The sequence below is a fragment of the Sphingobacterium kyonggiense genome (assembly GCF_039536825.1).
GTDB classification, from domain to species: domain Bacteria; phylum Bacteroidota; class Bacteroidia; order Sphingobacteriales; family Sphingobacteriaceae; genus Sphingobacterium; species Sphingobacterium kyonggiense.
Genome location: NZ_BAAAZI010000009.1, coordinates 57,672 through 115,342, shown reverse-complemented (window position 1 = coordinate 115,342; position 57,671 = coordinate 57,672). Strand labels below are relative to the sequence as shown.

Sequence of the window (57,671 nt, the reverse complement as noted above, 5' to 3'; positions counted from 1 at the left end):
TAATTGCTTATAATCTTGGTCTTCAAAATAGGGGATATCTGGCATAAAATTGCGTTAATCGTGAAGGATTTCCTTTCGAATCCTACTTAAGGAACTATCTGTCACGCCTAAAAAGGAGGCAATATATTTTAATGGAGCTTGCTGTATTATTTGAGGTTTATCCCTCATCAACTGCAAGTATCTGGATTTAGCAGGCTCCGTAATCATTTCCGTAGCTCTTTTTTTGCTAAGGTATAATTCAAAAGCCATCCAGGCACGACCCCATTCTCTTAGCGCTGGAATTTTATGAAATAGATCTTGAAAATCTTCATAATCAATCTTCCACAGCACACAATCCGTTAAGCACTGTATATACTCTGGTGTTGGAATACGCTGAAAAATAGATGCTACTTCAATAACGACTTCATTGACACCCGAAAATCCGGTAGTTATCTCATTGCCTTCGTAATCATAAAGGTAAGTCCTTACCAAACCCGATTCTACAATGTAATATTCATTGCAAATTTCATTCTTTTTGAGAAGGAATTCTCCTTTGGGTATCTCTACTCTTTTGTGTACTGCAAAAATAATATCTAAATCCGCCTTCTCTAATGAGGGGTGTTGATAGGCATGTTGGAGGATGTCCATAGAAGTGTAAATTTAGAACAAGATAGAAATTTGTTCTAAATTTCTAAAATGGATCAGCTACCGTAAATTCTATTCGATCAAGACTAATGGGGTGAGTAAAGCAAATATAGCCTGCATGCAGATGTAATCGGTCTGCTCTTTTGCCATAAAGATCATCCCCAACAATAGGACAAGATAATCCCTTGCTGTGTGCAGCATGAACCCGTAATTGATGCGTACGCCCAGTTAAAGGATAAAAATGGATTCGAGTTTTTCCATTTTTTACTTCCTGCACTTCATATTTTGTTTGAGCAGGTTTCCCATAAGTATAGCAAACTACTTGCCTAGGTCGATCATCTAAATCAACCCGTAATGGTAAATCTATTATTCCAGATTTTGTTTCAATCTCTCCATTCAATAAAGCCGTGTAACGCTTTTGAACAGTATGCTTGATAAACTGATCTTGTATATATTGATGAGCAGCTTTAGTCTTGGCAAGAACCAAAATTCCTGAAGTAGACATATCCAATCGATGGATAATTAGTGGGCTATCTATTTCTGGGTATTTAGCTAAAATCCTAGTTTGTACACTATCTTGGACATTAATACCGGGTACAGACAGAAATTCTGAAGGTTTATTGACTACGATGATAGCTTCATCTTCATAGATTATTGGGAGTTCCTTATCCTCAGCTGGGTTTTCCAACATAGGATTTGGGTCAACCGACAAACCTATCAACATATGGTTTAGGATGGGTTCGCACTTACCTCGACATGCTGGATAGAAATATTGATGCCTTCTTACTTCTGAGCTAGGAGAGGCTCCCCACCAAAACTCAGCCATACAAATAGGCTTTAAATTATTCTGAAAAGCATATTGTAAAAGCTTTGGTGCAGCACATTCACCTGCTCCAGCAGGAGGCTGAAGGTTCAATGCATCCTTAAAAATGCTCAATACCGATTTATATTCATGCTTCGCATTTAAGAATTGATATTGATCAAATAGCTGATTCTGTAAGGCTGATGAACGATTTTTACGTTCTGTTTTTAAATCATCAATCTTCTGAAATTCCTCATTATATTGATCTTCCAATAATTGCATAGTTGTTTGACAAGCTTGCTTAGCAACATCATATTCGTGCTGATCTCTATAACTCTGCTTGATTAGATCGACTTCTAAGGCTTTATATTCTTCTTCTGATAATAGCAGTACTTGCGTTTGTCTTAATAGCTTACGCTCGCTCTTATTGGCTTTATGTAGCTTTCTTAAGGCAGCTAGTTGATCAGCTTGTTCAGCAGACAATGATTCAATTTCCTGCTTGATATTTTTCAATCGACCGGATAATTGAAGTTCATCAATTTTTCTATTAATAGCATTTATCTGTTCTTCCTCTTTTAGGAAAAAGCCTTCAGGATCCAACATATCAAAGATAGCCGGTACAAAATAACGGTGATTGTTTGTTCCAGCTAGTTTACCGGAACAGGCTGCTAAATAACCTAATTGGCCAGCTTCTTGTTCAACCACAAGAACACCAAACATCTTTCCGATGATTAAGCCGCATTGTTCCCTATTTAAGCCAAAGTTATGTTCGAAATCTTGCTGAGTTTGTAAATACTCTTGAACCTGATGTGCTGCCAGCAAACTTAAAGGATGTGGCTCATAACAAAATGGAAAAGTAAACTTATCCGGTTTTGGAAGATGATCAATAGAACTATTGAACGCGTGCAAGAATAATGGCAAGGACTGCATGAAATTTTAAAAACTAATTCGCAAAAGTAAGCATAGCGTATGGAAATGAACGAATATATAGGCGAGATTATGACAATAAAATGCTCTAGAAACATCTTTTATTGCTGTTAAAATTGGTAAATTGTATTCATTAAATAACGGGCATAATATGGAAAACAAACGCGTTTTAGGACAATCTGACCTCGAGATTGCTCCGATTATATTTGGTGGAAATGTCTTCGGATGGACACTAAATGAAACACAATCATTTGAAATCCTAGATAGTTTCTTAGATAAAGGATTTAATGCGATCGATACAGCGAATAACTATAGTCATTGGGCACCTGGAAACAAAGGTGGTGAATCGGAGGCTATTATTGGTAATTGGCTTAAAGAAAGAAGAAATAGAGATAAGATCATTTTAATGACCAAAGTAGGTGGAAGGTTTGGATATGATACCAAACCAAATACCAAGGCTGCTTATATCAAAGAACAAGTAGAACTGTCTTTAAATCGCCTAAAAACAGATTATATTGACTTATACCAAACGCATTATGATGATGAATCAACCGCAATTGAGGAAACCCTGCGAGCATATGAGGATTTGATAAATGAAGGAAAAGTGAAATTTATCGGCGCATCTAACATTAAAAAGGATCGTTTAAAGGAAAGTCTAGAGATATCAGATCAACAAAATCTACCCAAATATATCTCCTTACAACCAGAGTATAATTTATACGACCGGGAGAATTACGAGAAAAATTACCTTTCTCTAGTTTTAGAAAACAATTTGGCCGTTATTCCGTACTATTCATTAGCTAGTGGATTTTTAAGTGGTAAATATCTTTCTGATGATGATTTTGCAAAATCAGCTAGGGGAGAGGGAATCCAAAAGCGGTATTGGAACGAAAGAGGTCAACGTATTGTAGCTGCTTTGAATGATGTAGCAAATGCATATAGAACCACAGCATCTTCAGTAGCCTTGGCTTGGTTATTAGCACAGGAAAGCATTACAGCTCCGATTGCAAGTGCAACCAAAGAATCGCATCTAGAAGCATTTCAAGCAGCATTACAGATCAGATTCGGAGAAGATGCAATCCAGAAACTAAATGAGGCAAGCAAATATTAAAATTGAACAAAAATTATATTAACATGAAAACAAATATTGGTTTAAAAGAGAAGGATTCTGCAGCAGTAGCTGAATTATTGAATAAATTATTAGCTGATGAAAATGTGCTTTATACAAAAATTAGAAATGCACATTGGAATATTGAAGGACCAGATTTCCATGCACAGCATATATTCTTCGAAGAATTATATGGTGATCTAGCTGAACTAATCGATGAAATAGCTGAACGCGTTCGTTCCATTGGACATTATGCTATAGGAACTATGAAAGGATGGTTAGAAATCACCCAACTTACAGAAATGAAATATGGAAAAAATGATGCAGCTGGTTATATTAAGGAAATCTTAAACGACTATGAAAGCTTAATTATTTCCTTAAGAGAAGATATTAAAAAAGCTGAAAAACACGAAGATGCAGGAACGGAAGATTTCCTAGTAGGAATTCTTGAGAAGCATGAAAAAACTGCTTGGATGCTTCGTTCTCACTTAAAATAAGATCGATTTTTATATAGTTTTCAACAGCCTTCAATTGAAGGCTGTTTTGTTATATATAGCTATCAATTAACAGATTACTATTTTAAAGGTAAAGTATAAATATAAAATAAGGACATTCATCTACTACATGTTAAAACTATTGTTAATGGTTAAGGCATCGGATTAAGCGAAAGAATAGTTAATTTCATTGCGTCTTATAGAATAATATCCCATGTTAGATGAATTAATAGCCTATTTAAGTACTTTAAATCCTGTTACGGCAGCTTTGCTTGCTGGATTATTTACCTGGGGGGTTACAGCCTTAGGTGCGTCAGCGGTATTTTTATTTCGAGGTGTAAACAAGAAAGTATTAAACGGTATGCTTGGCTTCACTGGAGGAGTAATGATTGCTGCTAGCTTCTGGTCCTTATTATCCCCAGCAATCGATATGAGCGAAGGAGAGGGCTTTACCAAAGTTATGCCTGCTGCAATTGGTTTCTCCTTAGGAGCCCTGTTTATTTTTGGTTTGGATAAGTTAATGCCACACTTGCATTTGAATTTCTTAAAATCAGAGGGTCCAAAATCTTCTTTACACCGAACGACTTTGTTAACCATTGCCATTGCCTTACACAACATCCCTGAAGGATTAGCTGTGGGTGTATTATTTGGTGCTGTTGCAGCAGGATCGCCCGATGCAAGTGTTGCTGGAGCGGTATTATTGGCAATGGGTATTGGATTACAAAACTTTCCTGAAGGTATTGCTGTTTCTATGCCTTTGCGTCGTATGGGATTATCAAGATGGAAGAGCTTCCAATATGGACAACTATCTGCTGTCGTTGAACCTATTTTCGCAGTGCTTGGAGCATTTGCTGTTGGATTCTTCTTACCAATCTTACCTTACGCACTTTCCTTTGCTGCAGGAGCAATGATATTTGTAGTCATTGAAGAGGTCGTACCAGAAACACAACAAGAAGAACATTCTGATATCCCAATTCTTGGATTCGTCTTAGGATTCGTGGTAATGATGATGATGGATGTAGCATTAGGATAATAAAGAATTCTTATAAAATAATAAAGCCACCTGATATAGGTGGCTTTATTATTTTATCTACGCGATACTAATTATTTAATAGCATCTAACTTCGCTTGGATTTCAGCAGATTTTGCTTGATCATCCATGAAGTCGTAATAGCTTTTTAAACTACGTAAAGCATCTTTGTTCTCTGGCTCTAACTGAATAGTTTTAGTCAAATAAGGTAATGCACGAGCAATCTTAGTTTTTACTTCAGCAACTTTCTTATTGTATTCAGTTGTCGTGATTTTCTTATCCTCATTAAGCGCTAAGATTTCATCTCTACCAGAGTTCATAATAACCACAGCAGCATTAATGTTAGCTTCAATGTAGTTAGGGTCGATCTCTAAAGCTTTTTGGTATGCTGCTAATGCTTTTTCAGAATCACCAGAAGTACCATACGCTAAACCTGAATAGTAATGAAGGTTTTTGTTGGTAGGATCTTTAGCAATTTGCGCATCGATATCTTTAAGAATCTTAGCTTCATTACCAGTGATTAAGTTAAATTCAATGTTCTGAACCGCTACGTCGTTATCATTAGGATAAGCAACAGCAGCTTCAGCAGCAGCGGCTAATGCAGCAGTAGTATCTCCTTTAGACATATATAACTTTGGAAGATCTAACATAATGGTTTTATGATTAGAGAATTCCTTTTTAGGGATCAAAGTTTTATATTTCTCAATAGCATTATCGTAATCCTTATTTTGAACAGCAGCTAAACCTGAATAAAAGGTAAGGGTAGTGTCACCAGGAAGATAAGTTAAAGCACCATTGAAATCAGTGTAAGCATTTTTATAATCTTGTTTATCCCAAGCAGCAACACCTTTGTTAAATTTATACTGTCCTAAAGTTTGACCAGCTACTGTAATATTCTCTGCATGTTTTTTATCAGTATCTAGTTCAGTTGCTTTCTTGATACCTTCGTCTGCTTTTGCAGCAGCATCATCGCTATTATCTAAAAATGCAATATTAGAATATACCAAAGCATAATAAGTCCATGCTTCAGGATCATTTTTAGTTTTATCATGCAATACAGCAGCATCAATTGCTTCTTGTGCAGCTGTTAAACTTGCTTTACCTAGAGCGGCTGTTCCAGCTCCTTTAAGTTCCTCAAACTTCACAATGTTAGTCTTCGCTTTCTTAACATTACTAGATTGGGCAAAAACGACAGTGGTACTCGAAGCAAAAAGTAACCCTGCGATAAATATTGACTTCTTAAAATTCATATCGTATATATTTTTGTTTGTTAATTAGATAATTGATTCAACAACATATTCACACGATCTAATTGCGTAGCATCATTAGCCTTTTCGTAATACATGGCCAAAGATTTTAACGCATTGATCTCGTAAGGCTTAATCTCATTTGCTTTCAGTAAATAACTTTGAGCATGGTATTGTGCCTCTTGATTTTCAGAATCTGCTAGATAATCTTTTAAATAGATTAAACCTAAAGCGAGGTTTGCCTCAAAATTATTAGCTTCTAATTCCAATACCTTCTCATAATAAGTCTTGGCAATCGGAATCTGATTTGCATTTTCATTTGCATATCCAGCTAAATAATTCAATTCAACGTTCTCAGGTTCATATTTTAATGCAGATCCTATTAAAGGAACAATTGCATCATATGCTTTGTTCTTAGAATATTTGTCTATCAGTAAGAATAAAATTGCCTTATCATCTTGAAACTTGGTTCTTGCCGTTTCTAATGTGGAAAGAGCCAATTGCTTTTCACCTTGTTTATCATATAAATTAGCGAGCTCAATGTATTGATTAGCAGTAGCTTTGTCTGAATCTATAATGGATTTATAGAAATTCACCGATTCCTTAAGTTTACCTGTTTTACTGGCTAATAACGCTAAATTATAAGTCACATCTTCTGACTTGGCATTCAATTCATTTACTTTAGTAAAATCTTGATATGCGGCATCGAACTTACTATCTTTCAAAGACTTATTCGCACGAGTAATCAAGGCTGCAGCTAAATTCTGTTTCACATAATCTAACTCACCAGGATAACCTTCTTTATCTTTAGAAGAAATCAAATCTAAGGTTTGAATCGTAAGATCGATAGGGTCCTTGTTGATATTCGTTTTGATTGTTCTGCTGGAGTCAGCATAAGCGATAGAACTCAAAACCATTGCTCTTAAAACATTCACTTTGGTTTTTGATGAATCACGCTTTGTCTTATAGATATTACCAAGTTGTTTCATGGCATTATCTAAATTCTTGACTTGCCCAGTTTGGGTATATAGGGCAAAAGCATTACTTGCTTCCTTATAGGCAGATTGCCCAAAGGAAGCAAGTGAAAATAATACAAATAGAGAAGCTAACGCTCCTTTTAATAGATTATTCTTGTTCTTCATTCTCAGGATTACTTGAGCTATTTTCAGATTGATTTTCTGTTTCTTCGCCATCAAATTCTTCCTCTTCTTGTCGATCAACTTTAGTAATAGAAGCAATCTCATCAGTTTCCTTCAGAGTGATCAATTTCACCCCTTGAGTTGCACGGCCCATTACACGTAGACTCTCAACGCCAATACGAATGACAATACCTGATTTGTTGATGATCATCAAATCATCCTCATCAGTAACGCCTTTGATAGCAACCAACTCACCGGTTTTATCCGTAACATTAATGGTTTTTACACCTTTACCACCACGGTTTGTAATTCGGTAATCTTCAATATCGGTACGTTTTCCAAATCCTTTTTCAGAAACTACCAATACAGTGGTCTCTTGATCATTAACACTAATCATGCCAACAACCTCATCTTTTTCATGCGCAAGCGTAATTCCACGTACTCCAGTCGCTGTTCTACCCATTGGACGTACTGTTGACTCATTGAAACGAATCGCACGACCTGAACGTAATGCCATTACAATTTCACTGCTACCTGATGTCAAGGTCGCTTCAATCAATTGGTCGCCCTCATTGATATTGATCGCATTGATACCGTTCGCTCTTGGACGTGAATATGCCTCCAAAGAAGTTTTCTTAATAGTACCCTTCTTCGTACACATGATGATATAGTTATTCTCTAAGTAATCTTTGTCCTTCAAGTTAATCACCTTGATGTAGGCCTTGATCTTCTCATCCTTAGGAATATTGATAATATTTTGAAGCGCACGTCCTTTAGAAGTACGGCTACCTTCTGGAATCTCAAATGCTCGTAGCCAGAAACAACGTCCTGCCTCTGTAAATAACAATAAGTAGTTATGTGCAGATGCCGTAATGATATGTTCTGTAAAATCCTCATCGCGAGTAGAAGAACCAATCGCTCCTTTACCACCACGACCTTGACGACGGTATTCGGTTAATGGAGTACGTTTAACGTAACTGTTGTGTGAAATCGTGATAACCACTTCTTCATCATCGATAAAGTCTTCCATACGCATATCCTCAGCAGAATGCACGATTTGAGAACGACGTTCATCTCCAAATTTCTCCTTAACCTCTTCTAATTCTTCTTTAATAATTTTAAAGCGTAATGCTTCATCAGCCAATACCTCTTTCAAGTATTCGATGGTTTTCATTAATTCCGCATATTCATCTTTAATCTTATCACGCTCTAGTCCGGTTAACCTTCTTAAGGTCATATCTAGAATAGCACGAGCTTGAATATCAGATAAACCGAAACGCTCCATTAATCCAACACGAGCATCTTCAGGTGTGTCTGAATTACGGATTAATTTAATAACCTCATCTAAGTGATCTAAGGCAATTAAATATCCTTCTAAAATATGTGCTCTTTTCTCTGCTTCTGCTAATTCAAACTTAGTTCTACGGATAACCACATCATGACGGTGCTCCACGAACTCATGAATCATATCCTTAAGATTCATTAATTGCGGGCGACCTTTTACTAAGGCAATGTTATTTACCGAAAAAGATGTTTGTAATGAGGTGTATTTATATAGGTTATTTAATACCACGTTTGCATTGGCATCACGTTTAATCTCATAGACCACACGGATATCCTTAGCAGATTCATCGCGAATTTCAGATATTCCTTCAATTTTCTTCTCATGAACAAGATCAGCAGTACGTTTAATCATTTCTGCCTTATTCACTTGATAAGGAATCTCTGTAACGACGATAATTTCTTTACCAGATTTAGTTGTTTCGATTTCTGCCTTAGCACGCATTACAATACGGCCTCTACCAGTCTCAAAAGCATCCTTAACACCTGAATAACCGTAGATCAATCCACCGGTAGGGAAGTCAGGCCCCTTAACAAAAGTCATTAGTTCTGAAATCTCAATATCACGATTGTCAATATAGGCAATGGTACCTTCAATAACCTCAGTAAGGTTATGAGGAGCCATATTCGTAGCCATACCCACCGCAATACCCGATGCACCGTTTACCAATAAGTTTGGGATACGAGTTGGCAATACCGTTGGCTCTTGCAACGAATCATCAAAGTTCAACTGGAAATCTACGGTATCCTTTTGGATATCAGCTAACATTTCCTCAGCAATCTTACGAAGTCTTGCCTCCGTATAACGCATAGCTGCTGGTGGATCACCATCAATAGAACCGTAGTTACCTTGTCCATCCACTAATGGATAGCGCAAAGACCAATCCTGGGCCATACGAACCATCGTATCATAAACCGAAGTATCGCCGTGTGGGTGATACTTACCTAATACGTCTCCGACAATACGTGCAGATTTCTTAAATGGTTTTCCACTGGTTACCCCTAAATCCAACATACCATATAACACACGACGGTGTACTGGTTTAAAACCATCACGAGCATCAGGTAATGCACGCGAAACGATAACTGACATCGAGTAATCGATGTAGGCAGCTTTCATTTGGTCTTCAATATTGATCGGGATTATCCTGTTTTCAGCAGGAACTAAGTTGTTTTCGTTTTCTGTTTCTTCAGCCATTATTTTTTGGTTTCGATCAAACAATAAAGTGCCCGGTTTTGTTGCAGACACTTAGAAGGCGAAGATACATAAATTTTATCGCATTAGGTACTATTAAAACCATTAAAAATATCCACAAGAAAACCAAATTGTTAGTAGAATTTTCTATATGAATAATGGAGTTTTTTATTTCAATTCTATGACAAAATGATAGAAAAGTACGATTTGTTTTAAAATATTTTAAACAAATGAGGAAAATACTTTAAAAATTTTTAAAAATATTTTACCTTTGGACTTTCTTAAGATAATGCTTGTTCACCACTCGCAATTATCTACCTCATTTTAAACAAATTAACAGTAAATAATGAAACATAATTTCGGTGCAGGACCTTGTATTTTGCCACAAGAAGTATTCCAAGAGGCTTCTCAGGCTGTGATTGATTTCAACAATACAGGTTTATCTATTTTAGAAATTTCGCACCGTTCCAAAGAGTTTGAAGAAGTAGTAAAAGAGACCGAGCAATTGGTAAAAGAGCTATTGAATGTCCCTATGGGGTATTCTATTCTCTTCTTACAGGGCGGTGCTAGTCAACAATTTGCTATGGTTCCTTTGAACTTGCTTCCTGAAAACGGAAAAGCAGCATATTTGGATACGGGTGTATGGGCTACCAAAGCAGCCAAAGAAGCAAAAAAGATAGGACAAGTAGAGATTGTCGCATCTTCTGGCGATCAAAACTATTCTTATATTCCGAAGAACTATCAAATTCCTTCGGATGCTTCCTATTTTCACTTCACTTCTAATAACACCATTTATGGTACAGAAGTATTTGAAAAACCTCAAACATCAGTTCCTACAGTTGTTGATATGTCTTCGGATATTTTAAGCCGCAGCATTGATGTTTCACAGTATGATCTTATTTATGCCGGTGCTCAGAAAAACATGGGACCTGCAGGTGTAACATTGGTAATTATCAAGGATGATTTGTTTCACAAATCCGGAAGAACGCTTCCAAGCATCTTTGACTATGAAGCGCATGCTAAGGCTGGTTCTATGTACAATACACCTCCGGTATTTTCTATTTTCGTGTCCATGCTAAACCTTCGTTGGTTAAAAGCCAAAGGTGGAGTAGAAGCTATCGAACAAGAGAACATCATCAAAGCTCGTATTTTATACGATGAAATCGATCGTAATCCTTTCTTCAAAGGGACTGCAGCGGTAGAAGATCGCTCCAGAATGAACGTGACTTTTGTTATGGATACCCCAGAATTAGAAGCGGAATTCTTAGCATTAGCTAAAGAGCGTAATTTGGTAGGTATTAAAGGTCACCGTTCAGTAGGTGGATTTAGAGCATCTATATACAATGCATTAACCATTAGTTCCATCAATGCATTGGTTGATACCATGCGAGAATTTGAAGAAAATCACCAATAAGTACATTAATGAAAATTTTAGCAAACGATGGAATTGATCCCATCGGCAAAAAAATATTAGAGGCTGCCGGCCATGAAGTCGACACCAATCACATACCGCAAGAAGAACTTGCAGTGCGTTTAAACGAATACGATGCTGTTACAGTACGTAGTGCAACAAAAATTAGACAAGCTTTAATCGACCTTTGCCCAAATCTTAAGGTTATTGGTCGTGGTGGAGTTGGAATGGATAATATTGATGTGGATTACGCATTAAGCAAGGGTATAGCTGTTGTTAACACACCTGCTGCGTCATCTCACTCTGTAGCCGAATTGGTGTTCGCACACTTATTAAACGGCGTTCGATTCCTGTTTGATTCCAACCGTAAGATGCCAGTTGAAGGATCTACCCAGTTTGGTGCTTTGAAAAAAGCATATGCTGCCGGATCAGAACTTCAAGGCAAAACCTTAGGTGTTGTAGGTTTTGGTCGAATCGGAAGAGAGACGGCAAAAATAGCCTTAGGATTAGGGATGGATGTTATTTACTCCGATCTTTTTGAAGGCCCTAAATCCCTTACATTAACGCTTTCAGGAGGCTTACAAGTAGAAGTTCCTGTTACACAAGGTGAAATTGAAGAGGTATTTGCTAAGGCTGATTTCATCTCCTTACACGTGCCATTCACGGACAAACCTGTCATTGGAAAAGAAGAATTTGCACTTTTGAAAGATGGTGTAGGACTAGTCAATGCTTCTCGTGGTGGGGTTATTGATGAGTTGGCATTAGTGGATGCATTAAACAGTGGAAAGGTTTCATTTGCAGGTCTGGACGTTTTTGATAGCGAACCGACACCGCGTGCTGAGATATTGAGCCACCCGAAAATTTCCTTGACGCCACACATTGGTGCAGCAACCAATGAAGCGCAAGAAAGAATAGGTGAGGAGCTCGCTCAATTATTGATCGAGAACCTGAAGAAGTAGTTCTTCCGCATAAAATACTATGCGGCACAAAACCTTTTAAGGCATTTGTGCCGCTTTTTTTATGAAAACACTTATATTCACACCCGCAAAAAAATTAAGTTTTATAAAGTAGATATGAAAATTCTAAAATTCGGAGGAACATCCGTAGGAAGTGCTGAACGTATCAAAGGGCTAACTGACATTGTCAATCCAGAGGAACGTCAAATCGTGGTGCTCTCAGCTGTTGCTGGAACTACCAATGTACTAGTTGAAATCGGTAAAGCTTACCTAAATGGTAAGAAGGACGAGGCCAAACAGTTAATCATTGATCATAAGAATAAATACGAAGCCTTGATCAAGGAACTCTTCAGCACAGAGAACGGATATAAGCACGGCAAGGAATTAATTGATTATCACTTTAACCTCATTAGTTCGCTTTCTAATGATCTTTTCACGCCTATTGAAGAAAAAATCATTTTGGCTCAAGGTGAATTGATGTCTACCACTTTGTGGCATCTTTACTTACAAGAGAGAGGAATCCAATCCGTATTATTACCGGCATTGGATTTCATGAAAATTGATGAGGATAATGAACCATTGGTTCCATTTATCAAAGAAAAACTAGAAGCTATCTTAGCTGAATACCCAGATAATACCTTATTCATTACCCAAGGTTTTATCTGTAGAAATTTTTTCGGTGAAATTGACAATCTGCGTCGTGGTGGTTCAGATTATACCGCATCTTTAATTGGAGCAGCAATACAGGCAGATGAGGTTCAAATATGGACTGATATCGATGGCATGCATAACAACGATCCTCGAATCGTAAAAAACACCACTCCAATTGCTAACTTGAGTTTTGATGAAGCAGCGGAGCTTGCTTATTTTGGCGCGAAAATCCTTCACCCACAAAGTGTATTCCCAGCACAACGTTATAATGTGCCTGTTCGTCTGTTGAACACCATGGACCCAAAAGCTTATGGAACCTTGATTTCAAAAGATGGTGGACAAAAAGGTGCTATACGCGCTGTGGCAGCAAAAGATGAAATTACTGCTATCCATATTCATTCTTCGCGTATGTTATTGGCATATGGTTTCCTACGTAAGGTTTTCGAAATCTTCGAAAGATATAAAACACCGATTGATATGATTACTACATCAGAGGTTGCTGTTTCTTTAACCATTGATGATACTAAAAACCTAACTGACATCATTCGTGAAGTCGAAGATTTCGGTTCTGTAAGTGTCGATCAAAATCAAACTATCATCTGTATTGTTGGTGATTTTGGAGCCAATATGCATGGTTATGCAGCACGCGTATTGGATGCTGTAAAACACTTACCATTACGAATGATTTCTTATGGTGGTTCGGATTATAATGTGTCCATTCTTTTGGATTCAAGTCACAAAACCGAAGCCTTAAGATCTTTACACAATAGATTATTTTAACCTGAAATGAATATACATCAAGTTGATCTAAACCGCTTGAAATCCCTTGAAACCCCATTGTATTATTACGACATGGAGCTTCTGGCTAATACATTAGAAGCTGCAAAAACTGCAGCTGATAAATATGGATTTCATATACACTATGCGTTAAAAGCAAACTTCAATGATCGCATTCTGCAATTAATCCAATCCAAAGGATTTGGAGCCGACTGTGTGAGTGGAAATGAAGTGCAAAAATCACTCGATATGGGATTCCCAGCATCGCAAATCACCTTTGCTGGGGTGGGAAAGTCCGATAAAGAAATCATCCTGGCATTAAAGGAAAATATATTCGCCTTTAACGTAGAGTCTATCCAAGAATTGTTGATCATCGATGAGTTAGCAGGGCAAATCGGTGTTAAAGCCAATATATCCTTGCGCATCAATCCAAATGTGGATGCACATACGCACCATTACATTACCACTGGATTGGATGAAAATAAATTTGGAGTACCCAATTCAGAACTTGAAAATGCTGCAGCAGTTCTTCGCTCTTGTGAAAACGTGAATTTATTAGGACTTCACTTCCATGTTGGCTCACAAATAACCGACATGAATGTTTTCAAAAGTCTCTGTGTTAAGGTGAATGAATGGAAAAACTGGTTCGAGGAGCGCGGGACAACCATTAAAGTACTTAATGTAGGTGGTGGACTAGGGGTCGATTATTACCAACCTGACACGAATCCAATGCCTGATTTCAATGCTTATTTTGAAGTATTTGATAAATTCTTAGAACGTAATCCAAATCAGGAAGTACATTTCGAACTAGGCCGTGCCTTAGTTGCACAGTCTGGAACTTTAGTTAGCCGTGTTTTATACACGAAGAGCGGAGTTAAAAAGAACTTTTTGATTCTAGATGCGGGTATGACAGAGTTAATGCGTCCAGCATTATACCAAGCCTACCACAAGATTGAAAAGCTTGGTGACTCTTCTGATGCTCAGCAAATCAACTACGATGTAGTAGGACCTATCTGCGAGAGCTCAGACTGCTTTGGAAAGGAAGTGGAGCTTCCATACGCCGAAAGGGGAGATCTTATCGCCTTGCGTACCGCAGGTGCCTATGGGGAAGTTATGGCATCCCGATATAACTTACGTGATGAAATCAGATACCTTTTCTCCAATGAAATTTAAAATAAGAGATTAATTAAAAAATGCTGCTAATGATTAGCAGCATTTTTTAGTTTTAAACCGGTTGTGTCAATGAACTTATCGCGATACGATTCCAAACATTGATCGTCGCAATTGCCAAAACAACATTGGCTATATAAGTTTCATCAAATACTTCCTTAGCTTTCTTGAAAGTTTCATCTGTCAATCCTGCATGAGATATATGGGTTATTTCTTCTGTCATAGCCAACAAAACACGCTCTTCTTCGCTATACAGACTTGTTTCTCGCCAAGCATCCAATAAAAATATACGTTGTGCCGTTTCACCCATTGCTAAGGCATCTTTTGTATGCATATTAATGCAAAATGCACATCCGTTGATTTGTGATGCTCTGATTTTGATTAATTCAATATGTTTTTTGTCTAAACCACATTGGTGTAAATAGGTTTCCATAGCTATTACGGCTTTATAGCCCTGTGGGGCCAAAGCGGAAATATTCATTCTTGCTTCCATGATATGTGTTTCTAAAATTATGTTGAAAATTAGGAATTTTTATATAATCCAAATGTTAAAAATGAAAAGGCTGTTCCATATTATGAAACAGCCTTTCTATTAAAAATAAGCAGGAACTTAATTATTCTCTTGATCTTTGTTTTTGTTAAGGAATACAAATTGTCCATCGAAAGTATCCAATTCGATCACCGAATCCCTGGAAACTTTACCAGACAAAATCTCTTTTGACAGCTCGTTTAAGATTCGTTTTTGAATAACACGTTTCAATGGTCTAGCTCCATATACTGGATCGTATCCTAATTGCGCTAACCAATCTAAAGCTTCGTCAGTAGCCGTTATAAAGATATTCTGCTCTGCTAATTGATGCTGAACTCTTGAAAACTGCATCCTTACAATATCGCCAATTTCATCTCTTGAAAGTGGAGTAAACATGATGATTTCATCAATACGGTTTAAAAACTCTGGACGAATGGACTTCTGTAAGAGATCCAATACCTCATCCTTGGTTTTAGCAACGATCTCATCGCGATTTCCTTCCAATAATTTCGAGAAATTCTCTTGGATAATGTGCGATCCTGTATTTGAGGTCATGATAATAATGGTATTTTTAAAATTCACCACACGACCTTTATTATCAGTTAAATGACCATCATCCAATACTTGCAACAGGATATTGAACACATCGGGATGTGCTTTTTCGATCTCATCCAATAACACCACGGAGTAAGGTCTGCGACGAACGGCTTCAGTCAATTGACCACCTTCATCATAACCAACATATCCTGGAGGCGCACCGATTAATCGCGAAACCGCATGGCGTTCTTGATACTCAGACATATCGATACGTACTAATGCTTGCTCATCATCAAATAAGAATTCTGCTAATGCTTTTGCCAATTCTGTTTTACCAACCCCCGTTGTTCCTAAGAAAATAAACGATCCTATTGGACGTTTTGCATCGCTTAATCCAGCTCTTGAACGACGGATAGCATCTGCAATGGCTTCAATAGCTTCTTCTTGACCTGCAACACGCTTATGTAGCTCTTCTTCCAAGTTTAACAACTTCTCTCTTTCCGATTGGATCATCTTGTTTACAGGGATACCTGTCCAACGAGAAACCACATCGGCAATATCCTCGGATGTTACCTCTTCCTTCAGCATTCTGCTGCTACCTTGTTTCTCAGCAAGCTCTTTCTTCAAATGCTCCACATGATCCTGAGCTTCTTTAATCTTACCGTAGCGTAATTCCGCTACTTTACCATAATCACCAGCACGCTCAGCCTGTTCAGCCTCTAACTTATAATCTTCAATGTTTTGAGCCTCTTGGTTCACTTGATCCACCAAAGTCTTTTCAGACTGCCAAGACGCTTTTAAGGAGTCGCGCTCAGAAGCTAGATTAGCAATACTCTCAGAAAGCTCAGCTACTTTCTTATCATCATTCTCACGCTTAATAGCTTCTCTTTCGATTTCCAATTGCATGATTCGACGATCTAACTCATCAACAGCCTCTGGCACGGAGTCCATCTCTAAACGTAGTTTGGACGCAGACTCATCCACTAAGTCAATAGCCTTGTCTGGCAAGAAACGATCGGTGATATAGCGTTGCGATAATTCAACTGCTGATATAATCGCTTCATCCAATATCCTTACTTTATGGTGTGTTTCATAACGTTCTTTCAATCCACGTAAGATGGAAATCGCATCTTGCGTATCCGGCTCCTCAACCATTACTTTTTGGAAACGACGTTCTAAAGCCTTGTCTTTTTCAAAATATTTCTGATACTCATTCAGTGTAGTTGCACCAATAGCACGTAGTTCACCTCTTGCCAAAGCAGGTTTTAAGATGTTTGCAGCATCCATTGCACCCTCACCACCGCCAGCACCTACCAAGGTATGAATCTCGTCAATGAAAAGAATAATCTCACCATCGCTGTCCGATACCTCTTTTACAACCGCTTTTAGACGCTCTTCAAATTCACCTTTATATTTTGCACCAGCAATCAAAGCTCCCATATCTAAAGAGAAAACCGTTTTTGTCTTCAAATTCTCAGGTGCATCACCCTTTATGATACGATGTGCAATACCTTCGGCAATGGCCGTTTTACCAACACCAGGCTCACCAACCAAAATCGGGTTATTCTTAGTCCTGCGCGATAGAATCTGCATAACACGACGAATCTCTTCATCTCGCCCAATAACCGGGTCTAACTTTCCAGACTCTGCAAATTCATTCAAATTTCGCGCATACTTACCTAATGCATTATAGGTTGCCTCGGCATTCTGATCGGTTACTCGCGTATTACCACGCAATTCCTTGATGGCTAATTTTAAATCCTTCTCATTTACGCCTTGATCTTTTAATAAAGCAGAAGTTTTATCGTTTGCGGATAGTAGGGCCAATAAAATATGTTCAATGGATACAAATTCATCATTGAACTCTTTAAGATAGCTCTGGGCTTTTTGTAAAACCGCTGAACTGGAATTACTCAAATAAACATTTGATCCACTCACCTTTGGTAAAGCCTCAATCTGCTTATCTACCTCAGCATTCACATAGTTCAAATTGACATTGAGCTTCTTCAGCAAATGAGAAACGACATTCTCATCTACTGTTAAAAGCGCTTTCAAAATATGAACTGGTTCAATCGCTTGTTGCTGATTGCCCATGGCTATTTCTGAAGCTTTTTGTATGGCCTCTTGGGCCTTAATTGTATAGTTGTTAAAATTCATATATAGTCAGTATTTTTTATTTCTAATTTAATTGTATTAACAATTTAACAAAAGGGATGCCTTTAGGTTTTTATAAAGTAAAAACGCCATAAAGGCAGTGAAAACCAATTAGATACTGTCATTTTTACAGTATTGATTCTCAATATATTCTAAATAAAGAAAAGGACAAGAAAAAATGACAGACAGCTTTTGAAAATAGGCTAGACAGTCAATATTTAGTAGTGCAAAAAATCTAGGATGTCTTAAAAACAAATAGGGCTTATAACAAGATTAAATTTGCTTGATTATGAACAGGAGCCGACCTATAGTTTACTAGGGATTTGCTCCGTGAACCCTAAGGAATTTCCATGGATCTGATAGGGATCTCCTTCGGATCTCGTTCGCTTCTAACCGAACGAGATCCGAAGGAGATCCGAACAAGTTCCGAAGGAGATCCGAAAGAGTATCGAAGGAAACCCTAAGAAAGCCCCTTAGAATGGTAGAGGAAAAAGAATAAAAGTAAAATGAAAAAACAATGAAACTTCATTTGAATAATCTACATAACATAAGGTTCAAATGGGTCGTCGTAAACCAAAAATTAAAACAGTTAGAGAGAATGAAATCAATTAAAAATCTAAAAGTATGGTTTCTAACCTATCATTAACATACAAGCTGATATAATAACCAAGGTGAGGATAATGATTTTAAATTCCTTTTCGGGAAGAACTTTAACGAGCTTTATCCCTAAAAATCCACCTAACAGAATAAATGGGATCGCCATGATGTTTAATGCCAACCCTTCCCAGCTCAAGTTTTTCCATACAAATAATTGAAGGGGTATTTTGGAAAAATTAAGAATCATGATAAACCAAGCGCCAGTAGCCACTAGACTTATTTTATCTAATTTTTTAGTTAGTAAATAAATGGTTAAGGCTGGTCCTGCGGCATTACCTATCATGGTAGAAAACCCAACTAATAAACCAAAGAAAGGAGCATACCACCTTTGCTTGGTAAAATCCTGGATTCCATTTTTCTTTTTAGATTTATTGATTCCCCAGAGCATTAATAATACGGAAATAAGAATACAGAAACCCATTAAGAATTTAAATGTCTTATCATCTATAAATTCTCCTATGAAAAGTCCAATTATTAATCCAAATAATGAAAATGGTAACATTGACCTGACTTCTTTCCAAATAAACTTTTTGCGATAATAGATTACGGCAATGAGGTCTGCGAAGCATAGAAGTATTAAAACAATACCTGTGGAATATTTGGCGCCAAATAAAAATGCAAAGATAGGAACTGCAAATGTTCCCACATTTTGAACCCCTGTTTTAGATATACCAATCAGCATGGCGCAGAAAAAATACAACATCCATGCCTGCGCACTTGGTAATAAGGCTATAGCATCAGACCACATGTTGAGCCATAAAATCCAATAAATCTTGGGCTTTTATATTCTTGTAATCTTCTACATAGCGAATACAAGGAGGCAATTCGTCTTTGGTATTTGTACTTAGAACTCCAACAACATGCATTTGAGCATTTAAGCCTGCTGTTACTCCGGAGAAAGAATCTTCAAACACAAAGCATCTTGTCGGGTCTACAGCCAGATTATCCGCAGATTTTAAATAAACTTCAGGATGAGGTTTATGCAAGCTGACATTTTCGCTTCCTAGGGTTGATTTAAAATATTTGCGGATAGCTAAAGTATCCAAGATCAAGTCCATATTGGCTAAAGGAGCAGAGGTGGCAACACCTAATTGCAATCCATTTTCATAAAGATCGGTTAGAAATTCCGGAAAATAGGGAAGAGGCTTCACTTCCGATTGATAGATCTCACGAAATAGGCCTTCCTTTTCATCCTCTAATACCAATAATTCATCTCCATGGATCTTCCTTTTAAAGAAATGAGAAAAAATATGACTGTTATGTTTACCGTTTATATGTTGGATATAATCTGCATCCGAATAAGCAATCTGGTGACGGTCAAAGAAAACTTCAAAGGCTTTAGCATGATAAGGATTGGTATGAGCAATAACTCCATCCATATCGAAAATTACGGCGATATCTTGCATAGCCACAAAGTTAATCAAAATTAGCGAAGGATGTTTTCCTATATTAGCCTTATTAAGGATTCTTAGATGATTCCTTAATACTATTTCCGAGCATCAAATATGCTTGATGAATGAAGTTGTAAAATGCTGATTTCGGATCTGCTTTGTTAACCCCATCCATTCTATGGCCTAGTCGAACCACAATTAAATCGTCTTGAGGAATTACAATAACAAATTGACCTAAGTGACCATCCATGTAGAAGTATGGCTTATCCTGGTATTTCCCCATCCACCAACCGTAGCCATATTCTGGTGAATCGGCAAAACGATTCGTTATGGAATGCTGTATGTAGGCAGAATCTAATATGGATTGACCATTCCATTTCCCATGCTGAAGGTATAATTTACCAAAGCGGGCAAAGTCCTTAGCATTACTGGCCATACAACAATAAGCTTTTTCTATCCCATTTTTTTCACTATCTACTTGCCATAAAGCATCGTGTTCAGCACCCATAGGCTTCCAAAAATATTCGGATAATAATTCGGAAAGTGATTTTTTAGTCGCACGTTGTAAAGCTATACCCAGTAATTGGGTATCACCGCTTTGATATTTGAATGTCTGTCCGGGTAATTGATCAATAGGCATAGCCTCTAAAGCACCTACGATATTTTTATCAAAATACAGACGTGTGGTGATGGAAAATGGATCATAGTATTTCTCTTCCCATTTCATACCAGAGCTCATGGATACAAGATCTGCCAATCGCAATGAATCAGCATAAGGTCCAGTAATTTCAGGGACTAATTCTTTTACCTTTTGGTCCAGGCCCTTTACTTGGCCGGTTTCGATAGCTTTCCCTAACAGGGCTGCCACCATACTCTTTGCCATAGAGAAAGAATTGGACTTGGAAGAATCAGAATAACCACCATAATACTCTTCAAACCAAACGCTGTCTCTGTGAATGATAACATAGGCAATTGAACCTAATCGTTTATGAATTCTGCTCAAGGAATCGGTGATTGGAACCGTGTTATAGTCCTGTGCTTTTGCCCAAGCTTGACCTTCACCGTGTTTTACGACATGGTTATCAAAATAATGATAGTCGTCTAAATAGGCGGTGGTATGACCTTTCATGTAAATCACATAAACTCCTTTAAGGATATAGTCTACCCCAAAAGCATACAAGGAAATAACGAGTACGAGCAGTAAGGAACCAATAATGATTCCCAACCATTTGAAAAATTTAAGCAGGATCTTCATAAACAAGGATTTGTATTTCTAAATTTAGAAAATCTCTTTAAGATTTCGCTTATTTAATCTTCTTTGCTTCATTCCAGTACACATCCATTTCTGCTAAGCTCATATCCTGCAAGTTTTGTCCAGCTTCTTTTGCTTTCTGTTCCAAATAGGTGAAACGATGGATGAATTTCTTATTGGTTTTCTCTAGTGCATTTTCCGGATTGATTCCGATATGACGTGCATAATTAATCAGCGAAAACAGGAGATCACCAAATTCTGCTTCGGCTTTCTCTTGATCGATTTCACCCGATTCAATATTATACTCCGCTTTGAACTCAGCCATTTCCTCCTCGACCTTTGACCATACTTGTGTTTTATCTTCCCAATCAAAGCCTACACCACGTACTTTATCTTGAATTCTAAAAGCCTTTACGAGTGCAGGAAGACTTTTGGGAACACCGGCCAATACCGATTTATTGCCTTCTTTCAGTTTGATGCTTTCCCAATTCTGCTTGACCTCTTCATCATCCTTCACCTCAACATCAGAATAAATATGTGGGTGTCTAGAAATCAACTTATCACAGATAGCATTCAAAACATCGATGATAGTAAACAATTGCTTTTCTTCAGCTATTCGGGCATAGAAAACCAAGTGCATCAGAATATCACCCAATTCTTTTTTAATTTCTTGATGATCTTCTTCCAGAATGGCATCCGCCAGCTCATACATCTCCTCAATAGTTAGGTGACGAAGGGACTCCATAGTCTGCTTCTTATCCCAAGGACATTCTACACGAAGAGTGTACAATACTTCTAATAATCTTTCGAATGCTTCTGGGGCAGTAAATTTCGGTTCTGGAGGAGTGATAGCCATAAAGTAAGATGATATTTAGTCTGTAAAAATTTGCTTTATAAAACAATAGCCAAAGTTACTTGTTTTAATAGAAAAGCGTAACGATATGGAAACTAAAAATAAATATGAATCAGCTGACATTGCCTTAGAAAATCTGAAAGCCCTAGGTTATACCGAAGACTATAATATTAAATTCGATCATCTAGTAAGTGACGCGTCTGATTATACCATAGATTATTTATACCGATATGAAGGTATGAGTAATCCGGATGATGAATCTTCAGTTTACGGAATACGAAACACTAAAACAGGTGAAAAAGGTGTTTTTGTTTCCGGCAATTTATCCTTCCTAGAAGGAAAAAAACGAGATATCATTCTTGAGTTGGAAATTAGACACCGAAAAGAACACTAGAGATTGATAGTATAGTAAGATGAGAGGGCTGAGCTATAGAATGGTTCAGCCCTTTTATTTATAACAATCAAAAAATCTTTATCGGGCTGGATATACTGAGTATCAGTCTGATTACTCTGCTAGCATTGTAATATTCATGTAGAATTATTGAATTTTAAAAAGTAAATGTAGCGTTAGCGAGTGTGTCCTCGTATTTTTGTATAGTTAAAATTGATATAATGACACTTGTACAATTAGAATATATTATAGCCGTTGATACTTACCGAAGCTTTGTAGCCGCTGCAGAAAAATGTTATGTGACACAGCCTACATTAAGTATGCAGATCCAGAAATTGGAAGAGTCATTAGGTGTGAAAATATTTGACCGTAGTCGTCAGCCGGTTGTACCGACAGAAATAGGCGAGAAGGTAATCGATCAAGCGAGAACGGTATTGACCGAGAGCAAAAAAATAAATGAATTGCTGCAAGCGGAAAAAGGGGAGTTAACCGGTGATCTTAGAATAGGAGTTATCCCTACTGTGGCTCCGTATTTGTTGCCTAATGTAATTTCTACCTTTCTAAAGAAACACGATAAGCTGAAACTCCAAATCTGGGAATACACCACAGAACAGATTATTCAGGAATTGAAATTAGGAACATTGGATTGTGGGATACTTTCTACGCCATTACATGATTCTTCGATTCAAGAAATCCCATTATTCTACGAAACATTTGTAGCTTACGTTTCTGAAAATAGCTCATTATTTCATAAGAAAATGTTGAGTTCAGAGGAAATCGCCGATGAAAAGCTTTGGTTATTAAACGAAGGGCATTGTATGCGCGGACAGGTATTAAATATCTGTAACTACAAACATAACCAGGCCAAAGAAGGAACTTTTGATTATAATACCGGTAGTGTCGAGACGTTAAAGCGTATGGTTGATTTAAATGGAGGATTAACCATTTTACCAGAGTTAAGTATAAGCACTTATGATGAAGATCAGATCGCGCATGTTCGCTATTTCAAAGCACCAGAACCTGTACGTGAGATTAGCTTAGTAACACCACAAAACTACGTTAAAAAGCAAGCAATCAACTTATTGAAAAATGAAATCCTTCAGATCGTTCCTGAGCGTTTTAAAACAAAGCGCAAGAAGGAGGTTATGGGATTTGCTTTATAAATGATTAATGGCACTTATTTTCTAAGTGCCATTAATTTACTTACATATTTTCCTACAATATCAAATTCTAAATTTACCGTTGAACCGACTTCAACTGATTTTAGGTTGGTATGTTCAAGAGTGTAAGGGATAATGGCTACAGAGAATTGGCTATCACCCGAATTGACAACAGTAAGGCTAATGCCATTAACGGTAATAGATCCTTTTTCAACCGTAATATTCTGTAGGCTAAAATCATACTCAAAAGTAAAGACAGTACTACCATCCTGAGGTTCTACAGCTACACAGATAGCTGTCTGATCTACATGTCCTTGAACAATATGTCCGTCTAATCTACCACCGACTTGAGTGCAACGTTCAAGATTAACAACATCATCAACCTTCAATATATCTAAGGAACTCTTATCTAATGTTTCTTTAATGGCAGTCACTTGATGTATTTGCCCCTCAATCCCAACAACAGTTAAACATACACCATTGTGGGAGATGCTTTGATCAATCTTCAGTTCATGACTGATCGATGATTCGATAAAGAAATGCAAATTGGATTGTTCAGATTCTATTTTTCTTACTGTACCTAAGGTCTCTATAATTCCTGTAAACATACGCTCTATTATTTGTACAAAGTTAACAATATCTTTTTGCGCCTAAATTATGCCACGAGTTTAAAATAGCTAAGTGAAAGTAAAAATAATACCTAAAAATAATTACAACACTGTTTAACCATCTTTTTAGGGTTAAAAAGGGCATTTTTAGAAAAAAAGTAAAATATATTTGGAAAAGTGTAAATAGTACACTATCTTTGTGTCATCATAATTTAGGTTTATAATTGGTTATTAAAGGTTTTCATTCTCCCCGTTTGAAAACCTTTTTTTTTATTTTTAATTTCCTCATTTCCAGAAAGTTAAAATTTTTAGACAAGACTACACTAGTTAATTACATAAAAACATTTGGTATTATCGATATAATTTATCTACCTTTGTCATAGGTTTAGGTTGATTACCTCATAAGAGGTTATTTTTTAAAGCTTGAGCGATCGCCCGATTGTCTCAAGCTTTATCTTTTTAAGGCCATTTAACCGGAAAAACTCCCGAAATTTTGTAGCTGTTATTTTACCCAAACGATAGTTTAGAATGATTTTAGCGTTTTTTAACTAAATTTGGGATTTTACAATGAAACTAATTTTAAAGAGAATCAACACATATCATCCAATTCATTGCCAGCAACTTATTCGCATGCACTCGTGTTTGAAAAATAAAAAAGCATCAAAGGGAAATTTGATGCTTTTCTTGTATGAATAAGTAATATGGCAACTAATTTTCTGTTTCGTCTTCCATTTCAGACTGTAGTTGATATTTTTTACTGATCGTGGATAGCCAAAGATATCCTATAAATCCAGAGGATAGGGATCCGATTAATATGGCGAACTTAGCCTCCTCAATAAAGAGAGGGTCCTTAAAGGATAGCATAGAGATGAATATGGACATGGTAAATCCAATACCACCTAGCATACCTACGCCGACCATTTGATTCCAACTGGCTTTCTCAGGAAGGTTCGCAACGCGAAGTTTAACACATATCCAGGAAGTGATAAATATTCCGAATGTTTTTCCAAAGAAAAGACCCAGTATAATACCTAAGCCTAACGGGGTTGACAAGCCTAATACCATTTCGTGGTGAATGGTAATATTGGTATTGACTAAGGCAAATAGTGGGATAATCAGAAAGTTTACTGGATTGGCCAATAAATGTTCTAATTTCTCTAATGGAGACTCTTTATCATCTACCGTAGTCGGAAGCGTCATAGCCACTAAAACACCGGCTATGGTAGCATGTATGCCTGAGTGATGAATAAAATACCAGATAAACACACCGGGAATCAAGTAAGCAATTATGTTCTTAACACCAAAATAATTAAAGGCTATAAGCAAGGCTAATATAGCTGCTGCATACATTAAGTAGTTGTAATGAAGATCCGTCGAATAGAAAATAGCAATGACAAGGATTGCTAATAAATCATCCACAATAGCAAGTGCAGCCAAGAATATCTTTAGGCTTACTGGAACTTTTTTACCCAATAGCGTCATAATCGCCAATGCGAAGGCAATATCTGTAGCCATAGGAATTCCCCAACCGTGCTCTGTAGGCAAACCTTTATTTAAAAAAGTATAGATTAATGCAGGTACTATTGCTCCACCAATAGCTGCAATAATAGGCAAAGCAGCTTTTTTAGGGGAGGAAAGTTCTCCTTCTACCAGTTCACGTTTGATCTCTAGACCTACCAATAAAAAGAAAATGGCCATTAAGCCATCATCCACCCATTGCTTGAAGGAATATTTTAATTGAATGGTTTCATTTTCAAATCCGAGAGGAGTAGCCAATAAATTACTGAAAGCATTAGCCAAAGGCGTATTCGCAATGATAATCGATATTAATACACAGATGATAAGAATAATACCTCCAGAAGTATTCGAGGACAGAAACTTCTTAAAAACTGTTAAATTTATGAGTTTTGCCATGAGAGCAGTTAGTCTTAATTAAGATGATTTGCAATGATTTGAAGCGGTAAAGGTAGAAAAAAGATTACAGTAATGGGATTTGTAAGGCGATTTATACAATTATTACCATCCAAAGAAAAAACCCTGACAGCAATGAATAAATCGCTGTCAGGGTTTTATATCGTTTAGCTTTTGATATTAATCCTTATAGCCAAACCACTTGATCAGTTCTTTTAAACTTGCTTTTTTACCATACATTAGAATTCCAACGCGATAGATTCTTGCGGCCACCCAAGTGGTAAAAACAAATCCTGCAACCAAAAGGCCAAAGGATAGAGCGATTTGCCATACGGGAACACCAAAAGGCACACGCACAAGCATAGCAATAGGAGAGGTAAGTGGAATAAAGCTTAACCAAGTAGCTATTGAACCATGTGGATCATTCACAAGAACCCCGAAAGAAAGCACGTAAGCCAATAACAGCGGGGCAGTAATAGGCATAGTAAATTGATTGGCTTCCGTTTCGTTATCGACCGCTGAACCAACAGCTGCAAACAAAGCGCTATAAAGCATATAGCCTCCTAAGAAGAACAAAAAGAAACAAGTCAATAATTCCGGGAAATTCACAGAATCCATGGCAGTGCCTAAGCTCGCCATCATGGACACATCCGATTGACTCTCCGAAGTCTGTACCGAATTTTGTTCAGCTACCTGGTTTGCAAACTCGTCCTTATTGATAAAAGTTGATGTCGCAATGCTTATTAATCCGAAACTTAAAATAATCCAAAGGAGAAATTGAGTAATACCAACCAATCCAATACCGATTATTTTACCCATCATCAATTGAAATGGCTTCACAGAAGAAATAATCACCTCCACAATACGATTAGATTTCTCTTCAATGATACCACGCATTACTTGTGCCCCATAAAGAAACAAGGACAGGTAAATTAAGACAGATAAAGCCATTGCTATACCCATAGCAATACGCGTGTCGCTATCCTTGGCTTCACCTGAATCAGTGATTTCTTTGGCTGCAATACGAACTTTACTATCGATATTTCTAATCTTATCGGGATCAATATTTAGCTTTTCGTATTGATAATTGAGCATTACTGCTTCTAATTGGGTTTCAATCTCCGATTGCGTATTGATATTTGGCTTTCCACTAGACAAGAATTCTATTTTCTTTGACTCATAGAAATCCTTTGGAATCAATAATAAACTGGTATTGTCCTCGGCATCTTTAATGGTTTTCAATGCCTGGTCCAATTCCTCCGTGGAATGCGTAAAGCTAATGTTTTTGTTGTTTTTTAAGAGTTTACCGACTTCATTGGTATCATCCAAAACATATACCAAGGCATTGTTATCTTCAAAACTCTTTTTGGTCAAGTAAAATGCTCCAACGTAAATACCAATAAAGAATAATGGAACGAGAAAGGTAGTCAGTAAAAAGGATTTCTTTTTTACTCGACTTAAATATTCTCTTTGTATGATGAGTATGATCTTATTCATTTTAAACTATTTAGGATAATTAACGGATGGAAGTAACTTGTTTAATAAAGATCTCATTCATGGAAGGAATAATTTCGAATATCTGATGTATATCGATCTGAGGAAGTAATTGATATAGGACTTCATTTAAGGATTTTCCTTCTCGCAGTCTTATCGTCATGCTACTTTCTTCACCGTCTTTCTGTTCAAGAAGTTCCCAAATATCAGATTGATGTACCAGGTTAAGCTGATCTGGCTTGAGTTGGTAAGCTATCTTATATGTTTGGTTCTTGTATTGATTTTTAATATCTCTTACGGATCCTTCCAAAATCAATTTTGATTTATTTATTAATGCAATGTTGTCACAGAGCATCTCTACCGATTCCATTCTATGGGTAGAATAAATAATCGTGGCGCCTTTTTTATTAAGCTCTAGGATTTCATCCTGAATTAATTGGGCATTTACTGGGTCAAAGCCAGAAAAAGGTTCATCAAGAATAATCAAGTCTGGCTCATGTAAAACAGTGACAACAAATTGAACCTTTTGTTGCATTCCTTTACTCAGGTCTTCGACCTTTTTGTCCCACCAAGATTCAGTATGCAATTTCTCGAACCAATATTTGATACGTGTTTTTGCTTCTGATTTAGATAGGCCTTTTAGTTGCGCTAAATAGATCATTTGATCTCCAATTAGCATCTTTTTATATAAACCACGTTCTTCTGGGAGGTATCCAATACGTTCAATATGTTTGGGAGATAGTGGTTCGCCGTCAAAATAAATCTCTCCAGCATCTGGCGCGGTTATTTGATTGATGATTCTGATAAGTGATGTTTTACCGGCACCATTAGGTCCTAAAAGACCAAAAATCTTGCCTTTAGGCACTACAAAAGATACATCATCAAGGGCTTTATGATCTGCGTATTGCTTTACAATATGTCGTATATCTAGCATAATAGGGTTTTAATAAGCATGAAAGTAATTATTTTTTTCAAATTCCTGTTCAGAAATGAAGTTAATGTGAATAATACTACCTTTGTGCTATGATCGTTAAACAAGCTGATTTTGTCAGCAGCAATACAGAAGTCAACAAATTACCTGCAGCAGATAAACCTGAATATGCATTTATCGGGCGTTCCAATGTAGGAAAGTCTTCCTTAATTAATGCCATGACTGGGAGAAAGTATTTAGCGAAAACTTCTCAGAAACCAGGAAAAACACAATTAATTAATCATTTCATCATCAATAATTCTTGGTATCTGGTGGATTTACCAGGCTATGGTTTTGCACAAGTATCCAAGAAGAGTCGTGCTGAATGGGAAAAATTTATTCGTCAATACCTTAGACAACGTGAAAACCTGCAATGTGTTTTTGTGTTAATTGATAGCCGTCATGAGCCACAAAAGATAGATTTGGAATTCTGTTGTTGGTTAGGGCAGGAGGGAATACCATTTATGTTGATTTTCACAAAGGCTGATAAGCAATCTGGTGTAAAGTCTGATCAAAATGTAGCGAAATTCCGTCGTGCATTGAAGAAATGGTTCGAAGAGATTCCACCGAACTTTTTAACCTCGGCAGAAACACGACTAGGCTGTGATAAGATTTTGGCAAGTATTGATGAAATCAATCAGAACTTTCAACCTCCGGTAGAATAATCTATGAAGAAGTACATGTCGCTCGTGCTATTTGCACATAGCATCTTTGCTTTACCATTTGCTATTATCGGATTTTTCTTGGCTATTCATACGACGAATTACGGCTTTGAATGGAAGTTATTCCTTTTGATGCTTCTATGTATGGTTACAGCAAGAAATGCTGCCATGGCCTTTAATAGGTACCTTGATCGCGATATTGACGCCCTTAATCCAAGAACCGCAGTTCGGGATATCCCAGCTGGTCGTATTGCTCCTAAGCAGGCCTTGACATTTACCATTATCAATTGCTTGGTATTTATGATTGCTTGTTATTTCATCAATCCAATGTGTTTGATGTTGTCTCCGGTGGCTTTATTTGTGATCTTGTTCTATTCCTATATGAAAAGGATTTCTCCATTATGTCACATCGTATTGGGGATAGGCTTAGGATTGGCACCTGTAGGTGCGTATTTAGCAGTAACGGGTCATTTTCACATTGTACCTATATTTTATGGCTTAGCCGTATTGACTTGGGTAAGTGGTTTTGATATTATTTATGCACTTCAGGATGAAGAATTCGATAAGGAGCATGGATTAAATTCCATTCCGGCGAATTTTGGAGGAAAAACAGCATTAAGGATTTCCGAAGTACTGCATATATTCTCCTTTATATTTGTATTGTTGCCGATATGGTTTATGCCAACAGGCATCTTTTATTATATAGGAGTAGCAATTTATGGTATGATGTTGATCTATCAACATCGAATTGTGAGTCCAACAGATTTAAGTCGTGTAGATCGAGCATTTATGACGGCTAATGGTATTGCTTCAGTGGTATTTGCCGTATTTTATTTGTTGGATATCCTGTTCTAATGCTATATGATTTTGCTCACTTTTTTAGAAGTAGGGGTAAAAATTAATTTGCATTCCATTTTGAAATCGTTTTCTTTGCAAGAAATCAAAAAGTAAATGGCGAAAAATCTATTGATAGTTGAGTCTCCAGCGAAAGCAAAAACAATTGAGGGGTATTTAGGGAAAGATTTTTTAGTAAAATCAAGTTATGGTCATATTCGGGATCTTGTAAAGACCGATGATGCCATCGATACAGATAATAATTTCAAACAGAAATATGAGGTTCCTTCGGATAAGAAGGCAATCGTATCTGAGCTAAAGAAACTGGCTAAATCTGCAGAGACTGTTTGGTTAGCGTCCGATGAGGACCGCGAAGGAGAAGCCATTTCTTGGCATTTATATGAAACTTTGGGCTTGAAAGATGATAATACCAAAAGAATTGTTTTTCATGAAATCACAAAGCCTGCCATTCTAAAAGCAATTGAATCTCCACGTAAAATAGATTTTAATTTAGTTAATGCACAACAAGCACGTCGTGTATTGGACCGTTTAGTAGGTTTTGAACTATCCCCAGTATTGTGGCGAAAGGTTAAACCATCTTTGTCAGCAGGTCGTGTACAATCTGTAGCTGTACGTTTAATCGTAGAGCGCGAGCGTGAAATCAATAAGTTTACTGCTGAAGCTAGTTTCAAAGTAGTGGCTATCTTCAAAACCGGCAAAGGAAAAGAGCAATTTAAAGCAGAATTACCTAAGCGTTTTGCATCTTTTGATGATGCAAAGAGCTTTTTAGCTGATTGTGCTTCTGCGGCTTTTACGGTAAATTCCTTAGAAACAAAACCATCCAAACGTACGCCTTCAGCTCCTTTTACAACATCCACCTTGCAACAGGAAGCAAGTAGAAAATTAGGTTTTTCTGTTGCTAGAACCATGCAAGTTGCTCAACGTTTATATGAAGCTGGACGCATTACCTATATGCGTACCGACTCGGTGAACTTATCTGATACAGCATTAAATGCTGCTCAAGAAGAGATTACCAAAGCTTACGGTACTAAATACCATAAACAGCGTCAATACAGAACGAAAAGCGCTGGTGCTCAAGAAGCGCACGAGGCTATTCGTCCGACGTATTTTACAGAACACAGTATCGAAGGTGATAATTCCGAAAGAAGATTATATGAGCTTATATGGAAGCGTGCTATTGCTTCTCAAATGAGTGAAGCTGAATTTGAGAAAACCGTTGCAAACATTGAAGTATCAACACGTTCTGAAGAATTTGTTGCTACTGGTGAGGTGATGAAATTTGACGGTTTCCTTAAAGTATATTTTGAATCATCCGATGATGATACAGATGACCTTGAAGATGACTCAGCAGATAACAGCCTATTACCAGCATTGGCTAAAGGTCAAGTTCTTGATCTAAAAACCATGCAAGCTACCGAGCGATTCTCAAGACCTCCAGCTCGTTTTACAGAAGCATCTCTAGTTAAGAAATTAGAGGAATTGGGGATAGGAAGACCTTCCACTTATGCACCTACCATTTCTACAATTCAAAATCGTGGTTATGTGGTGAAGGAAGATCGCGATGGTAAAGAAAGACAATACCAGACGATCACTTTACAAGACGGTGAGATCAGTAATGTAACTAAAACAGAGATTACTGGTGCTGAACGCAGTAAAATGTTCCCTACAGATATCGGTGTATTGGTAAATGACTTCTTAGTTCAACACTTTAAAGGTATTGTGGATTATCACTTTACAGCGAAAGTAGAGAAGGAATTTGATGAGATTGCCCAAGGTTTCAAGGAGTGGACAGATATGTTGTCTAATTTCTATGGCCCATTCCACTCAGAAGTACAGAATACCATTGAGAATGCTGATCGTGCTACGCACGAAAGAGAATTAGGAGTTGATCCTGTAAGTGGAAAACCAATTTCAGTACGTGTGGGACGATTTGGTCCATTAGTTCAAATCGGTACTGCTGATGATGAGGAGAAACCACAATTTGCTTCCTTACGTAAGGGTCAAATGATCGAAACCATTACCTTAGAAGAGGCATTGGAATTGTTCAAATTACCTAAGAAAGTAGGGGAATTTGAAGGAAAAGAAATGACAGTTGCTATCGGTCGATTTGGACCATACATTCGTCATAACAGTAGTTTTTATTCTTTACCAAAAGGATTGGATCCTTTAGATGTGGAAGAAGGTCAAGCTATTGAAATCATTGAAGAAAAACGTCAAAAAGATAAGGATAAAGTAATCCGTGTATTTGAAGAAAATGCGGAAGCTCGAATTGAGAATGGACGTTGGGGACCATTTGTAAGATTTGGTAAACAAAATCTTAAAATCCCTAAAGGTACAGATGTCAATAGCATTACTTATGCTGATGTTCTTAAATGGGCTGAAGAGGATAGTAAAGGTGCCGGAGCTAAAAAAGCAAAGGCTACTAAAACAACAAGAGCCAAAAAGAAATAGTACTTTATGAAAAAGGATCTCCCTTTAAATATTGTAGAGGATATCTCTATTGCCATTGTATTAGAAAATGAAACACCAACTGCAAAGGTTTGGAATGTCTATTTGATCAATGAAAAGCCGGTGAGTATTCAAAACGTCCTGGTTTCCTCTAAGGGTTATGGAGAAAAGGATGGCAAGCAAGTCAAAACCACTACTTTGAGACATTTCATTGGGGATATGGAAGCACATTCTACCACTAAAATTGAAGCAATAGATATACAAGTATTTGGATTAACCAATGAATATTGGTTGAGCTATTATATTAATGGTACGATTTACGATAAAAAATATATTTTCTTACCAGAAAGCATTGTTGATGAAAACCTTATAAAGATTCCTTTGGTAAATAAGCCAGGAGTTATGATAGGAGGTACCAACTAAAATGAGCAAAAAGAATTTTGTCCTAGCGATAGATGGCTTTTCTTCTTGTGGGAAAAGTACGGTTGCTAAAGCACTTGCTAAGCAGCTTAATTTTGTATTTGTTGATTCTGGTGCTATGTATCGGGCAGTTACGCTATATGTACAGCGTCATAACATCGCATTGGATGATGAAGATGCTATACAAAAAGCCTTAGACGATATCCATATTGACTTTATACCAAACCCTGATAAAACCCAAATTCTATTGAATGGTGAAGATGTATCTGATGCCATCAGAACCATGGAAGTATCAGATTATGTAAGTGAAGTAAGTGCCATTAAATCAGTTCGTAAAGCTATGGTTCATCAGCAACAACAATTGGGTAAGAAGCGTGATATTGTGATGGATGGCCGTGATATTGGAACCACTGTTTTCCCTGATGCAGCATTGAAAATCTTTATGACTGCAAGTCCACAAATACGTGCAGAAAGAAGATATGCGGAGTTAACGGCGAAAGGAGAATTAGTGACGATGGAAGAAGTGAAAGAGAATTTATCACATCGAGATCATATAGATAGTACTCGTGAGGAAAGTCCATTACGCCAAGCAGAAGATGCCATAGTATTGGACAACAGTGATCTGAATCAAGAAGAACAATTAGCTTTTGTATTGGATTTAGTGAAACAAAGGCTAAATAAAATTTAAACTAAACAACAAAAACATAAGAAAAGCCCTCTTAGGAGGGCTTTTCTATTATTTCATATTATCAATTTCTTGCTGTTCTCTCAGCTTGTCAATATTATTTTTGCTTCCGAAATCATCAGTTTTTTCTTGAAATGAATTCAAGATCTCTAATATCGCTTCTGAGTTATCAGCTGTACGTTGATAGATTTCAGGGATCTTAGACTCGATAGTTTTATCGCCCAATTCAATATTGTCGATTTCAACTTTCGCAATCTTTTCCAAAACAGCCTGCTGACTGTTTCTAATGTCTTCTAATTCCCTGGATATCTTCTCCATTAAATCGAATTTCTTTAACTTATCCATAAATTCTTTCTCATTAGTTTCTACATATATAACGCTGAAAGTCTTAAATTGTTGCAAGAATTTAATAAGTCACTATAAATCAAGTCAATAAAACGCAAAAATAAAGGTCATATCCGCGGATATGACCTTTATTCTATAGCAATCTTTATTAGATTAAAGTACTAGTTTGTTCTCCCTGGATAAACTTCCAATGCTTTTTCTAAGCATACTAATGCTTTTTTCAAATCGTCCTGATTTAAGACATAGGCCAATCGAACTTCATTGGTTCCGGCACCTGGAGTAGAATAGAATCCAGTAGCAGGAGCCATCATTACCGTTTCATTGTTGTAATCAAATGATTCTAATATCCATTGACAGAATTTATCGGCATTATCAATTGGCAATTTTGCAACTACATAGAAAGCACCTCCTGGATTAGGACAGAATACTCCTTGTATTTTATTTAAGCCACTCACCAAAGTATCACGTCTAGCGGTATACTCTTTAGATACAGCTTCAAAATAACTATCTGGTGTATCAACTGCAGCTTCACCCGCAATCTGACCTTCTAAAGAAGGACTTAAACGCGCTTGAGCAAACTTTAATGCTGTTTGATACAATTCCTTGTTCTTAGTAATGATACATCCAATACGAGCACCACAAGCAGAATAACGCTTAGATACCGTATCGAAGATAACCACATGTTGCTCTAATCCTTCTAATTGAATAGGGGAAATGAATTCTTTACCGTCATAACAGAACTCACGATAAGCCTCATCTGAGAATAAGTATAGATCATATTTCAAACACAATTCACGTAAAGCTTCTAATTCTTCACGAGAATATAAATAACCAGTAGGGTTATTTGGATTACAGATAGCAATTGCTTTCGTTTTATCGGTAATTACCTTTTCAAATTCAGCGATACTTGGTAAAGCGAATCCATTGTCAATATAAGACATGATAGGTTTAACCACGATATCAGCAGAACAAGCAAATCCATTGTAATTTGCATAGAAGGGTTCAGGAATGATGACTTCTTCACCGGGATTTAAACAAGCTTGCATAGCTATTGTAATAGCTTCTGAACCACCATTGGTAACTAGAATGTCATTCGGAGTAATATTATAATTGATTTTGTTATAATACTCGGCCAATTTAGTACGATAGGACAATGTACCTTCGGATGGGGTATATGCCCAAACTTTGAAGTCAATATTCTTAAGGGCGTTTAACATTCCTTCAGGCGTCTCGATATCTGGTTGTCCGATATTTAAATGGTAGATTTTCTTTCCTTCACGTTTTGCCTGATCAGCAAATGGAGTTAGTTTTCTAATAGGTGATGCAGGCATATTGATGCCTTTCTGAGAAATTCTTGGCATTATTAAAATTTTACTATTTAGTTTTATCAAAAATACAAATATTCTGACTAGCAAACTAACAATAAAAGCCATTCTTATGCAGAATGGCTTTTATTTTCCAAATTTATGCTATTTACTACTCCTTATTCAACGATACCTTTGATGGTCAATGTTTTCACTGGAGTTTTAGTATTCGATTTTACGACGAATGTTTTTGTAAATGGACCAGATGCTGCCGCATTATAAGTTACTTTAATAGATCCTGACTCGCCTTTTTTCACTGGAACTTTTGTGAATTCCGCAACGGAACAACCACAAGTAGGTGTTACATCGTGAATAATGATGGCGTCAGAGCCAGAATTAGTAAAGGTGAACTCGAAAGAAGCATCCTTATTCAATGGAATTTTCCCAAAGTCATGCGTCTCTTTATCAAATTTAAATTCCGGTGTCAACAAGGTCATCGCTGTTAAACTGATAAACGCAATCAGCACTGCACCCAAACTCGCTATTTTTCTCATTGTTTCTGTTATTTAGTATTTTGTTGATTCAATCAAATCTAAGACCAATTTTATAAACTATTTGATATAAATAAAACTTATTGGTTTAAATCAACAACATTTTTACAATATATAATTAAATTATTCCCTCTTTCAGAATATCCTGTATATGTATTATACCAGCATAAACGCCCTCATCAACAACAACCAATTGGGAGATGCTATTCTGCCGCATTTCATGTAAAGCATTGACTGCTAACTCTGTCTTTTCAATTGTCTTTGGATTTTCAGACATAATATCAATCGCTTTCAATTCAGATACATCCTCATGCTTCTCCAACATCCTACGAATATCACCATCGGTAATTATTCCTAGAATATTTCCATCTTGTTCAACAACCGTTGCACCAAGGCGGAATTTGGTGATAGAAATTAGTACATTCCGAACATTCGAATCTGCTTGAACCTGAGGCAATCCACGTTGATCGGATAAATCACCCACTTTTAGGTATAATTGTTTTCCTAAGGCACCACCAGGGTGATATTTAGCAAAATCTTGATCAGAAAACTGTCTTTTTGTTTGAAGACAAACAGCTAATGCGTCTCCCATTGCCAATTGAACAGTCGTACTTGTCGTAGGCGCCAAGTTATTTGGACATGCCTCACGAGTAATCGTGGTATCTAAGACGTAATCAGCTTGATCTGCTAAGTAGGAGCTGTTGTTACCAACAATGGCCACCAACGTATTTCCTGTTTGTTTTAAGAATGGAATTAATACTTTAATCTCTGGAGTATTTCCACTTTTGGAGATAGCAATAATTAAATCATGCTCTTGAATAATCCCCAAATCCCCATGAATCGCATCAGCTGCATGCATGAAAATAGAGGGAGTACCCGTTGAATTAAGTGTTGCAACAATCTTTTGAGCGATAATTGCACTTTTTCCAATTCCTGTAATGATAACCCGACCTTTTAAAGTTAAGATAGACTCAACCACCTTAACGAAGTCATCATCAATTTTTTCTGATAATGCCAAGACATTTGAAGCTTCCAATTCGAAGGTTTCCTTTGCAAGCATTTTTATATCGATGTTGTTTTTCACGTAATATTTCCGTAGTTTTATATATTAAAAAATGAACGAACGTTACAAAAATACATTTTTTGAAACGTTTTATTATTACGCTTAACACATCTATTTATTTGCCCTGTCAATGGAAATAGAAAAATCACTTTTCGATAATCTACAAGACTTTTTCGGATTCGATACGTTTAAGGGTGACCAAGAAGCAATCATCACCAACGTCTTAAACAAGAAAGACACCTTTGTTATCATGCCAACAGGTGGAGGAAAGTCCATTTGTTACCAACTTCCAGCATTAATGAGCGATGGTACAGCCATTGTCATTTCACCATTGATTGCTCTTATGAAAAATCAAGTGGATCAACTACGTGCTTTTGGGGGTAGGGATAGCATTGCTCACTTCTTGAACTCGTCCTTAACCAAAGGAGAGATCCAACGTGTGAAACAAGATGTTACAGAAGGTAAAACAAAATTACTTTATGTAGCACCAGAATCACTTGCTAAAGAGGAAAATGTCAATTTCTTAAAGAGTATTACGGTATCCTTTGTCGCTGTAGATGAGGCGCACTGTATCTCGGAATGGGGACATGATTTCCGTCCAGAATACCGGAAAATCCGCCAAGTAATCAATGAAGTGGGACCTGAGATCCCAATTATTGCATTAACTGCAACCGCCACCCCAAAAGTACAATCGGATATCCGTAAGAATTTACAGATGAACAATGCTGCTTTATTCAAATCATCTTTCAACAGGACTAACTTATATTACGAGGTTAGGACAAAGCAAGATGTGATAAAAGAGATTGTTCGGTTTATTAAGAGTAATTCTGGCAAAGCTGGTATTGTTTACTGCTTAAGCCGTAAGAAGGTAGAGGAAATCGCCGAAGTATTGAACATCAATGGTATTAAAGCTTTACCTTATCATGCTGGCTTGGACGCTAAAACACGTGCAGAGACACAGGATAAATTCTTAATGGAAGATATTGAAGTTATTGTAGCTACAATTGCTTTCGGAATGGGAATTGACAAACCTGATGTTCGTTATGTCATTCACCACGATATCCCTAAATCCATGGAAGGTTATTATCAGGAAACTGGTAGAGCAGGCCGTGATGGGGGTGAAGGCTACTGTTTGGCTTTCTACTCAGAAAAGGACGTAGAGAAGCTAACCAAGTTCATGAAGGATAAACCGGTCTCTGAAAAAGAAATCGGCACCCAAATATTAAAGGAAGTTATCGATTATTCAGAGTCGGCAGTTTGTAGAAGAAAACAAATCTTACATTATTTCGGTGAGAAGTTTGATGAAACGGGCTGTAATAACATGTGTGATAACTGCCGTGCAAAGAAAACCTATTTCGATGCAGAAGAGAATATTCTAAAGGTATTGAACTTCATTAAGGAACAAGGCGATAAGTTTGATGATCAGCACATTATCAATGTGATGATCGGTCAAAACAATCAACCTATATCTTCCTACAAACACGATAGTCACCCATTATTTGGTTCTGGAAAGGATCTAGGGGTCAATTATTGGAATTCCTTGATTCGTCAAGCGGAATTAGCTGATTTCGTTAAAAAGGATATTGATCATTACGGCTTATTACAGCTTACAGAAGGCGGTAAGAAATACATTGCCAATCCTTATGCTATAAAGTTTCTATTAAACAGACCAATGGAAGCTTCCAAATCAGATTCAGGAGATGAGCATTCAAGTTCTTCTGGAGCATTGGATACTGAGTTGTTAAAAATGCTTAAGGAACTTCGTAAGAAATTAGCAAAACAACGTTCTTTACCTCCATTCGTGATTTTCCAAGATCCTTCTCTGGATGAAATGTGTACTCACTACCCAATTACTCAAGAGGAATTAAAGAAAATTCAAGGTGTTGGTTCTGGGAAGGCCATGAAATTCGGAGGACCATTCTTAGAAATGATTAAGAATTATGTGGAAGAGAATGATATCGATCGTCCACAAGATTTAGTGATTAAAAGCACAGCTAATAAATCAGCATTAAAGGTATCCATCATTCAGAATATAGACCGTAAAATCAGCTTAGAAGATATCGCATCTTCAAAAGGAATATCTTATGAGGATTTATTGAAAGAAGTGGAGTCTATTGTCAATTCCGGTACGAAGCTCAATATTGGTTATTTCGTAGATGAAATGATTGATCAAGATCGTCAGGATGAGGTATATGATTACTTTAAATCTGCTGAATGCGATGGTATCGATGTTGCTTTAGATGAATTAGGCGAAGAAGATTATTCCTTTGAAGATATTCAGCTAATGCGCATTAAATTTATGTCAGAATTAGGAAATTAAACACATTTATATGATTAATACATATTTGCCATCGATTAAAAATGGCAATTCATCTGCCTTTTTCTTAATGGCAGGTCCTTGTGCTATCGAAGGCGAAGAAATTGCACTTAGAATAGCCGAACGCATTGTTACTATTACAGACAAATTAAATATCCCATACATCTTTAAGGGTTCTTACCGCAAGGCTAATCGTTCTCGTGTTGATTCATTTACAGGAATTGGTGATGAGAAAGCTTTAAAAATCCTGGAAAAAGTAGGGAAGACTTTTGGAGTTCCAACAGTTACCGATATCCACGAAAGCCATGAAGCTGCTATGGCAGCTGCTTATGTGGATGTATTGCAAATCCCAGCATTTCTATGTCGTCAAACAGAACTTTTGGTAGCTGCAGCTGAAACAAATAAAGTAGTAAACATCAAAAAAGGCCAATTCCTTTCTGCTGAGTCCATGATATTTGCAGTGGACAAAGTACGCGATTCTGGAAACGATAAAGTATTCTTAACGGATCGTGGAAATACATTTGGTTACCAAGACCTAATCGTAGATTATCGCGGTTTACCTGTTATGAAATCTTTTGGTGTACCTACTGTTATGGATTGTACGCACTCCTTACAGCAACCTAATCAAACATCAGGTGTTACAGGTGGAAAGCCGGAATTAATCGGTACAATAGCGAAGGCAGCTATTGCAGTAGGAGCAGATGGTTTATTTATTGAAACACATCCCGATCCAGCAAATGCCAAGTCAGATGGTGCTAATATGCTTCACCTTGACCGCTTAGAAGACTTATTGACGCAATTAATTCGAATCCGCGAAGCTATTTTGTAGAATAGAATAGCAAATACGACGTATAGCTATCCGTATTTATAACATAAAAAAAGGAGATTTATAAAAATCTCCTTTTTTTATCCTTGAAGGATTGTATTGATTAAATAAACAAATTGATATACAATTTTTATTCGAAGTATTCCTTGATACGTTCAAAGAATGATTTCTCACTTTTCCCTGGTTGAGGTTTAAAGTTTGCTGAATTCTTTAGTTTTTCCAACAACTCTTTTTCCTCTTTATTTACGGTTTTAGGCGTCCATACATTCACGTAGACCAATTGATCGCCTTTATGGTAAGAATTCACTTCAGGTAATCCTTTACCTTTTAAACGAAGGATTTTTCCGCCTTGCGTTCCTGGATCTATTTTAATCTTTGCTTTACCATCGATGGTTGGAATTTCTACACTAGTACCCAAAGCTGCATCTGCAAAATTGATATACAAGTCATAAATCACATTGATACCATCACGTTTTAAAGTCTCATGCGGAACTTCTTCCACAAGTATAATCAAATCACCAGGGATACCACCACGAGGAGCAGCATTACCTTTTCCAGTCATGGAAAGTTGCATACCTTCACTAACTCCAGCAGGGATATTGATACTGATGGTTTCTTCGCCACGCTCTAGACCTTCACCTTTACAGGTAGTACACTTTGCTGTGATTTCCACACCTTCACCATTACAGGTAGGACAGGTGCTTGTAGTTTGCATTTGACCAAGAATAGTATTGGTAACACGTCTTACCGAACCGCTACCACCACAGGTATTACAAGTATGGTACGAGCTTTTATCTTTTGCTCCTGTACCACTACAGGTATGACAAACTACTTGTTTGTTTACTTTTACTTTCTTTTCAACACCATTGGCAATTTCCTCCAGTGTCAATTTCACTTTAATGCGCAGGTTGGTTCCACGTTGCACACGGCGTCCTCCGCGAGAACCACCGCCGCCACCACCAAAGAAACTCTCAAATGGATTTCCACCACCAAAGATATCACCGAATTGGCTGAATATGTCTTCCATATTCATGCCGCCGCCACCATAACCTGAAGCCGAATTACCAGCATGACCAAATTGGTCATAACGTCTCCGCTTCTCAGCGTTGCTTAGTACTTCATAGGCTTCGGCAGCTTCTTTAAACTTGTCTTCAGCTTCCTTATCACCAGGGTTCTTATCCGGGTGAAATTTTATCGCAAGCTTACGATATGCCGTTTTAATTTCAGTTACTTCTGCAGTCCGTTGGACTCCAAGCACATCATAATAATCTCTCTTTGACATTTTTTATATTCTTATTGTCCTACTACAACCTTTGCATAACGGATTACGCTATCATTTAAAAGGTATCCTTTTTCGATAACATCAATTACTTTATCCTTCATGTCTGGTGTAGGTGAGGGGATAGAAGTAATGGCCTCTTGATATTCTGCATCAAATGGTTTGCCCAATACATCCATTTCTTTAACACCCAATTGTTCCATGGTCTTGCGGAATTTGTTGTTTACCAATTCCACACCTTGTTTTATAGCATCTCCATCAGAGATGTCTTTCATATGGCCTAATGCACGATCAAAATCATCCATTACAGGAAGTAATTTTACAATTACATCTTTTCCTGCAGATTGCATAAGCTCTAATTTTTCTTTGGAAGTACGTTTCTTGTAGTTGTCAAATTCAGCTACTAAACGCGTATAGCGGTCGTTAGATTCCGCTAATTTTTGGTTTAAGTCATCAGCCTCCGCTGCTGTATTCTCCACATTCTCCTCGAATTGATTCAATTCTTGATCTTGAGTATTTTCGTTTTCGTTCATCATCAGCTAAGAAAGTTAAATGTTAATTGCCTGTCATCAATTATACTGCCAACGCAAAAAATCCGACATGCTGTCAGTCTGTTTTGAAGTCTACTGGCAAGAATGTCGGATTTAATCGTGCTTGTCAGTCCTTAAATACTTACATTGTCATGTAAGGATCCATCTGCTGTACGCAGAATACGGGCTGGCATATTTCTAATAATTTGGTAATCGTGTGTTGCCATTAATACGGCTGTTCCAGAGGATGCAATATCACGAAGTAATAGTACAATTTCCTCGGATGTAGCAGGGTCTAAGTTTCCTGTTGGCTCATCCGCTAATATAATTTCTGGATTATTCAATAAGGCACGCGCAATTACAACACGCTGCTGCTCACCACCGGATAACTCATGAGGCATCTTCTTCAATTTTGAACGAAGACCCACCTTTTCCAGTACATCTAGAATTCGGTTCTCAATTAGACCTTTTTCTTTCCATCCAGTTGCCTTAAGAGCAAATTCCAAGTTTTTTTCGACAGTACGGTCATTCAACAAATGGAAATCCTGAAATACAATCCCTAGTTTACGACGTAAGTAAGGAACATCATTCTCATGCAACTTCCTTAGATCAAAACCTGCAATCATACCTTCACCATTAGCAATATAAAGATCTCCATAAATAATCTTTAATAAACTACTCTTTCCAGATCCAGATTGCCCGATCAAGTATAGGAATTCACCTTGTGAGATATCCAAGTTTACATTGGATAGAACCAAGTGTTTTTGTTGATAGATATCGACATTTTTTAATCGGATAACCGTATTTGTTTCTCTCATACTTCTTATACGTCAATTTTTTTTATTTGGCCAAATGGCAGTTCGCGAACGATATCCATGATATACTCTGCTTTATCTGCTAGCCCTATTTTATCTAATGATTTATCAGGTCGATCCACGCGGAAATAGGCTAATAAGGTGAATGCGTCATCACGCAATTGCACATAATCCGGGATTTTGGCCACGCCCTTAACCTTTATAACATACATAGTCGAACAAAAATATAACTTTTTATGAATTCATAACCATATAACGCCACAAATTGCGATTTATTGGTTTGCCTTTAAAAATGCTAAAGTATCCACCGCATCCGCATAATCATCCAATGCCGGGCATTGACTAGCTCCAAATGGAAATACCGCAGCATCAACATTTAATTCGCGCTCAGCAGTCACACATTGAATCTCATTTAAATGCGATTGAATAAAACTTTCCACCTCTTGAATGTCCTTATAACGCTGGTAATGGATAACCGCAAGGGGAGAAGCAAGGTTCTCATCATCCTTCAACAATAAAAAGCCATTGTCATAATGCTCATTTTTGTTGATTAAATAAATGGATTTATTAAAATCGTAATTGTTGTTATACTTGAAGTGATCCTTAATCCCAGCAAAATATTCTAAAGGTTCATATAATTTAGCGATATCGTAGTTCTCCGGTATAAAGATCTTAGAAACTGAACGGCAACCTAAGCCAAAATAATCAAATATATCATGTCCTAATTGTTGAAGCTCCTCATTTGTTTCATCTCCAGAAATAACGGCAACCGAATTTCTGTTTTTACGAATGATATGTGGTTTCTTTCCAAAGTAATGTTCAAAGTAGCGGGATGAATTATTACTACCTGTAGCGATAATTAAATCGTATTCTGTCAATTTCTCGACTATTTTGAAATAATTGGAGAATTCAGGCTCAATTGCTACCAAGATATCCAACACCGCTTTTGTTAATCCGGCATCTTCAGAGGAAGCTTTAATTTCCGCATGGAAGCCCGTAATCAATACCGAAAGGATATCATGAAAACCAACTAGAGGAAGATTACCTGCTAGGACCAAACCGACAACCTTATCGGTTTTTATTTCCGGGAAATCTTTTAACCAGGCTTGTAGTTTATCTACTTGCAGGTTTGAACCAATAGCCTTGGTCTGTTGTAACACATTTTCTTTAGTATACCAAGGATTACGTTGAGCGACAGAAAATAAAAAAGGGGAATTTTCAAAGTCATTGGATTGCAGGTATTCACCAAGTTTTGCGAAGGCTTCAATTCTTTGCTGTAATATCAAAATCTTATTATTTAGAATTATTCTGTTAATATTTTGCCGTATATTTGCCATCAATTTGTAAATAACTACTAAAGTTATATACTTTTTCTTCAAAGTCTATGGCTGAAGTAGTAACTTTGAATACACAAAATTAGTTTATTATTTTATTGTAAGGACATAAATGGCAATTAAAATTACAGATGAATGTATAAATTGTGGAGCATGCGAACCAGAATGCCCGAACAACGCAATTTATGATGCAGGTGTTCCTTGGAAGTTTTCTGATGGTACGGCCTTGAATGGTGTTATTGATTTTGGAGATGGCGTAACGATTGATGCAAGCGAGTCCCAAGATGCAATCTCGAATGAAGTTTACTATATTGTTTCTGATAAATGTACAGAGTGTGTTGGATTCCATGATGAACCACAGTGTGCTGCTGTATGCCCAGTTGATTGCTGTGTGGAAGATGAAGATGTAGTCGAATCAGAAGATGAATTATTAGCGAAGAAAGCTTGGCTTCACGCGGAATAAGATATTTTTAAGAAATACGTAAAAGGTGCTCCATACTACATGAAGCACCTTTTTTTATGACCTAATCGCTATTTTAGATATTCTAAGGTATTTTCCAATTTATACTTTGGTGACCGATTAAAAACCATTCCCGAAAGAATGCGGTATGTGTAGCTCCCAACAATACAAATACACGATCGTTTTTATGCAAAGGAACTTTATTCACATTAGAAAACATCAGTAGATTTCTATGGTAGAATTTTGCAGCTTCCTCGGCACCTTCTTGTCCTGCTGGGCTGGAAGCATATAAAAGCATATCTGCATTGATATTGATTAAGAAATCTAAATATTCAGCCGAATTATTTACACGAAACATATCGATTACTCTTGGCTTTCTATTTAATTGCTTTAAATAATTAGCTTCATTTTGTTGAACTAGTTTTCCATATCTCGGGATAGTTAGGCTATCCACTTTTACATTCAATTCCTGATAAACATTATAATTATATCCTTCGGCATAGTCAATACCATATACCTTCTTTACCCCAGCGCGACTTCCTAATTCAAAGGCAAGCAATTCAATTTCAGAAGGATGTTCAAAGGTCATTTTAGGGTTAGCCAGGTATGCATCATATCGTGCCTGGAGATTTTTCTGCTGTTCAGGCAAAACTTCTAACATCATAACTGTTGGCTTAAATGTTTCGAATTTACTTACCAGATCATGTACTTCCTGAATACTTTTTGGGTCTCGTGGATTAAATTCTGTTCGGGTAGCGTCACTGGTAAACCCCATATGGAAAGTTCCCACACTCAATACAGGAATGGCATCATCAAATTTTGTTTTAAATTGCTGCTCTTGGGCATGAACTAATTGGTTTAAAACAAATGTTAAAGCAAATAGCATCAAATATTTCATAATCATAATAATTTGTTTTGAATGCACAATGGTAAGGGCATCTTTCATGTTATTCAAGTTTTATCGACCAATGCCACCAATTTATCGACAAATAGATTTTTGCTCCGTCATGAATTCCTTAACTTTATCTCATTCATGAAAAACAAGGAAATTTTCATTTCTAAGATGAGGGAAATCATCATCCACATCCTTTTTTGGGTTATTTGGTGCTATTTTACTTTACTACGATGGGAGTCAAACTCAATTGTTCTTGACGAATTGACGCTAATTAGTTTCTCTAGCTTTTTCATGATAATTAGTACTTTCTATCTAAACTATTTAGTTTTTATGCCTAGGTTATTTCAGAAATGGCATCCTCTAAAACCTATTGCATTTCTCTTAATCAGTTTATTATATTTTATCAGTTTTCGATATTTAATCGAAGAATTGATCTTTCCTTATTTCTTACATATCCGAAATTATAGCGATCAAGAAGCATTTGCTTTTTATATTCTTGATAACTTTTATTATGGATTGCATCCCATTATTTTAAGCACTGTTCTTTGGTTAGTCATTTATGTTATTCGGCTATTATCGTATCATAAGCGAATTATTGAAGAGAATAAAAATACAGAAATCAAGTTTCTCAAGGCACAGCTCAATCCTCATTTCCTATTCAACAGTTTAAATAACATCTATTCTTTAGTGCATTTTAAATCCGACAAGGCCTTACCAGCTATTGATCAACTCGGGCAGTTAATGAGGTATAGCACCTACAATAGTGAGAAGGAATGGATATCCATAAAGGAAGAAAAAACATATATCGAGTCTTATCTAAAACTTGAGGCTTTAAGAATTACCGAAGATGATTGTATCTTTTTTAAAGCTGATATCTCCGACGTAAACATCTTAATTCCAACCTTTACATTAATACCATTTATTGAAAATGCTTTTAAGCATGGAATCATAAATAAAGAAACCCCCTTGTTTATTGAACTCGTATTCAGGAATAATAAACTCAGCTATGAAGTTAAGAATACTGTTTCAGATAACCTGAAGGACACTCAAGCAGGAATAGGGTTAATAAACATTCATAATCGTTTGAATCATTATTATCCAGAGAAACACAGCATAAGTTGCATTGAGGAAAAGGGAAACTATTGTGCTAGACTAGAAATTGACTTTGAATGAGAAATGTAAATTGTTTAATTCTTGATGACGAACCTATGGCAGCTAGATTGTTAGCAGATTATGCCTTATCGATGCCAAATTTGAACCTCATCTATGCTGGTACTTCCGTAAAAGAGGCTTTAAACTATCTACATGAAGAAAATATTCAACTAATCATATTGGATATACAGATGCCCGAAATAAATGGAATCGAATTGATGAAGCTATTGGGTACCCGGTATGATTATATTATAAGTTCCGCTTATAGTGAATACGCTTTAGACAGTTATCAATTCCAGGTTGTTGACTACTTATTAAAGCCTATTAATTTAGACCGTTTTTACCAAGCCATTTTTAAATATATCAATTGGAAATCCCTTCAACCTATAATAGCGGATAAAGATTACTTACAAATACGTGCGGATCGTAAAGACTACCGAATCGCTTTCGACGAAATTGTACTTTTAGAAGGAATGAAGGATTATATTCAAGTTATCCTAGCGAACCAAAAGCTATTAGTTCTTGAAACGATGAAAGATATTCAACAGCGATTACCCGAACAACGGTTTATCCGAATTCATCGATCCTATATATTACCTAAAAATTCCATTAGAAGTATTGAAGGAAATCAAGTTCGACATGCTAATGGAAATTGTTATCCTATAGGAGATACCTTCAAAGACGGTCTTCTATCTTGGTTTAATAGTTAATTAGATGATTTTTAATTTCATCAATTTCAAATAACCTCTACTTTTCTATTGTATTTTGTTTACTTTTCTATGCTGATTATTGTCTAAAGCATAGTTTATAGATCTTCCACATTCGATGAAAGATGTTGTCCTTAAGCAGAGAATTAGAGATTTTTCGTTTCCCTCAAAGTTGTAATAGGCAAATCTCCTTTATCCATTTACCTTCTTCTTATTCCTTTTATCATTTCATTTCATTGTCTTTTGTCTCACATCTAATAGCGTAGCGGTCTCATATCTCATATCTATTTCCTTTGGTTTTATTCGTCACTCCTTCGGATCTCCTTCGGAACTTGTTCGGATCTCCTTCGGATCTCGTTCGGTTAGAAGCGAACGAGATCCGAGCAAGATCCGATGTAAATCCAATAGAATTCCCTTGGAGTAACAACTAAAAGATTACTCACGTATTAACATGGCACATAGAAATATTCACTTGAATATTCCAAATCACCTAAAATTTGACAAATCAGTTTAGGAATAGAAATTCATTTTATAATTCTAAGGGACTTTTGAGGATATCAATCTAATAAAGGAATGTTTAAATAGCTTAAAGTAAAGGTTTAAGTAACAGTTAGCCAAACAAAGGATTTATTATCACTTCTTTAAGCACGTCTAGTTATGTAAACAAATAAATACAATTCAGGGTATTATTTCATGTAATAAAATAAAGCATAACTAAACATTTGTTTTTTAGCTGAATAAAACGAATGGTATATAGCAGAATATTAGTTTGAGGTATAATCTATGGGAAGGAAATAATTTGGTTTGCACGGGTATTTTTTTATTTTTGTTGGTCTTTAAGAATAAATAAACACATAATAACCCATTAAACCGCATGTCAAAAAAAACAACGGGATATTTAATGCTGGTAACCATAGCATTAGCTTCAATTATTACTTTACTATACGAATTTGATATCGTTGCAGTACCTCCAACGGTCATGATGGCTGTTCGCTGGATAACGGCAATTGTCCTTGTATTAAACGCTATTGTTCGAAAAGGATTAACAACCTGGATCTTGACCTGTATGGTTTTAGGGATATTTGTAGGGCTTGATTTTCCAAACGTGGCTAAGGCTTTGCAACCTTTAAGTCAAGGATTCATCAAATTGGTTAAGACCATTGTAGGACCTATCTTATTTTCTACCTTGGTGTTTGGTATTGCCGGACACTCTGACTTAAAACAAGTGGGCCGAATGGCATGGAAATCCATGTTGTACTTTTTCTGTGCTACGACCTGTGCTATCTTTATTGGTCTTGCAGCAATCAACCTGACTCAAGCAGGTGTAGGTATCGACATTGAACATATGCCACATGAAGAATTACCACAAACTTCTGCCTTATCAGAAGGTGATAAAGTGGCTTTAAGTCATATTGATGAAAGTGCACATGGCATTTACAAATTTACATCCTTCTTCCGTGATACTTTTCCAGAGAATATCGTAAAATCGGTTTATGAGAATAAGGTATTGCAGATTGTCGTATTCGCGGTCATTTTTGGTATCGGATTAGCGATGGTGGAAGAGAAGAAACGAAAGCCATTTGTGGATTTTGCGGAAAGCTTGTCGGAGGCCATGTTTAAGTTTACCAACCTCGTCATGCTCTTTGCACCTATTGGGGTTGGTGCTGCGATGGCCTATACCGTGGGGCACCTGGGTGTTGATATCCTCAAGAATCTATTCATGCTATTGGCAACCCTTTATTTGGCCTTAATATTCTTCTTATGTGGAATTTTATTGCCGGTAGCTCTATATTTAAAAATCCCTATCAAGCAATTTATCAATGCAATTAAAGAACCTGTTTCTATTGCATTTGCAACAACGAGCTCTGATGCAGCATTACCAAAGGCGATGAGTGCGATGGAGAAATTTGGGGTTCCTCGTAAAATTGTATCATTTGTTATCCCTACAGGGTACAGCTTTAATTTAGATGGCACGTCCTTATACCTTTCCTTAGCTTCCATTTTTGTGGCTCAAGCAGCAGGAATTGACCTATCATTTGGTCAACAATTGATGATTGCCTTTACCTTGATGATTACTTCTAAAGGTGTAGCAGCAGTACCAAGAGCTTCATTAATTATTCTTATCGCAACGGCAGATCAATTTGGCTTGCCTGTATTTGTCATTGCTGCAATCTTGGGTATTGATGAATTGATGGATATGGCTAGAACATCGGTGAATGTGATAGGAAACTGTTTGGCTACGGTTGTAGTTGCCAAATGGGAAGGTGAATTTGATGAAGCTGCACCGTTCCGTGTGGAAACAGATCCAGATGGTGTAGAAGAAATCGCAGAAACAATTGAAGAAGGTCCTGAAGGTGAAACTCGGACTTAAGACGATATACGAATTAATAAGAAAAGGAGCCTAATCAGATGAATAGGCTCCTTTTTTAATTGTGACAATTTCTAAATTAAGAAATAAAGCCTTTTATATACTGCTTAGTGATCTCATGTTTTGGATGAAGCAACAAGTCTTCCGTCTTACCAAATTCTACAATTTCACCTTGATAAAGAAAGAGAATATAATCAGAAACCCTTCGAGCTTGACGAAGGATGTGCGTCACAAGCACGATGGTATACTGCTGTTTAAGGTCGATCAGTAGATTTTCTATAGTTTGTGTGGAGATCGGGTCCAATGCTGAAGTAGATTCATCACCGAGGATGATTTCAGGCTCTACAGCTAATCCTCTGGCTAAGCACAGCCTTTGCTGTTGTCCTATAGACAATCGGGTAGCAGATGCATCCAAACGATCCTTAACTTCTTCCCATAGCCCTACATTACGTAACTGCTGCTCTACAATGGCCTTTAGTTTGGCCTTATCCTTTATTCCATGAACCTTGGGACCATAGGCTATGTTTTCAAAAATAGACATAGGTAAGGGAAATGGCTTCTGAGATAATAAACCCATTTTCTTTCGAATATGTGTTACTTCAGCATCCGGGGCATATATATCTTCACCATTAACCAGGACAGAACCAGTAACCTGAACTTCTTTATGATCATCCAACAGCCTGTTCAATGTTTTCAATAAAGTCGTCTTTCCACAACCAGATGGACCGATTATGGAGGTAATGGAATTGTTAGGTATATCTAAATTAATATCCTTCAAAACCTGGCGGCCTTCGATATGTACATTCAAATCCCGGATTTGAATGTGCGGTTGTAAGGCTGTGCTTACAATTTGTGTTTCTTCTGCTTCAAGGATAGGAAATGTGTACATAGCACAATAATTAAAATAAGTAATGTCAATATTAATGCGGAGGCATAAGCACGTCCCTGTACTTCAGGGATAGGACTACTAAGCTGAAAGAAAATGGCCAAAGGTAGCGTAGCAGCTGGTTCGTCCAGATATTTAGGGATATTATCAGAAAAACCAGTAGTCAACATGACTCCAGCTACATCACCAATGGCACGCCCAAATGCTAATAATATTGCTGTAAATAGTCCTGGCTTTATATATTTGAGCATGAGCTTTGCCGATTCCCACCTGGTAGCTCCTAAGGAAGAGCTTACCTGTTTAAGATCGGTAGGAATACTGCTCAATAGTTCATCTAATGTTCGAACGACAATAGGAATTGTTAACAGACTGATGGTAATCACACCTCCCAACAGAGATGCTCGAATACCTAAGGCAACCATGATGCTAAAGGCTATAGCTCCATATACAATGGCCGGTATACCAAATAATACATCAAAGAATAACTTTAATAATCGAGCTATAAAAGACTTAGGGTGAATATAATTATGCAAGAATAGACTAATCGGGATACCGATAATACTGGCAATCAAAGTAGATAATCCTGCTAAATACAAGGAACCAATTATAGCATTCAAAACTCCTCCAGATTTGCCAAGATAAAAGCCACCTTTGGGGCTTTGCGATACCATTTCCCAGGACAAATAAGGTAATCCCTTAAAAAGAATACTTCCAATAATTAGAAATAAAGATCCGGTTATGATGATGCCTGAAATCTGCATGAATACCTTAGCCCATCTTTCCTGACGTAGTCTACTCTTTACTTTATCCATCTATACTTTTGCCTCCAATCTGTTTAATATTATTCTAGAAATTAGGTTAAACCCGAAAATGAGCACAAACAACAATAATGCTGCAAACATCAGGGCAGCATCATATTGCGGGATGGACATCATTTCACCAAAATTATTAGCTATTAGTGCTGGCAAAGGATAACCAGCATCAAAGATTCCGGTAGGGATTTTGGGTATATTCCCACATACCATCAAAACAGCAATGGTTTCACCAAAGGCTCTAGATATAGCCAATACAATGGCAGCCATAATGCCTGGACGAGCTTTCTTAAGAATCACCTTTTTAATCGTTTCCCATTTGGTTGCACCTAAGGATAAGGAAACTGCCCTTAGTTCTTGTGGGATCGTTTGTAGTACTTCAACCATGATGCTCATCATGATAGGGAATATCATGACTGCCAAAACAAAGCCGGCCGCAATTACTGAATAACCTGAAACCGTTATTCCAAATAAGGGTGCAATCACCTGACTAATCAATGGAATAACAAACAACACACCCCAAACGCCGTATAGAACCGGCGGTATAGCAGCCAAAACATTGATTAACGGCATTACCATATTTCGCAAACGATCAGATGCATATTCGACCAAATAAATGGAGGCCAAAACACATAAGGGCACCGCTATCAATAAAGCCAATAGGGTTACCCATAAAGTACCCAGAATAAAAACCAGAAATCCGAATTCTCCTTTCATAGGCGCCCAAACACTATTGGTCAATATGTCCAATAGGGAATGTTCCTCTAAAAGCGGGATAGATTTGTAAATCAATCCAACAAACAGAATTAACAAGAGGATAACTACAGCCACTAACAAGACTGCTGAACTGACTTTGGCAAGTTTATCTTTGAATAGACGTGTTATTTTCATGTTGTATCCTGTTTAATGATTCCTGAATATGCTTTTCGTCCAATGGCACATAACCATTTGCTAAAAGTTGTTTTTGCGCTTGTTTTTGAAGTATAAAAGTCAAGAAGGTTTTAATTAATTTACTTGAAGCATTTTTTCTAACCACAAATAACAACTCTCTTGCAGGAGGTGATGGGTATTGATTTTTTGCGATGGCATTAGTTAAAGAGTCTAGATTTTGATAAAAATCCTCGTTTTTATCCAAAACCCCGTTAGCATTAAGATCAATAGGTAAAGCCCGAATTCCTGCTGCGGCTAGCTTGCTATTCAGATCAAAAACGTAATTGAGGTTATTAAAACCGATAGCTAGTGGATCATCCTTAACAACTTGTGCTAATCCGGGATCACCAAAAATGCCAACACCTATTAAGTCTTCCTGATTGGCTTTAAAGAATTTAGCCCAAGTTTCGGCTGCACCAGCTGCATCCGAACGAACATATACCTGAATAGGCGAATCTACAAAGCGCGTATCAATATCTTTCCAGGTTTTATACTTAGCATGAATAAATATATTTTGGAGTTCATCTTGACTTAATCCACGTTTTAAGATTAAATCTATATTTGGGTGTTGGCTATTAATGGTAGGAATAACAGCATCTTTGGCTACAACTATAGGAAAGGCTCCATTAGCTAATTCTTGAGGATGCAGATCCCGAGAAACTAAACCAATATCCACCATATCGGTCAACACATCCGCTATCCCTTTACCAGCTCCACCTGCAGAAATATTAAAACGAACATTGGGATAAATTTCCTTGAAATCCTCCGACCAAAGAATGGCTAAAGGATACAGAGCAAATGCGCCAGAAAGAGACAAACTACCCGAATAATTCGACTCTTTTTCAAAACTTCCTTCCACATTAGGCGAGCAAGAAGCTTGAGATAAAGCTACTAAAACACTTATTACTATATACTTATATTTATTCAAACTGTTACTATATAGGAGGTAAAAATCAAATACGGTACAAATATATACTAATTCAGTAGATTTAATATAGTTTATTAAAAATTATTCTATACATTTGTCGACGGGATTTACAAATTCCACAAATTAAGAGGATATACCTTATAGAATTTATAAACAAATAGCGAATACTATGCAGAGTTTTCGAACAGAATTAGAAAATCCTATCGTTGAACAGGAGATTATTGAGTTAGCGGAGAAGATTAGAAAATATCGAAAAGGGGAGATGCCCGAGGAGAAATTCAAGTCCTTGCGTTTGGCTCGAGGGGTATATGGACAAAGACAAGCGGGGGTACAAATGGTACGGATTAAACTACCATTTGGAAAGGTTACATTTCAGCAAATATTAAAAATTGCGGATATCGCAGATGAATATGGAAGTGGTAATCTGCATTTAACAACCAGACAAGATATCCAGCTACACTACGTCAGTTTAGACAGGACACCTGAATTGTGGTCAAAATTGGCGGAGGACGATATCACACTTCGTGAAGCCTGTGGGAATACCGTTCGTAATGTCACAGCATCGGCTACTGCAGGAATTGATCCCAATGAACCTTTTGATGTGTCTCCATATGCGCATAGGACTTTCACTTATTTCTTGAGAAATCCCATTTGTGCTGAAATGGGAAGGAAAATTAAGATCTCATTCTCATCAAGTGAGCTAGATACAGCATTTTCTTATATTCATGATTTTGGATTTATTCCAAAAATTAGAATAGAGAATGGGAAGGAAATTCGAGGATTTAAGGTGATGCTTGGAGGTGGATTAGGTGCTCAACCGATATTGGCTCAAACAGTTCATGAATTCTTGGCAGAAGAGGAGATTATCCCTTATATGGAAGCCACCTTACGGGTTTTTGATCGACATGGGGAAAGAAACAATCGTAATAAAGCTCGTTTTAAGTATTTGGTTCAAAAGCTTGGATTAGAAGAAGTTCTAGCTTTAATAGAAATCGAGAAAAAGGCTATTAAGAATAAAACAGTAGTTGTAGATCGGCATAGTCAAATATCAACAAACTTACCGACAAAAGAGGTTAGCGAAATAGAACCACAAGATCCTTTAGCTTTTGAGCTTTGGAAGAGCACAAACACATTCCAACAGAAACAAGAAGGCTTCTATGGGGTTTATGTGAATGTTCAAACTGGTGACATCCCAACCGAAAAAGCCAGGAAGTTAATAGCAGGTGTAAGGGATCATATTGCTGATGATATCCGTATTACACAAGACCAGAACCTACTCTTTAAATATGTTCGAAAAGAGTCTTTAGTACATATATACGAAGCTTTGGTAGCCTTAGGATTTGGAAAACCTGGTTATAATAGTACGGCTGACATCACTACTTGTCCGGGTACTGACACCTGCAACTTAGGAATTTCAAATTCAACTGAAATGGCTCGTGTGTTGGAAAACTACATCCATGAATTTCATCAGGATTTTATCCAGGAAAAGGAATTTAAGATTAAGATCTCGGGCTGTATGAATTCCTGTGGTCAACACGGATTAGCACACTTAGGCTTTCATGGTAGTTCGGTAAAGGCCGGGACAGCTGTTGTTCCTGCAGCACAAGTGATGCTAGGCGGAGGTACTGTAGGAAATGGTGAAGGCAGAGTGGCTGAACGAGTTATCAAAGTACCCACCAAACGTGTTTTACAGGTACTGGATCTTTTATTGTCCGACTTCAAAAACAATCAGGCTGCAGGACAAAACTTTCATGCGTATTACGATCAACAAGGAAAAGATTACTTCTACAAGCTATTAAAACCACTAGCTGACTTGAGCAACCTAACTGCGGATGAGTATTTAGACTGGGGTCATGAGGAGACTTTTGCAACCGCTATTGGTGTTGGAGAATGTGCGGGTGTGTTGATTGATTTGGTTGCAACCTTATTATACGAAGCCGAAGAGAAACTGGATTTAGCAGACTTGGCAATTGGAAAAGGACAATATGCCGATGCCATTTATCATGCTTATAGTGCATTCGTATGGACAGCAAAAGCGCTGTTGCTAGACAAAGGATTAAGTGTTTCCACCCAAGCAGCGGTTTTAGCTGAATTTGATCAGCATTTCATAGCTGAAGACCTCTTTACTTTACCGACAAGTTTCAGTGAGCGAGTTCTGCAGATCAACAAGTATGAACCTTCAAAAGAGTTTGCTGAAACCTATCTATTACAGTCTAAGGCATTCTGCCTAGAAGCAGCGGAAAGAAGAGAAGAATTGAAAGCGGTGGTACAATAACTAAAAAACAACATTACATGACGAAAATACAAGCAAAAGTAACCTTAGTTGGAGCAGGACCTGGAGATCCTGATTTAATTACCCTAAAAGGAATTAAAGCCATTGCATCAGCTGATGTTATTCTATACGATGCTTTGGTGAATGAATCGCTATTAGAGCACGCACCAGCTAATGCAACTAAAATATATGTGGGAAAAAGAGCAGAGCGTCTGTCTACTTCTCAAGATTACATCAATCAACTATTGGTAGATTATGCTTTAACGCATGGACATGTTGTTCGATTGAAAGGAGGAGATCCATTCGTATTTGGCCGTGGAGGTGAAGAATTAGATTATGTACGGCAGTATGGGATTGAAACTGCAGTTGTACCGGGTATATCTTCTTCCGTTGGGTTAAGTGGTTTACAACAAATCCCCTTAACCTACCGAGGAATTGCAGAATCGTTCTGGGTTATTACCGGTTCAACCACGGAAGGCCATATATCTGCCGATTTATATACGGCAGTTAATACCGATGCCACCGTAGTTGTTCTTATGGGATTCAGTAAACTGAAAGAGATTGTAAAACTTTATCAGCAAGCTGGAAGAGGTGATTTACCAATCGCATTGATTCAAAACGGTTCATTAGCCAATGAGAAATTGGTAATGGGAAGAATCGACAATATTGTTACTGCTGCAGAGGAATCCTTAGTAGGAGTTCCTGCCATCATTATCATTGGTGAGGTTGTCGCAAAACATCAAGAGTTTAATAAGCTTCGTCAAGAATTAGTAAGCATAAGTCATTAGTATGAATCATCTTTTCCCCATTTATTTAAAGTTAGATCAATTGAAAACCTTAGTTGTTGGTGGAGGTCCAGTAGGCTTGGAAAAACTTCAAGCACTGATTACAAATTCACCAAATGCTGTAATAAAGGTTGTAGCCAAGGATGTTTGTATTGCTTTATTGGAATTTATAGATGGAAAAAAGAATATTCAATTGGAGGTTAGAGAATTTGTGGAAGAAGATCTCTGGGATAAACAAATTGTGATATTAGCGACCAACAACCCAACTTTTAATGATTATGTACGGGAGTTGACAGCGGAAAACAACATCCTATTGAATGTAGCTGATAAACCGGCCTTATGCGATTTCTATTTAGGCTCGGTGGTACAGAAGGGTGATTTAAAGATTGGTATTTCAACAAATGGAAAATCACCAACCATTGCCAAGCGGATTAAAGAGCTTTTAGAGAATTTACTTCCAGAAGAAATTGACGAGACATTAGCATTGATGTCTTCCTATAGAAAACAACTAAAAGGAGACTTGAAAGCTAAAATAGAGGTATTGAATGCGCATACAGAATCATTAATCAGGTAATATGCAGGCTAGAATAGAAGAATTAAAAATAACCTTATTAGGGTTAAACGCCAAGGAAATGCTGCAGGAGATTGATCAACTGTTTGGTTCGAATGCGGTATTTTCCACTTCTTTTGGCATAGAAGATCAGGTGATTACACATTTATTAGCAGAAAATAAGAGTTCTACCAAACTAATCACATTGGATACCGGCAGGTTATTTCCGGAAACTTACTACGTATGGAATAGAACCCTGGAAATCTATCGAATGCCCATCAGGGCATATTATCCAAATACTGAAGCGGTACAGTCCTTACTCGGAGAAAAAGGTCCTTCAAGCTTTTACAATTCGGTAGAAGATCGTAAAGAATGCTGTTTTATCCGAAAAATAGAACCTTTGAAACGCGCGATTGCTGGCTTCCAAATATGGATCACAGGCATACGAGCTGATCAGTCGGCTAATAGGGATCTGATGGAATACATAGAGTGGGACGAAGGCAATCAAATCATTAAAATACATCCTTTATTTCATTGGACTTTAGCTGAGGTAGAAACTTACCTAAAGGATCACTTCATACCATATAATCCATTGCATGACAAGGGTTTTCCAAGCATTGGTTGTCAACCTTGTACAAGAGCAATTACTGCAGGAGAAGACTTTCGAGCTGGCCGATGGTGGTGGGAGGACCAAAGCAAAAAGGAGTGTGGTT

General features: G+C 37.1%; 54 protein-coding genes (2 of these 54 cut by a window edge). 24 read left to right on the top strand and 30 right to left on the bottom strand.

Features of this window, described 5'->3' with window-relative positions; genetic code table 11:
• The 3 genes in view from ABD676_RS11220 to ABD676_RS11210 are tightly spaced (at most 43 nt apart) and all read right to left on the bottom strand, a layout consistent with a single transcriptional unit that may run on beyond the window.
• Nucleotides 1-45, bottom strand: partial view of a pentapeptide repeat-containing protein gene (locus ABD676_RS11220; RefSeq protein ID WP_344674772.1) — the 5' end (the start) only. 531 nt of this gene lie to the left of the window's left edge; 45 of the gene's 576 nt are visible here — the first part of the coding sequence; it begins with the start codon at nt 43-45; its stop codon lies off the left edge, out of view.
• A gap of 9 nt (nt 46-54) precedes the next feature.
• A complete protein-coding gene (locus ABD676_RS11215) occupies nt 55-627 on the bottom strand; it encodes a Crp/Fnr family transcriptional regulator (RefSeq protein WP_344674771.1) in 573 nt (190 codons plus the stop codon).
• Nucleotides 628-670: 43 nt separating this feature from the next.
• Entirely contained in the window at nt 671-2,356 is a 1,686-nt protein-coding gene (locus ABD676_RS11210; protein WP_344674770.1) for an RluA family pseudouridine synthase, read from the bottom strand.
• A 148-nt stretch (nt 2,357-2,504) separates the two neighbouring features.
• Between ABD676_RS11210 and ABD676_RS11205 the strand changes: the two genes are divergently transcribed.
• The 3 genes from ABD676_RS11205 (at nt 2,505) to ABD676_RS11195 (ending at nt 4,988) form a co-directional block, all read left to right on the top strand.
• Entirely contained in the window at nt 2,505-3,464 is a 960-nt protein-coding gene (locus ABD676_RS11205) for an aldo/keto reductase (protein ID WP_344674769.1), read from the top strand.
• A gap of 23 nt (nt 3,465-3,487) precedes the next feature.
• Entirely contained in the window at nt 3,488-3,958 is a 471-nt protein-coding gene (locus ABD676_RS11200; protein ID WP_344674768.1) for a Dps family protein, read from the top strand.
• Nucleotides 3,959-4,169: 211 nt separating this feature from the next.
• The gene (locus tag ABD676_RS11195) at nt 4,170-4,988 is read left to right on the top strand and encodes a ZIP family metal transporter (RefSeq protein WP_344674767.1); all 819 of its coding nucleotides are present in this window, start codon (nt 4,170-4,172) and stop codon (nt 4,986-4,988) included.
• 71 nt (nt 4,989-5,059) lie between these two features.
• Here the strand turns inward: ABD676_RS11195 and ABD676_RS11190 are convergent, their stop codons facing one another.
• Genes ABD676_RS11190 through gyrA form a run of 3 tightly spaced genes read right to left on the bottom strand, consistent with a single transcriptional unit; the run spans nt 5,060 to nt 9,910 of the window.
• On the bottom strand, nt 5,060-6,235 hold the full coding sequence (locus tag ABD676_RS11190) for a tetratricopeptide repeat protein (RefSeq protein WP_344674766.1): 1,176 nt from the start codon (nt 6,233-6,235) through the stop codon (nt 5,060-5,062).
• Between the two features lie 20 nt (nt 6,236-6,255).
• Nucleotides 6,256-7,374: a tetratricopeptide repeat protein gene (locus ABD676_RS11185; RefSeq protein WP_344674765.1), complete on the bottom strand. Its 1,119-nt coding sequence runs from the start codon at nt 7,372-7,374 to the stop codon at nt 6,256-6,258.
• On the bottom strand, nt 7,358-9,910 hold the full coding sequence (gyrA, locus tag ABD676_RS11180; protein ID WP_344674764.1) for a DNA gyrase subunit A: 2,553 nt from the start codon (nt 9,908-9,910) through the stop codon (nt 7,358-7,360). The genes ABD676_RS11185 and gyrA overlap by 17 nt, the downstream gene beginning before the upstream one ends.
• A 343-nt stretch (nt 9,911-10,253) precedes the next feature.
• Here gyrA and serC point away from each other — a divergent pair, with 343 nt between their 5' ends.
• From serC to lysA, 4 genes are all read left to right on the top strand, one after another.
• The gene (gene serC / locus ABD676_RS11175) at nt 10,254-11,321 is read left to right on the top strand and encodes a 3-phosphoserine/phosphohydroxythreonine transaminase (RefSeq protein WP_344674763.1); all 1,068 of its coding nucleotides are present in this window, start codon (nt 10,254-10,256) and stop codon (nt 11,319-11,321) included.
• Nucleotides 11,322-11,329: 8 nt separating this feature from the next.
• Entirely contained in the window at nt 11,330-12,277 is a 948-nt protein-coding gene (locus ABD676_RS11170; protein ID WP_344674762.1) for a D-2-hydroxyacid dehydrogenase, read from the top strand.
• 114 nt (nt 12,278-12,391) lie between these two features.
• Complete coding sequence (locus tag ABD676_RS11165; RefSeq protein WP_344674761.1) at nt 12,392-13,705, top strand: aspartate kinase; 1,314 nt, start codon at nt 12,392-12,394, stop codon at nt 13,703-13,705.
• Between the two features lie 6 nt (nt 13,706-13,711).
• A complete protein-coding gene (gene lysA / locus ABD676_RS11160; RefSeq protein WP_344674760.1) occupies nt 13,712-14,875 on the top strand; it encodes a diaminopimelate decarboxylase in 1,164 nt (387 codons plus the stop codon).
• A gap of 52 nt (nt 14,876-14,927) precedes the next feature.
• Here the strand turns inward: lysA and ABD676_RS11155 are convergent, their stop codons facing one another.
• From ABD676_RS11155 to mazG, 6 genes are all read right to left on the bottom strand, one after another.
• Nucleotides 14,928-15,365 carry a carboxymuconolactone decarboxylase family protein gene (locus ABD676_RS11155; protein ID WP_344674758.1) on the bottom strand — a complete coding sequence of 146 codons (438 nt, stop codon included), beginning with the start codon at nt 15,363-15,365 and terminating at the stop codon, nt 14,928-14,930.
• 117 nt (nt 15,366-15,482) lie between these two features.
• Nucleotides 15,483-18,095, bottom strand: a complete 2,613-nt coding sequence (gene clpB, locus ABD676_RS11150; protein WP_344674757.1) for an ATP-dependent chaperone ClpB — start codon at nt 18,093-18,095, stop codon at nt 15,483-15,485.
• Between the two features lie 628 nt (nt 18,096-18,723).
• Nucleotides 18,724-19,497 carry a sulfite exporter TauE/SafE family protein gene (locus ABD676_RS11145; RefSeq protein WP_344674756.1) on the bottom strand — a complete coding sequence of 258 codons (774 nt, stop codon included), beginning with the start codon at nt 19,495-19,497 and terminating at the stop codon, nt 18,724-18,726.
• Nucleotides 19,487-20,155, bottom strand: coding sequence for an HAD family hydrolase (locus tag ABD676_RS11140; RefSeq protein ID WP_344674754.1), 669 nt, complete (start codon nt 20,153-20,155; stop codon nt 19,487-19,489). Before ABD676_RS11140 ends, ABD676_RS11145 begins: the two co-directional genes overlap by 11 nt.
• A 52-nt stretch (nt 20,156-20,207) precedes the next feature.
• Nucleotides 20,208-21,395 (bottom strand): serine hydrolase domain-containing protein, encoded by a 1,188-nt coding sequence (locus ABD676_RS11135; RefSeq protein ID WP_344674753.1) that lies wholly within the window; start codon nt 21,393-21,395, stop codon nt 20,208-20,210.
• A 49-nt stretch (nt 21,396-21,444) separates the two neighbouring features.
• Nucleotides 21,445-22,248, bottom strand: a complete 804-nt coding sequence (gene mazG, locus ABD676_RS11130; RefSeq protein ID WP_344674752.1) for a nucleoside triphosphate pyrophosphohydrolase — start codon at nt 22,246-22,248, stop codon at nt 21,445-21,447.
• A gap of 85 nt (nt 22,249-22,333) precedes the next feature.
• On the opposite strand from mazG, the gene ABD676_RS11125 reads away from it, so the two are divergent.
• Nucleotides 22,334-22,639 (top strand): hypothetical protein, encoded by a 306-nt coding sequence (locus tag ABD676_RS11125; RefSeq protein ID WP_344674751.1) that lies wholly within the window; start codon nt 22,334-22,336, stop codon nt 22,637-22,639.
• Nucleotides 22,640-22,857: 218 nt separating this feature from the next.
• Entirely contained in the window at nt 22,858-23,799 is a 942-nt protein-coding gene (locus tag ABD676_RS11120; protein WP_344674750.1) for a hydrogen peroxide-inducible genes activator, read from the top strand.
• 14 nt (nt 23,800-23,813) lie between these two features.
• On the opposite strand, the gene ABD676_RS11115 is transcribed toward ABD676_RS11120, so the two are convergent.
• The 4 genes from ABD676_RS11115 to ABD676_RS11100 all read right to left on the bottom strand — a co-directional run bounded on the left by ABD676_RS11115 (nt 23,814) and on the right by ABD676_RS11100 (nt 28,743).
• Nucleotides 23,814-24,404: a riboflavin synthase gene (locus ABD676_RS11115; protein ID WP_344674749.1), complete on the bottom strand. Its 591-nt coding sequence runs from the start codon at nt 24,402-24,404 to the stop codon at nt 23,814-23,816.
• Between the two features lie 708 nt (nt 24,405-25,112).
• Complete coding sequence (nhaA, locus tag ABD676_RS11110) at nt 25,113-26,318, bottom strand: Na+/H+ antiporter NhaA (protein ID WP_344674748.1); 1,206 nt, start codon at nt 26,316-26,318, stop codon at nt 25,113-25,115.
• 177 nt (nt 26,319-26,495) lie between these two features.
• Nucleotides 26,496-27,812: an ABC transporter permease gene (locus ABD676_RS11105; protein ID WP_344674747.1), complete on the bottom strand. Its 1,317-nt coding sequence runs from the start codon at nt 27,810-27,812 to the stop codon at nt 26,496-26,498.
• 19 nt (nt 27,813-27,831) lie between these two features.
• Complete coding sequence (locus ABD676_RS11100; protein WP_344674746.1) at nt 27,832-28,743, bottom strand: ABC transporter ATP-binding protein; 912 nt, start codon at nt 28,741-28,743, stop codon at nt 27,832-27,834.
• Between the two features lie 89 nt (nt 28,744-28,832).
• On the opposite strand from ABD676_RS11100, the gene yihA reads away from it, so the two are divergent.
• The 5 genes from yihA (at nt 28,833) to cmk (ending at nt 33,852) form a co-directional block, all read left to right on the top strand.
• Nucleotides 28,833-29,444, top strand: a complete 612-nt coding sequence (gene yihA / locus ABD676_RS11095; RefSeq protein ID WP_344674745.1) for a ribosome biogenesis GTP-binding protein YihA/YsxC — start codon at nt 28,833-28,835, stop codon at nt 29,442-29,444.
• A 3-nt stretch (nt 29,445-29,447) separates the two neighbouring features.
• On the top strand, nt 29,448-30,296 hold the full coding sequence (locus ABD676_RS11090; protein ID WP_344674743.1) for a UbiA-like polyprenyltransferase: 849 nt from the start codon (nt 29,448-29,450) through the stop codon (nt 30,294-30,296).
• Nucleotides 30,297-30,392: 96 nt separating this feature from the next.
• Nucleotides 30,393-32,747 (top strand): type I DNA topoisomerase, encoded by a 2,355-nt coding sequence (gene topA, locus ABD676_RS11085; protein ID WP_344674742.1) that lies wholly within the window; start codon nt 30,393-30,395, stop codon nt 32,745-32,747.
• 6 nt (nt 32,748-32,753) lie between these two features.
• A complete protein-coding gene (locus ABD676_RS11080; RefSeq protein ID WP_344674741.1) occupies nt 32,754-33,167 on the top strand; it encodes a hypothetical protein in 414 nt (137 codons plus the stop codon).
• 1 nt (nt 33,168) lies between these two features.
• The gene (gene cmk / locus ABD676_RS11075) at nt 33,169-33,852 is read left to right on the top strand and encodes a (d)CMP kinase (RefSeq protein ID WP_344674740.1); all 684 of its coding nucleotides are present in this window, start codon (nt 33,169-33,171) and stop codon (nt 33,850-33,852) included.
• Between the two features lie 48 nt (nt 33,853-33,900).
• On the opposite strand, the gene ABD676_RS11070 is transcribed toward cmk, so the two are convergent.
• The 4 genes from ABD676_RS11070 to ABD676_RS11055 form a co-directional block, all read right to left on the bottom strand.
• A complete protein-coding gene (locus ABD676_RS11070) occupies nt 33,901-34,194 on the bottom strand; it encodes a hypothetical protein (RefSeq protein ID WP_344674739.1) in 294 nt (97 codons plus the stop codon).
• A 161-nt stretch (nt 34,195-34,355) separates the two neighbouring features.
• Complete coding sequence (locus ABD676_RS11065; protein WP_344674738.1) at nt 34,356-35,555, bottom strand: pyridoxal phosphate-dependent aminotransferase; 1,200 nt, start codon at nt 35,553-35,555, stop codon at nt 34,356-34,358.
• Between the two features lie 122 nt (nt 35,556-35,677).
• Nucleotides 35,678-36,052: a DUF1573 domain-containing protein gene (locus ABD676_RS11060; RefSeq protein WP_344674737.1), complete on the bottom strand. Its 375-nt coding sequence runs from the start codon at nt 36,050-36,052 to the stop codon at nt 35,678-35,680.
• A 115-nt stretch (nt 36,053-36,167) separates the two neighbouring features.
• A complete protein-coding gene (locus ABD676_RS11055) occupies nt 36,168-37,133 on the bottom strand; it encodes a KpsF/GutQ family sugar-phosphate isomerase (RefSeq protein WP_344674736.1) in 966 nt (321 codons plus the stop codon).
• A 109-nt stretch (nt 37,134-37,242) separates the two neighbouring features.
• Between ABD676_RS11055 and recQ the strand changes: the two genes are divergently transcribed.
• Both recQ and kdsA read left to right on the top strand, forming a co-directional pair.
• Nucleotides 37,243-39,432: a DNA helicase RecQ gene (recQ, locus tag ABD676_RS11050; protein ID WP_344674735.1), complete on the top strand. Its 2,190-nt coding sequence runs from the start codon at nt 37,243-37,245 to the stop codon at nt 39,430-39,432.
• Nucleotides 39,433-39,442: 10 nt separating this feature from the next.
• Nucleotides 39,443-40,258 (top strand): 3-deoxy-8-phosphooctulonate synthase, encoded by an 816-nt coding sequence (gene kdsA / locus ABD676_RS11045; RefSeq protein WP_344674733.1) that lies wholly within the window; start codon nt 39,443-39,445, stop codon nt 40,256-40,258.
• 127 nt (nt 40,259-40,385) lie between these two features.
• On the opposite strand, the gene dnaJ is transcribed toward kdsA, so the two are convergent.
• From dnaJ to ABD676_RS11020, 5 genes are all read right to left on the bottom strand, one after another.
• Nucleotides 40,386-41,537, bottom strand: a complete 1,152-nt coding sequence (gene dnaJ / locus ABD676_RS11040) for a molecular chaperone DnaJ (RefSeq protein ID WP_344674732.1) — start codon at nt 41,535-41,537, stop codon at nt 40,386-40,388.
• 11 nt (nt 41,538-41,548) lie between these two features.
• A complete protein-coding gene (locus ABD676_RS11035) occupies nt 41,549-42,070 on the bottom strand; it encodes a nucleotide exchange factor GrpE (protein ID WP_344674731.1) in 522 nt (173 codons plus the stop codon).
• A gap of 128 nt (nt 42,071-42,198) precedes the next feature.
• Entirely contained in the window at nt 42,199-42,882 is a 684-nt protein-coding gene (locus tag ABD676_RS11030; protein ID WP_344674730.1) for a cell division ATP-binding protein FtsE, read from the bottom strand.
• 5 nt (nt 42,883-42,887) lie between these two features.
• Nucleotides 42,888-43,091 carry a fructose-6-phosphate aldolase gene (locus ABD676_RS11025; protein WP_344674729.1) on the bottom strand — a complete coding sequence of 68 codons (204 nt, stop codon included), beginning with the start codon at nt 43,089-43,091 and terminating at the stop codon, nt 42,888-42,890.
• Between the two features lie 60 nt (nt 43,092-43,151).
• Nucleotides 43,152-44,165: an acyl-CoA reductase gene (locus tag ABD676_RS11020; RefSeq protein WP_344674728.1), complete on the bottom strand. Its 1,014-nt coding sequence runs from the start codon at nt 44,163-44,165 to the stop codon at nt 43,152-43,154.
• Between the two features lie 160 nt (nt 44,166-44,325).
• Here ABD676_RS11020 and ABD676_RS11015 point away from each other — a divergent pair, with 160 nt between their 5' ends.
• A complete protein-coding gene (locus ABD676_RS11015; protein ID WP_344674727.1) occupies nt 44,326-44,676 on the top strand; it encodes a 4Fe-4S binding protein in 351 nt (116 codons plus the stop codon).
• 82 nt (nt 44,677-44,758) lie between these two features.
• Here the strand turns inward: ABD676_RS11015 and ABD676_RS11010 are convergent, their stop codons facing one another.
• Complete coding sequence (locus ABD676_RS11010; RefSeq protein ID WP_344674726.1) at nt 44,759-45,619, bottom strand: DUF5694 domain-containing protein; 861 nt, start codon at nt 45,617-45,619, stop codon at nt 44,759-44,761.
• Nucleotides 45,620-45,898: 279 nt separating this feature from the next.
• Between ABD676_RS11010 and ABD676_RS11005 the strand changes: the two genes are divergently transcribed.
• The 3 genes from ABD676_RS11005 to ABD676_RS10995 all read left to right on the top strand — a co-directional run bounded on the left by ABD676_RS11005 (nt 45,899) and on the right by ABD676_RS10995 (nt 49,798).
• Complete coding sequence (locus ABD676_RS11005; RefSeq protein WP_344674725.1) at nt 45,899-46,741, top strand: sensor histidine kinase; 843 nt, start codon at nt 45,899-45,901, stop codon at nt 46,739-46,741.
• Nucleotides 46,738-47,430 carry a LytR/AlgR family response regulator transcription factor gene (locus ABD676_RS11000; RefSeq protein ID WP_344674724.1) on the top strand — a complete coding sequence of 231 codons (693 nt, stop codon included), beginning with the start codon at nt 46,738-46,740 and terminating at the stop codon, nt 47,428-47,430. The genes ABD676_RS11005 and ABD676_RS11000 overlap by 4 nt, the downstream gene beginning before the upstream one ends.
• Before the next feature lie 871 nt (nt 47,431-48,301).
• Complete coding sequence (locus ABD676_RS10995; RefSeq protein WP_344674723.1) at nt 48,302-49,798, top strand: dicarboxylate/amino acid:cation symporter; 1,497 nt, start codon at nt 48,302-48,304, stop codon at nt 49,796-49,798.
• A gap of 76 nt (nt 49,799-49,874) precedes the next feature.
• Here ABD676_RS10995 and ABD676_RS10990 read toward each other — a convergent pair whose 3' ends face one another.
• The 4 genes from ABD676_RS10990 to ABD676_RS10975 are packed head-to-tail and all read right to left on the bottom strand — an operon-like array spanning nt 49,875 to nt 53,351.
• Nucleotides 49,875-50,684, bottom strand: a complete 810-nt coding sequence (locus ABD676_RS10990; RefSeq protein ID WP_344674722.1) for a phosphate ABC transporter ATP-binding protein — start codon at nt 50,682-50,684, stop codon at nt 49,875-49,877.
• Entirely contained in the window at nt 50,639-51,493 is an 855-nt protein-coding gene (locus tag ABD676_RS10985) for a PstA family ABC transporter permease (RefSeq protein ID WP_344674721.1), read from the bottom strand. The genes ABD676_RS10990 and ABD676_RS10985 overlap by 46 nt, the downstream gene beginning before the upstream one ends.
• Nucleotides 51,494-52,384 carry a phosphate ABC transporter permease subunit PstC gene (gene pstC, locus ABD676_RS10980; RefSeq protein ID WP_344674720.1) on the bottom strand — a complete coding sequence of 297 codons (891 nt, stop codon included), beginning with the start codon at nt 52,382-52,384 and terminating at the stop codon, nt 51,494-51,496.
• Complete coding sequence (locus tag ABD676_RS10975) at nt 52,356-53,351, bottom strand: PstS family phosphate ABC transporter substrate-binding protein (RefSeq protein WP_344674719.1); 996 nt, start codon at nt 53,349-53,351, stop codon at nt 52,356-52,358. Before ABD676_RS10975 ends, pstC begins: the two co-directional genes overlap by 29 nt.
• 169 nt (nt 53,352-53,520) lie before the next feature.
• On the opposite strand from ABD676_RS10975, the gene ABD676_RS10970 reads away from it, so the two are divergent.
• The 4 genes in view from ABD676_RS10970 to ABD676_RS10955 are tightly spaced (at most 17 nt apart) and all read left to right on the top strand, a layout consistent with a single transcriptional unit that may run on beyond the window.
• Nucleotides 53,521-55,626 (top strand): HEPN domain-containing protein, encoded by a 2,106-nt coding sequence (locus ABD676_RS10970; RefSeq protein WP_344674718.1) that lies wholly within the window; start codon nt 53,521-53,523, stop codon nt 55,624-55,626.
• A 17-nt stretch (nt 55,627-55,643) separates the two neighbouring features.
• Nucleotides 55,644-56,411, top strand: a complete 768-nt coding sequence (cobA, locus tag ABD676_RS10965) for a uroporphyrinogen-III C-methyltransferase (RefSeq protein WP_344674717.1) — start codon at nt 55,644-55,646, stop codon at nt 56,409-56,411.
• Between the two features lies 1 nt (nt 56,412).
• Nucleotides 56,413-56,982: a precorrin-2 dehydrogenase/sirohydrochlorin ferrochelatase family protein gene (locus tag ABD676_RS10960; RefSeq protein ID WP_344674716.1), complete on the top strand. Its 570-nt coding sequence runs from the start codon at nt 56,413-56,415 to the stop codon at nt 56,980-56,982.
• A 1-nt stretch (nt 56,983) separates the two neighbouring features.
• Nucleotides 56,984-57,671: the 5' portion of a phosphoadenylyl-sulfate reductase gene (locus tag ABD676_RS10955; RefSeq protein ID WP_344674715.1), read on the top strand. Its footprint extends 20 nt past the window's final position; only the first 688 of its 708 coding nucleotides appear in the window; it begins with the start codon at nt 56,984-56,986; its stop codon lies off the right edge, out of view.

Coding starts and splice junctions, on each gene's coding strand:
- ABD676_RS11215 (WP_344674771.1), bottom strand. CDS start 627: ATGGACATCCTCCAACATGCCTATCAACACCCCTCATTAGAGAAGGCG.
- ABD676_RS11210 (WP_344674770.1), bottom strand. CDS start 2,356: ATGCAGTCCTTGCCATTATTCTTGCACGCGTTCAATAGTTCTATTGAT.
- ABD676_RS11205 (WP_344674769.1), top strand. CDS start 2,505: ATGGAAAACAAACGCGTTTTAGGACAATCTGACCTCGAGATTGCTCCG.
- ABD676_RS11200 (WP_344674768.1), top strand. CDS start 3,488: ATGAAAACAAATATTGGTTTAAAAGAGAAGGATTCTGCAGCAGTAGCT.
- ABD676_RS11195 (WP_344674767.1), top strand. CDS start 4,170: ATGTTAGATGAATTAATAGCCTATTTAAGTACTTTAAATCCTGTTACG.
- ABD676_RS11190 (WP_344674766.1), bottom strand. CDS start 6,235: ATGAATTTTAAGAAGTCAATATTTATCGCAGGGTTACTTTTTGCTTCG.
- ABD676_RS11185 (WP_344674765.1), bottom strand. CDS start 7,374: ATGAAGAACAAGAATAATCTATTAAAAGGAGCGTTAGCTTCTCTATTT.
- gyrA (WP_344674764.1), bottom strand. CDS start 9,910: ATGGCTGAAGAAACAGAAAACGAAAACAACTTAGTTCCTGCTGAAAAC.
- serC (WP_344674763.1), top strand. CDS start 10,254: ATGAAACATAATTTCGGTGCAGGACCTTGTATTTTGCCACAAGAAGTA.
- ABD676_RS11170 (WP_344674762.1), top strand. CDS start 11,330: ATGAAAATTTTAGCAAACGATGGAATTGATCCCATCGGCAAAAAAATA.
- ABD676_RS11165 (WP_344674761.1), top strand. CDS start 12,392: ATGAAAATTCTAAAATTCGGAGGAACATCCGTAGGAAGTGCTGAACGT.
- lysA (WP_344674760.1), top strand. CDS start 13,712: ATGAATATACATCAAGTTGATCTAAACCGCTTGAAATCCCTTGAAACC.
- ABD676_RS11155 (WP_344674758.1), bottom strand. CDS start 15,365: ATGGAAGCAAGAATGAATATTTCCGCTTTGGCCCCACAGGGCTATAAA.
- clpB (WP_344674757.1), bottom strand. CDS start 18,095: ATGAATTTTAACAACTATACAATTAAGGCCCAAGAGGCCATACAAAAA.
- ABD676_RS11145 (WP_344674756.1), bottom strand. CDS start 19,497: ATGTGGTCTGATGCTATAGCCTTATTACCAAGTGCGCAGGCATGGATG.
- ABD676_RS11140 (WP_344674754.1), bottom strand. CDS start 20,155: ATGCAAGATATCGCCGTAATTTTCGATATGGATGGAGTTATTGCTCAT.
- ABD676_RS11135 (WP_344674753.1), bottom strand. CDS start 21,395: ATGAAGATCCTGCTTAAATTTTTCAAATGGTTGGGAATCATTATTGGT.
- mazG (WP_344674752.1), bottom strand. CDS start 22,248: ATGGCTATCACTCCTCCAGAACCGAAATTTACTGCCCCAGAAGCATTC.
- ABD676_RS11125 (WP_344674751.1), top strand. CDS start 22,334: ATGGAAACTAAAAATAAATATGAATCAGCTGACATTGCCTTAGAAAAT.
- ABD676_RS11120 (WP_344674750.1), top strand. CDS start 22,858: ATGACACTTGTACAATTAGAATATATTATAGCCGTTGATACTTACCGA.
- ABD676_RS11115 (WP_344674749.1), bottom strand. CDS start 24,404: ATGTTTACAGGAATTATAGAGACCTTAGGTACAGTAAGAAAAATAGAA.
- nhaA (WP_344674748.1), bottom strand. CDS start 26,318: ATGGCAAAACTCATAAATTTAACAGTTTTTAAGAAGTTTCTGTCCTCG.
- ABD676_RS11105 (WP_344674747.1), bottom strand. CDS start 27,812: ATGAATAAGATCATACTCATCATACAAAGAGAATATTTAAGTCGAGTA.
- ABD676_RS11100 (WP_344674746.1), bottom strand. CDS start 28,743: ATGCTAGATATACGACATATTGTAAAGCAATACGCAGATCATAAAGCC.
- yihA (WP_344674745.1), top strand. CDS start 28,833: ATGATCGTTAAACAAGCTGATTTTGTCAGCAGCAATACAGAAGTCAAC.
- ABD676_RS11090 (WP_344674743.1), top strand. CDS start 29,448: ATGAAGAAGTACATGTCGCTCGTGCTATTTGCACATAGCATCTTTGCT.
- topA (WP_344674742.1), top strand. CDS start 30,393: ATGGCGAAAAATCTATTGATAGTTGAGTCTCCAGCGAAAGCAAAAACA.
- ABD676_RS11080 (WP_344674741.1), top strand. CDS start 32,754: ATGAAAAAGGATCTCCCTTTAAATATTGTAGAGGATATCTCTATTGCC.
- cmk (WP_344674740.1), top strand. CDS start 33,169: ATGAGCAAAAAGAATTTTGTCCTAGCGATAGATGGCTTTTCTTCTTGT.
- ABD676_RS11070 (WP_344674739.1), bottom strand. CDS start 34,194: ATGGATAAGTTAAAGAAATTCGATTTAATGGAGAAGATATCCAGGGAA.
- ABD676_RS11065 (WP_344674738.1), bottom strand. CDS start 35,555: ATGCCAAGAATTTCTCAGAAAGGCATCAATATGCCTGCATCACCTATT.
- ABD676_RS11060 (WP_344674737.1), bottom strand. CDS start 36,052: ATGAGAAAAATAGCGAGTTTGGGTGCAGTGCTGATTGCGTTTATCAGT.
- recQ (WP_344674735.1), top strand. CDS start 37,243: ATGGAAATAGAAAAATCACTTTTCGATAATCTACAAGACTTTTTCGGA.
- kdsA (WP_344674733.1), top strand. CDS start 39,443: ATGATTAATACATATTTGCCATCGATTAAAAATGGCAATTCATCTGCC.
- dnaJ (WP_344674732.1), bottom strand. CDS start 41,537: ATGTCAAAGAGAGATTATTATGATGTGCTTGGAGTCCAACGGACTGCA.
- ABD676_RS11035 (WP_344674731.1), bottom strand. CDS start 42,070: ATGATGAACGAAAACGAAAATACTCAAGATCAAGAATTGAATCAATTC.
- ABD676_RS11030 (WP_344674730.1), bottom strand. CDS start 42,882: ATGAGAGAAACAAATACGGTTATCCGATTAAAAAATGTCGATATCTAT.
- ABD676_RS11025 (WP_344674729.1), bottom strand. CDS start 43,091: ATGTATGTTATAAAGGTTAAGGGCGTGGCCAAAATCCCGGATTATGTG.
- ABD676_RS11015 (WP_344674727.1), top strand. CDS start 44,326: ATGGCAATTAAAATTACAGATGAATGTATAAATTGTGGAGCATGCGAA.
- ABD676_RS11010 (WP_344674726.1), bottom strand. CDS start 45,619: ATGAAAGATGCCCTTACCATTGTGCATTCAAAACAAATTATTATGATT.
- ABD676_RS11005 (WP_344674725.1), top strand. CDS start 45,899: ATGCCTAGGTTATTTCAGAAATGGCATCCTCTAAAACCTATTGCATTT.
- ABD676_RS11000 (WP_344674724.1), top strand. CDS start 46,738: ATGAGAAATGTAAATTGTTTAATTCTTGATGACGAACCTATGGCAGCT.
- ABD676_RS10995 (WP_344674723.1), top strand. CDS start 48,302: ATGTCAAAAAAAACAACGGGATATTTAATGCTGGTAACCATAGCATTA.
- ABD676_RS10990 (WP_344674722.1), bottom strand. CDS start 50,684: ATGTACACATTTCCTATCCTTGAAGCAGAAGAAACACAAATTGTAAGC.
- ABD676_RS10985 (WP_344674721.1), bottom strand. CDS start 51,493: ATGGATAAAGTAAAGAGTAGACTACGTCAGGAAAGATGGGCTAAGGTA.
- pstC (WP_344674720.1), bottom strand. CDS start 52,384: ATGAAAATAACACGTCTATTCAAAGATAAACTTGCCAAAGTCAGTTCA.
- ABD676_RS10970 (WP_344674718.1), top strand. CDS start 53,521: ATGCAGAGTTTTCGAACAGAATTAGAAAATCCTATCGTTGAACAGGAG.
- cobA (WP_344674717.1), top strand. CDS start 55,644: ATGACGAAAATACAAGCAAAAGTAACCTTAGTTGGAGCAGGACCTGGA.
- ABD676_RS10960 (WP_344674716.1), top strand. CDS start 56,413: ATGAATCATCTTTTCCCCATTTATTTAAAGTTAGATCAATTGAAAACC.